Raw genomic sequence first — 57,671 nt, forward strand, 5'->3', positions numbered from 1 at the left:
TCGTCAGGGTGTGGGAGAGTAGGTCGCCGCCGTGCATTCGTTCCGAAGGGGGACTCACTTTGTGGGTCCCCCTTCGTCTTTTTCGTTTTTCCATGAAAGGATTTTGCTGTGTCCGACAGCAACGGTGAACGTAGGTCCTTCCGAAGCGGAGGATCTACTCCGTGGTCGGGCCGAGGGAGCGATGACCGCCGGCGAGACAACGCCCGCGATGACGAACGGAAAGGCGACCGGCGACCGTCCCACGCCGGTGAGGGACGGCCGGCTCGAGGTCGCGAGGACCATCGTGTTGACGATCGCCGGAGCGGCGATTCCCGCGGTGGGCGTCCCTACGGGGACCGGCCGCGCCAGGGGTCCTCTGGCGGCGAACGCAATGAGGGAGACCGCCGACGCAACGATCGAGGCCGTGACGACCGAGGCCGACAAGGCTCCGGCTTCGGTCGCAGCGACGATCGGCGGAGCAGTGAGGATCGGCGGAGCAGTGCAGACCGGAGTGGACGCGAGGACCGGCGCGGAACCCGCCCCGGAAATCCCGAACGCTCCAACCGTTCTTCCGATGACCGTCGTGCTTCCGATGACCGACGTCCTCGGGACGGCAACCGTGGAGGTTCTGGCGCGGAACGATGGGGAGGCGGAGCCGACCGTCGCGCTGGCGGAGCCGACCGTCGCAGTGGTCACAGTGGCGGAAGCGATCGGCGTGGAAGTGGTCCGGATCGCCACACTGGGGGAGCGCCCCGTCGGCGAGGTGGCGAAGGCGGATTCGACCCGCACGGTCGCGAAGGGGTTCGGCCCCAACGTCGTGAGGCCCGTCCGGACGAACCCGATCTGCCGGACGACATCGAGGCCTCGGAACTCGATCCGACCATCCGTCGCGACCTGTTGAGCTTGGACAAGGCAAATGCGAACGCCGTTGCGCGCCACCTTGTCATGGCCGGACGTCTGATCGACGACGATCCACGGACCGCACTGTCCCACGCACGTGCCGCTCGACAGCGTGCCGGCCGGATCGCGGTCGTGCGTGAAGCAGCGGGTATCACGGCCTACCACGCCGGCGAGTGGGCCGAAGCACTGTCCGAGCTCCGCGCTGCACGTCGGATGTCCGGTGGCACCGGCCTGCTGGCCGTCATGGCCGACTGCGAGCGCGGTCTCGGCCGCCCGGAGAAGGCCGTCGAAATCGGCCGCAGCGAGGATGCGCGCAAGTTGACCGGTGAGGAAGCGTCGGAGTTGCGCATCGTCGTCGCAGGTGCCCGGATGGACCTGGGTCAGATCGATCAGGCAGTGGTGACCCTGCAGACACCTGACCTCGACCCGGAGCGGGTAGGCACCCCAGCGGCACGGTTGTTCTACGCCTATGCCGATGCGCTGGTGGCTGCCGGTCGTACCGACGAAGGTCTGCAATGGTTCCTGCACTCGGCGGCAGCTGATCTCGAGGGCGTCACCGACGCAGAGGATCGGGTGGAGGAACTGACCGGAGACCACAGGTGAGTTCACATACCCTGCGGTCCCGGTACGACGTGTTGCTGCTCGATCTCGACGGCACCGTCTACCGCGGAGCCGAAGCGGTTCCCGGTGCACTCGAAGCCCTCAGCGCCGGCGATCGAATGTTGTATGTGACGAATAATGCGAGTCGCCGCCCGGTCGAGGTCGCGGAGCACTTGCAGGGACTCGGATTCGTGGCCACGACCGATTCCGTGGTGACGAGTTCACAATCGGCGGCTCGGCTCCTGGCCGAACGTGTCCCTTCCGGCTCGAAGATTCTGGTGGTGGGTACGGACGCGCTCGCGGAGGAGATCGCCGCGGTGTCGCTGGAGCCGGTCCGGACAGCGGACGCGGAGCCGATCGCGGTCGTGCAGGGTCATTCTCCAGAGACCGGTTGGCGCATCCTCGCGGAGGCGACCCTCGCGATCCGGGCGGGAGCGTTGTGGGTGGCCACCAACGTCGACTCCACGCTCCCGACCGAGCGGGGGCTGGTCCTCGGCAACGGTTCGATGGTCGCGGCGTTGGAGTCTGCCACCGGCCGCACGCCGATCGTGGCGGGGAAACCCGCGGCACCACTTCTCGAGGATGCAATCCGTCGGTCCTCGGCCGATCGGCCCCTCGTGATCGGTGATCGGCTCGACACCGACATCGAGGGAGCGAACGCTGTAGGCGCCGACTCGCTGCTGGTCCTGACCGGCGTCAGCACGATCGAGGATCTGTTGCGTGCGCCCGCCCATCAACGACCCACCTATGTCGCGGCCTCCCTGGAGAGCCTGGACACCACCGCATCGAAGTTGCGAGTGGAACCCGGGAACGAGTGGTCGGTCGCAGTCGACGGCGACGACCTGCACCTCGCGTCCACCGCCGTCGGAGAACCCGCACCCGGTTCCGAGGACGAATCCATGGGGGCGCTGCGAGGCGTCCTCGACCTCGCGTGGGCGCACCCGGGTTTCCGTAGCATCGTGGGTCTGGATGATGTTGCCCGCCGCGTCGTCGCCCGATGGACCCCGGTGTCCTGACAGAGGTCGTGCGATGTGTCCGTCGTACCGATCATGGACTAGCGTGGTCGGCGATGAGCATGCCGATTCCACGTCCAGGAGAACACCTTCCCGATGCTGCGCCCAGCGTCGATCCAGCTGCTGTGCACGCCGAGGTCGACCGCATACTTGCGCAGGTGCAGGAGGAAGGCGTCGCCGGAGATCCGGCCGTTGCGATCGGGAAGCAGGCGCAGCTGCTCGAGCAGGCGCACGAGGTGCTCGTCCAGGCACTGTCGACCGTGGACAAGATCTGACATGGCGCGGAGAGCACGGGTCGATGCGGAATTGGTCCGTCGGGGCCTGGCACGCTCACGCGAGCATGCCAGTGACCTGATCGCGGCAGGGCGGGTTCTGATCGCCGGAACCGTGGCGACCAAACCGGCAACCGCTGTGGAGGCGAACACACCGCTGATCGTCAATGAGGTGTCGGACGAGGTGTCGTGGGCTTCCCGAGGCGCACACAAGCTGCTCGGCGCCCTCGAAGCGTTCACTCCGTCCGGACTGCAGATCTCCGGTCGCAGATGCCTCGATGCGGGCGCGTCCACCGGTGGATTCACCGATGTCCTGCTCCACGAGGGCGCCTCCGAGGTCGTCGCGGTCGACGTCGGCTACGGCCAGTTGGTGTGGCGACTGCAGTCCGACGAACGCGTCCACGTGATCGATCGAACAAATGTGCGTAACATCGACGCCGAGGTGATCGGGGGGCAGGTCGACGTCGTCGTGGCGGACCTGTCGTTCATTTCGTTGCGCTTGGTGCTCCCGGCGTTCGTGCGGTGCGCCAGGCCAGGCGCCGACTTGCTCCCTATGATCAAGCCGCAGTTCGAAGTGGGCAAGGAACGCGTCGGCAGTGGCGGGGTCGTGCGCGACCCCGCGTTGCGGACCGAGGCGGTGCTCGACGTGGCAATGGACGCCCAGAAGCTCGGGCTCCGCACACTGGGTGCGGTCGCCAGCCCGCTCCCCGGCCCGTCGGGGAACGTCGAGTACTTCCTGTGGCTTCGGGCCGGCGAGCCGGACACAGGTGACCTCGACAGCAGCGTGATCGAACTCGTCGAGCACGCGGTGCAGGAAGGACCTCAGTGACAACAGGGTCGGGCGAATCGACGCCCGGTACGCAGGGCCGTGAGGTTCTGCTCGTGTCGCATTCGGGCAGGGACGAAATTGCCGTGACCGCCCAGCGGGTCGCGAAACTCTTCGGCGACGCAGGAATCGTCCTGCGAGTCCTCGAGGACGAATCGATCAGCACCGGCCTCGGAGCGGCGGAGGTGCCCGGCAGCAGGATCCGGATCGTCGAATCGGGTCCCGATGCAGCTGCCGGATGTGAAATGGTCATCGTGCTCGGCGGCGACGGTAGCTTCCTGCGGGCAGCCGAACTCGCACAACTCGCCTCGGTACCTGTACTCGGCATCAATCTGGGCCGAATCGGCTTCCTGGCCGAAGCCGAAGCCGACCATCTCGAAGAAGCCTTGCATCAGGTGGTGCGACAGCAGTACTCGGTCGAGAACCGGATGACACTCGACGTGACGATCCGCGTCGACGATGTGATCGTCGATCGCGGCTGGGCGCTCAACGAGGCCAGTCTCGAGAATCAATCCCGGCTCGGCGTCCTCGAAGTGGTTCTCGAAGTCGATGGACGCCCGGTGTCGTCGTTCGGCGGCGACGGAGTACTGATCGCTACCCCGACCGGGTCGACAGCCTATGCTTTTTCCGCGGGTGGCCCGATCGTGTGGCCGGAACTCGAAGCGCTGCTCGTGATCCCGAGCAACGCCCACGCGCTGTTCGCGCGCCCGCTCGTAACCAGCCCGAAATCGGTCATTGCGGTCGAGACCCTCGCGGGAAGCCACGCCGGGCTGGTGTTCTGTGATGGACGCCGCACTCTCGAGCTCCCGGCCGGAGGCCGCCTCGAGGTTGTCCGAGGGCAACATCCCGTGCGGTGGGTAAGGCTGGATTCGGCGCCGTTCGCCGATCGGATGGTGCGCAAGTTCGAACTTCCGGTGAAGGGCTGGCGGGGAAGGAAACTCTAGGTGCTCGCAGAGATCCGGATCGACAACCTCGGTGTGATCACCGAGGCGAGTGCCCGGTTCGACGGAGGCTTGACCGTGCTGACCGGCGAGACCGGCGCCGGCAAGACCATGGTCGTGACCAGCTTGCATCTGCTGTCCGGCGTGCGCGCGGATTCCGCGCGGGTGCGGGTGGGAGCGTCACGTGCTGTGGTCGAAGGTCGGTTCAGCGTCGACGGAGGCAACAGCCACGTCGAGAAGGAAGTGGCGCGGCTGCTCGAATCCGCAGGCGCGCAACGCGACGAAGACGGCAGCATCATTGCGGTGCGCACGGTCAACAGCGACGGAGGGTCGCGTGCACACCTCGGGGGCCGCAGCATTCCTGTCGGATTGCTCGCCGAATTCACCGGCCCGCTCCTGACGGTGCACGGGCAGAACGATCAACTTCGGCTGTTGCGGCCCGACCAGCAACGTGCTGCCCTCGACAGATTCGGCGGCAAAACGATCACATCGCTCCGCGAGCGTTACCGCACACACCGACGACGGTGGCTCGATGCCCGAAGCGAACTCCTCGACCGTACGAACCGGGCGCGCGAGTTGGCTCAGGAAGCGGACCGGCTGCAGTTCGGTCTGGATGAGATCGACGCGGTCGCTCCCGAGCGAGGCGAAGACAAGCAGATCGTCGCCGACGTCCTGCGCCTGTCGGATCTCGACTCGCTACGCGAGGCGGCGGTGGCTGCACACGGCGTCCTTGCCGGATACGACAGTGCCGACGCAGGAGAGGCCGCGTCGGCACTGGATCTGCTCGGTGAGGCCCGGGCGCGTGTGGAGGGGAGCGACGATGCGGCGCTGCGCGAGCTCGGACCGAGGCTGGCGGAGGCCATCACGGTGGTCACCGATGTGACCGCGGACCTCTCCGGCTATCTAGGGGATCTGCCGTCCGATCAAGGCACACTCGAATCGCTGCTGACCCGCCAAGCGGAATTGAAGACCCTCACCCGCAAGTACGCCGCCGATATCGACGGCGTACTCGACTGGGCGGACGATGCGCGTGATCGCCTTTCGAGGCTGGACGTGTCGTCCGAGGCGCTCGAGAAACTGGCCGGCGAAGTGGACAGCGAAGCGTCCGCGACAGCAGAAGCGGCAGCTGCGCTGACGACTGCGCGACGTAAAGCGGCCACCAAGCTCGCGAAGGCGGTGAGCAGAGAACTTGCCGGTCTCGCGATGGGACGCGCCGTGCTCGATGTACATGTCCGTGATCGTGACGCCGGTGCGGGCGATTCCGCGCCGCTTCCTGTGGGCGACCGTACGTTGCACGCGGGCGAGTCGGGTGTCGACGACGTCGAGTTCCGTCTCGCCGCGCATGCCGGCGCGCCGGCTCTGCCGATATCGCGGAGTGCGTCAGGCGGTGAGATGTCACGGGTGATGCTCGCGCTCGAGGTGGTTCTCGCAGCCTCGGAGCGCGGAGCCACCATGGTCTTCGATGAGGTGGATGCCGGTGTGGGCGGCCGTGCCGCAGTCGAGATCGGCCGTCGTCTGGCCAGGCTCTCGCGCACACATCAGGTCATCGTCGTCACGCACCTGCCGCAGGTCGCTGCGTTCGCCGACACTCATCTGGTGGTCGACAAGGTCGACGACAGGGCCGGTGTGGTGAGCAGCGGGGTGCGCACTCTGACCGAGGCGGAGCGGGTCACCGAGCTGGCGCGGATGCTCGCCGGCCTCGACGACACCGAGACCGGCCGCGCGCACGCCGAGGAATTGCTCGCCGTGGCGCATGCCGAGCGGGAGAGCTGAGCGCCGTCGCGACCGACGAGGTGTGAAGCGAGGGTGAAAGCCGCGTCGTCCGGCGCGCCTCCGCAATCGCGTTGCACCTCAGGAGCATCATTCTCACCATGAAGATGCCGGCGCTGCTGTCCCGCAACAACGAAACGCTGCCCGGAGTGAGCGGTATCGCCCGGGTGGACAAGAACACCGCGAAGCTGGTCCGCCGGGTCGGCCCCGGCGACATCGTCATCCTCGACGCCGTGGACCTCGATCGGGTCACCGCCGACGCACTCGTCGAAGCGGGGGTCGCCGCGGTCGTCAACGCCTCGGCCTCGATTTCCGGTCGTTACCCGAACCTCGGCCCGGAAGTCCTTGTCGCCAACGACATCGTTCTGATCGACAGTGTCGGGTCGGAGCTGTTCAAGAAGGTCAAGGACGGCGCGAAGATCCGGCTGCACGAGGGCGGACTCTATGCCGGGGATCGCCTGCTCGTCGAAGGTGAGGAACAGACCGAAGCCGAGATCTCGGATCGCATGATCGAAGCGAAAACCGGCCTGGTCGACCATCTCGAGGCGTTCTCGGGCAATACCATCGAATTCATCCGGTCGGAGAGTCCACTACTGATCGACGGGGTGGGTATTCCCGAGATCGATCTCGATCTGAGAGACAGGCATGTCGTGGTGGTCAGTCCCGGCCCCGACCACGTGCAGGATCTGAAGAACCTGCGACCCTTCATCAAGGAGTATGCACCGATCCTGGTGGGTGTCGACTCGGGTGCGGATGCCCTGACCAAGGCCGGCTACCGGCCCGACCTGATCATCGGTGACCCTGATGGCATCGGCACCGCGACCCTCCAGTCCGGTGCCGAGGTGGTCCTGCCCGCGGACCCGGACGGACATGCCCCCGGACTCGAACGCATCCAGGACCTCGGGATCGGTGCGATGACGTTCCCCGCGGCAGGTACTTCCACCGACCTCGCTCTGCTCCTCGTCGATCATCACGGTGCGGCACTCGTCGTCACGGTGGGCAGCACGGTCTCCCTCGACGAGTTCTTCGATCAGGGTCGCCGCGACACCAACCCGTCTGCGGTGATGACGCGTCTGAAGGTCGGTCCGAAACTGGTCGATTCGAAGGCCGTTGCCACCTTGTATCGCAGTCGGGTCTCCGGTGGGGTGATCGCGCTACTGGTCTTCGCTGCGCTGATCGCGGTCATCGCCGCATTGGTCGTGTCCAACCTGGGTGGCGATGTCGTCGACTGGGTCACGACCTGGTCGGCAGACTCCGTCGAGTGGGTCCGGGGTCAGTTCGAGTGATCTCGATGCGCCAGCACGCCGTCTCCCTGATCGCGGTGTTCTTGGCACTCGGCCTCGGAGTGGTTCTCGGTTCCGGGCTGTTGTCGAACAGTCTCGTGGCCGGTCTGCGTGATGACAAAGCGGACATGGGTCGTGAGCTTCAGGCCGAGCACGATCGAGCCAATCGGCTTGACTCCGAGCTGCGTGCCGCCGACGAGTTCGATGCCACCGTTGCTCCCCGCGTGGTCCGCGACGAACTCTCCGGCCGTACGGTCCTCGTGGCGACGACGCCCGACACCGATCCCGCCGATTTCGATGCGGTGATGCGGACGGTGGCCTCCGCAGGTGGCGCAGTCACCGGTCGACTGTCGCTGACGGAGTCGTTCCTCGACGCCGCGGGCGCCGACATGCTCCGTACCACGGTCACCAACATCATCCCCGCAGGGGTACAGCTGCAGACCGGGGCCGTCGACCCAGGCAGTCTCGCGGGTGATCTGCTCGGTGCGGCACTGCTCGTTGATCCGGCGACCGGTGCGCCGCGCAGCACCCCGGAGGAACGTGAACTCGCGTTGTCTGCGCTGCGCAGCGGCGGCTTCGTCACGTATGACGGAACGGTCGAGCCGGCCCAATCCGCCCTGATTCTGACCGGAAGCGGTGTCGAAGAGGTCGACGGGGGCAACCGCGGGGCACTCATCGCCCGTTTTGCAGCAGCTGTCGACGCCCGTGGTGCGGGGGCCGTGCTCGCCGGACGATCGGAATCGGCCGTAGGCAACGGCCCGCTCGCTGTGGTTCGCGCCGACGCGGCGTTGTCAGCGGGGCTGTCGACCGTCGACAATCTCGACCGCGAAGCGGGACGGAGCACTGCGATACTGGCCCTGCGCGAACAGTTCGACGGCGGAGCCGGCCGCTACGGAACAGGACCCGGCGCAGCTGCGGTCACCGTGGGATCCACCGCGCGGTGACCGAACTCTGATCTGTCCGGAGCTGTGACGTCCGCGGCACCGGAGCCTCACAACCGCGATCCGGGTACGCCGGGGCGGCTGCAGGTGTTACCGTGAAGTTCCGTGGGTCGGCAGGCCCCAGCTGTATCGTCTGAAGTCCAAAAGTCCTGCACCTGACGTCACGGGAGCTTCGTTGCCACAGTCACGCCAATCGCGTACCCCTACCAAGCACATCTTCGTCAGTGGGGGCGTCGCATCCTCGCTGGGCAAGGGACTCACCGCGTCGAGTCTCGGTGCATTGCTCACAGCGCGCGGAATGCGCGTGACCATGCAGAAACTCGATCCGTACCTCAACGTCGATCCCGGAACGATGAATCCGTTCCAGCACGGTGAGGTGTTCGTCACTGAGGACGGCGCCGAAACCGACCTCGACGTGGGTCACTACGAGCGCTTCCTCGACCGCAACCTCAACGCCGACGCGAACGTCACCACGGGCCAGGTGTACTCGACCGTGATCGCGAAGGAACGTCGCGGCGAGTACCTCGGCGACACCGTCCAGGTGATTCCGCACATCACCGACGAGATCAAACGGCGAATCCTGGCGATGTCGGCTCCCGATACCGAAGGCCACACACCCGACGTCGTGATCACCGAGATCGGCGGCACGGTCGGCGACATCGAATCCCAGCCGTTCCTCGAGGCAGCCAGGCAGGTGCGCCACGAAGTGGGTCGTGACAACTGTTTCTTCCTGCACGTGTCGTTGGTGCCGTACCTCGGTCCTTCCGGTGAGCTGAAGACCAAGCCCACCCAGCACTCCGTGGCCGCGTTGCGCAACATCGGCATCCAGCCCGACGCACTCGTGCTGCGGTGTGATCGCGACGTGCCCGCGTCCCTCAAAGCGAAGATCTCCCTGATGTGCGACGTCGACGTCGCAGGCTGCATCTCGTGTCCCGACGCACCGAGCATCTACGACATACCCAAGGTCCTGCACAGCGAAGGCCTCGACGCGTATGTCGTACGCCAGCTCGGGCTCCCGTTCCGCGACGTCGACTGGACAGTGTGGGGCGATCTCCTCGACCGCGTCCACAAGCCGCGGGAAACCGTCGAGGTGGCCCTCGTCGGCAAGTACATCGACCTGCCCGACGCCTACCTCTCTGTCACCGAAGCGCTACGTGCGGGAGGATTCGCGCACCGGGCGAAGGTCAAGATCCGCTGGGTCGCATCCGATGAATGCGAAACCGAATCCGGTGCGCAGACGCATCTCGGCGATGTCGACGCGGTCCTGATTCCAGGGGGCTTCGGGATCCGCGGTATCGAGGGCAAGCTCGGCGCGATCAGCTTCGCGCGGTCCCGGAAGATCCCGCTCCTGGGTCTGTGTCTCGGGCTGCAGTGTGTCGTCATCGAGGCGGCACGCTCGGTCGGTATCGCCGACGCGTCGTCCACCGAATTCGACCCGGACACCACGGCGCCGGTGATCTCCACGATGGCCGACCAGGAACAGGCCGTCGCCGGTGAAGCCGACCTGGGCGGCACCATGCGTCTCGGCGCGTATCCCGCTGTTCTGGCCAAGGGCTCGGTCGTCGCGAAGGCCTACGCCAGCGACAAGGTATCCGAGCGCCACCGCCACCGCTTCGAGGTCAACAACGCCTACCGTGACCGGATCGCGAAGTCCGGGCTCGTGTTCTCCGGGACCTCGCCGGACGGGCGGCTGGTCGAGTTCGTCGAGTACCCGGCGGACATCCATCCGTTCTTCGTCGCCACCCAGGCGCATCCGGAACTCAAGAGCCGCCCGACGCGCCCACACCCGCTGTTCGCAGGGCTGGTCTCCGCGGCGCTGAAGTACAAGGCGGCCGAACGCTTGCCCGTCGACGTTCACGGAGGCGACCGCAAGCACGACGCCGACGAGCCTGCCGAGGCCGTGGTATCCGCGTCCGGCAGCGTCGACGCGGACTGACACGTGACGCAGCGACACGACTTCCGGACTCTGTCTACGCAGCGCATCTACACAGGTGCCATCGTGTCGCTGCGCGTCGACGAGGTGACGATGCCGGATGGGCACTCCGCCCACCGTGAAGTGGTCGAGCACTTCGGTGCGGTAGCCATCGTCGCTATCGACGATCGAGACCGGCTGGTGCTGGTCCACCAGTACCGGCATCCGCTCGGGCGACGATTGTGGGAGCTGCCCGCCGGTCTCCTCGACGAGGCCGGCGAGTCGCCCCTCGACGCCGCGAAACGTGAACTCGCGGAGGAGACCGGGCTGGCAGCGGAGCGCTGGGACACACTCGTCGACGTCGCACTCTCGCCCGGTTTCACCGACGAAGCAGTCCGTGTCTTCGTGGCTCGCGGCCTGTCCGAGGTGGACCGGCCCGAACCCGAACATGAGGAAGCCGACCTCGAGATTCACAAGGTCCCACTCGACGAGGCGGTGTCGATGGCATTGCGGGGCGAGATCGTCAACGCGACCGCGGTGGCGGGCATCCTCGCTTCGTCCGCCACACGTACCTCCCGGACCGAACTGCGTCCCTCCGACGCGCCCTGGCCCGACCGGCCATCCGCCTTCTCCCGCACCCGCGCTGCGGAGTGATGTCGGTGCTGGAGGGGCAGCTCGACACGTACCTCGACCATCTCACCGTGGAACGCGGCGTTGCCGCGAACACCTTGTCGTCCTACCGGCGAGACCTCGACCGCTACCGGGACTACCTCACGGACTGCGGTATCAGCGATCTCGCTCAGGTCAGCGAAACGCACGTCGCTGACTTCGTGGCGGTGTTGCGTGGCGGAGACCCGGACCGGGATCGTCCGGCGCTCGCCGCGAGTTCGGTCGCCCGTGCCCTCATCGCAGTGCGGGGTCTGCACCGATTCGCCGCCGCCGAGGGTCGGACCCCCACGGACGTGGCACGTGCCGTCAAACCACCCACCGCGGGGCGACGCCTCCCGAAGTCGCTCACCGTCGCCCAGGTGACGGCGATTCTCGATGCGGTCGGGAACGAAGCGGACGGTCCACGCGGCCTGCGCGACCGCGCGCTGCTGGAATTGTTGTACTCGACCGGCGCCCGCATCTCCGAGGCGGTCGGACTCGATGTCGACGACGTCGACTCCGACGCCCGCGCGGTGCTCCTGCGCGGAAAGGGCGGCAAGGAACGACTTGTGCCTGTCGGGCGTCCTGCGCTCGCGGCGCTCGACGCCTATCTCGTGCGGGGTAGGCCCGTCCTTGCCGCCGGACACACCGCCGCGCTGTTCCTCAACGCACGCGGCGGACGATTATCGCGGCAGAGCGCGTGGCAGGTCCTGCAGACCGCGGCCGAGCGAGCGGGTATCAGCACGGCGGTGTCACCGCACACACTGCGGCATTCGTTCGCGACCCACCTGCTCGAAGGTGGCGCCGATGTACGGGTGGTGCAGGAGTTACTCGGGCATGCCTCTGTGACGACAACGCAGATCTACACGCTGGTCACCGTGGGTGCGTTGCGGGAGGTCTGGGCCGGTGCGCACCCGCGCGCACGCTGATCGGTCGACACCGGAAACGCGTGTCCACCCGCGCAACACGTCGACCAGGCGGTAGCGTTCAGGAGGTAGAAAGGCGGTAGCGTTCCGGATACGGAACAGCAACCGTTCGACAACCCGACGGCAACGATAGTGCTCGCTAGACGCACAGTGGGACGCAGAACAGGGGGAGCACCGCTCGTGGGCACACCTCGGCCATCTGCCACAGACGACACACACCTGAACATCGCACACGCGGCGACGCAGGGCTGGCCGACTCCGGTCCGGTCCGTAGCCGACGGCTACCTTCCACCTGCCGAACCACGACCGTCGGAAACCGACGACCCCATCGACGACACCGAATCGGATCGCAGAGAGACCGCGCCGATCGACGACTCCGACCTCGGCCCCACCGGCCGTCCGCGCAGGCACATTCCCGAACCGCCGGCACTGACCTCGCACGGACCAGCCAAGATCATCGCGATGTGCAACCAGAAAGGTGGAGTGGGCAAAACCACCTCCACTATCAACCTGGGTGCTGCCCTCGCCGAATGCGGACGCCGCGTACTCCTCGTCGACCTCGACCCACAGGGTGCTCTGTCTGCCGGCCTGGGCGTGGCCCACCACGACCTCGAGTCGACCGTCCACAACCTGCTGGTCGAACCCCGCGCGGACACCGACGACGTACTGCTCGACACACACATCGAGAACCTCGATCTGCTACCCAGCAACATCGACCTGTCCGCCGCCGAGATCCAACTCGTCTCCGAGGTCGGGCGCGAACAGGCTCTCGGCCGCGCCCTGTTCCCCGTCCTCGAGCGCTACGACTACATCCTCGTCGACTGCCAGCCTTCTCTCGGCCTGCTCACCGTCAATGCTCTGGCCTGCGCCGATTCGGTACTGATCCCGATGGAGTGCGAATTCTTCAGCCTCCGCGGTCTGGCGTTGCTCAACGACACCGTCGCCAAGGTCAGGGACCGGCTCAATCCACGCCTCGCCGTGGCCGGGATCCTCGTGACCATGTTCGACTCGCGGACACTGCACGGCCGTGAAGTGATGTCCCGGGTGGTCGAGGTCTTCGGAGACCTCGTCTACGACAGCGTCATCTCCCGCACCGTCAAGTTCCCCGAAACCAGCGTCGCCGGCGAGCCGATCATCACCTGGGCGCCGCGATCCGGTGGTGCCGAGTCGTATCGGTCGCTCGCCCGCGAAGTGATCCATCGGGCCGGCCGCTGATCCGTGTCTGCCCCCACCCAGGATTCCGCCGAGGCGGAATCCGCTGCTCCCGTCACCGGCGAGGCGTCGGCCACCGACCGGACCCCGGAACACACCGACACCGGCGGATTCCAGGTCCGGCTCCGCAACTTCGAGGGCCCCTTCGATCTGCTCCTCACTCTGATCTCACAACGTCGCCTGGACGTCACCGAAGTCGCACTACATGAGGTGACCGACGACTTCATCGCATACACGAGGAAGCTCGGTCCGGAACTCGGACTCGACCAGACAACACAGTTCCTCGTCGTCGCCTCGACTCTGCTCGACCTCAAAGCGGCCCGCCTGCTGCCTGCCGGCGACGTCGACGATCCAGAGGACCTCGCGTTACTCGAGGCTCGCGACCTGTTGTTCGCGCGGCTGTTGCAGTATCGGGCCTACAAACAGATCGCCGAGCACTTCGCGGAACTCGAAAGCGCTGCCCTCCGTCGATACCCGCGCGCGGTGTCCCTCGAGGAGTGCTTCGAGAATCTCGTGCCCGAGGTCGTCCTCGGTGTCGATGCACGGCGCTTCGCCGAGATCGCAGCGGCGGCGTTCCGACCCAAACCGACACCCAGTGTCGGGCTCGACCACCTGCACGTCCAGACGGTCTCGGTGCCGGAGCAGGCCGCATACATTCTCGCCCTGCTGAGGGACAACGGTGCCGGACAATGGGTCGGCTTCGACGTCCTCACCGCAGACTGCGATCACGGACTGCTCGTAGTCGCGCGGTTCCTCGCACTGCTCGAGCTCTATCGCGAACGTGCAGTCACTTTCGAACAGCCCGACCCACTCGGGCCACTCCAGGTGGCATGGACCGGTGAGAACGACGAGAACGCCATCGATTTCGAGGAGGACTACGGGTGAGTTCGCACATCCCGGACGGCGCCTTACCCGCGCAGCAGCAGCCCGATCCGTCCGGCGACGAGCGGGCCTGGGACGGTGAACTGCTCGACATGGCCGATGACGAACTCACCGCCGCGCTCGAAGCATTGCTCCTGATGGTCGACACTCCCGCGTCCGCCGACCAGCTCGCCGCCGCGATCGGCGTCACCGCCGACCGCGCCGAGCGTGCCCTTCGTGCACTCGCAGCGGGCCTGGATACGCGCGGCTCCGGAATCGATCTGCGATTCGCGGGTGACGGCTGGCGGTTCTACACCCGCCGCGACTACGCACCGTACGTCGAGAAGCTCCTCCAGGGCGGGGCGCGCACCAAGCTCACCCGCGCCGCGTTGGAAACCCTCGCGGTCGTCGCCTACCGGCAACCGGTGACCCGTAGCCGGGTCAGCGCTGTGCGCGGCGTCAACGTCGACGGAGTGATGCGCACCTTGCTCGCGCGGGATCTCATCGCCGAAGCGGGCACCGATCCCGAGACCGGCGGTACCCTCTACATCACCACCGAACTGTTCCTGGAACGTCTCGGCCTTGCATCGCTGAGCGATCTACCACCGGTTGGTCCCCTGTTGCCCGATGTAGATGTGATCGATGACATCAGCGACAGCCTCGAAGCAGACCCGAGGTTTGAGAGAATGGGAAAGAACGCGCGCGCCGAGACACTCTCACACGCGGAGTTCGATCCAGAGAACTGACAGGAAAAAAGTGAAAAAGCCCGCTCGCCGTGATGGCACACCGGACCGAAAACAAACCGCCCGCCCCGTGAAGGGACAGGCCACCGGCAGATCTTCTTCCGCCCGCCGGTCGGATCCCCGAACCCAGGACGCTCCGAGCTCCACCGCAGGGAACGCGGGGACAGCCAAGAAGCCTCATCGGGGTCGAGGAAGCGCTCCGCTGAACAAGCGAGGCAGGCCTGCTGCACCGAAACCCCAGGCCCGCCGGACCTCGGCAACGCCGACCATCAGCAACGCCAAGCCCGCCCGCCACCAGCACAGCACAGCCGCACCGACGAAACTGCCTGCCGGCGAAGGCGTGCGTCTGCAGAAGGTCCTCGCCCAGGCAGGGGTGGCCTCACGCCGTGCCGCCGAGGAAATGATCGACCGCGGCCGCATCGAAGTCGATGGGGTCATCGTTCGAGAGCAGGGGTTGCGTGTCGACCCTGAGAACGCCGTGATCCGCGTCGACGGTGTCCGTGTGGTCGTCAAGAAGGATCTCGTTCACCTCGTGCTCAACAAGCCGCGCGGGTGGCAGTCCACCATGTCGGACGATCTGGGTCGCCCGTGCGTCGGCGACATCGTTTCAGAGCGTGTCGCCGCGGGTCAACGCCTCTTCCACGTCGGCAGGCTCGATGCCGACACCGAGGGTCTGTTGCTACTGACCAACGACGGTGAACTCGCACACCGCCTCATGCATCCGTCCTTCGAGGTCAACAAGACCTACCTTGCCACGGTCAAGGGTGTGCTCGCGCGAGGCGTCGGCAAGCAGCTCAAGACGGGCGTCGAGCTCGAGGACGGCCCCGCCAAAGTCGACAGGTTCGCGTTGCTCGAGGTGAACGAAGGCCAGTCCCTCGTGCGCCTGGACCTGCACGAAGGCCGCAAACACATCGTGCGACGACTGCTCGACTCCGTGGGCCATCCCGTGATCCGGCTCGTGCGCACCAATATCGGTCCCGTCGCGCTCGGCGATCAGCGTCCCGGCACGCTTCGTGTCCTCGGGCGCAACGAGGTCGGCGGTCTCTACCAGGCGGTGGGGTTGTGACCGATACGGCAGGCGCATTGATCGTCGCGATGGACGGCCCCTCGGGAACGGGCAAGTCCAGCGTCTCCAAGCGGCTCGCCCGGCATCTCGGCGCCGCATACCTCGACACCGGTGCCATGTACCGGATCGCGACGTTGTACGTGTTGCGCCGGGGCGCCGACCTGACCGACCCTGCCGCCATCGCCGAGGCTGTCGCCGGCCTGCCCTGGTCGATCGGTACCGACCCTGACGTCGAGGACATTCGGCTCGACGGCCGGGACGTGCGCGGAGAGATCCGCGGCGGGGAGGTCACCGCAGCGGTCTCCGCCGTCTCCGCGGTCCCCGAAGTGCGAGAACTGCTCGTCGCTGCGCAGCAGCGTCTCGGACTCGCAGCGCACCGAGTCGTTGTCGAAGGACGCGACATCGGCACCGCGGTATTCCCGGATGCCGATGTGAAGATCTTCCTCACCGCATCCGCGGAAGCACGCGCTCAGCGCCGCAACGCCCAGAACATCGTGGAAGGCCGAGGTGACGACTATGACGCGGTACTCGCGTCGGTGCAGCGCCGTGACCACCTCGATTCCACACGCGCAGTGTCGCCTCTGCGCGCCGCGGACGACGCTGTCGTCGTGGACACCAGCGACATGGACATCGACGAGGTGACCTCGATGCTGACGGCACTGGTCATCGAAAAGACGGGAGCGGCGCTGTGAGCGACGACGTCACAACGGAGTACACCGACGAGGGTTCCGACGGCACCTGGTCCGAAGAATCGGATTGGGACCTCGACTTCGAAGCCGGAGGCGAGCTCGAAGAGTTCGTACCTATCCCGACAGTGGCGGTTGTCGGCCGCCCCAATGTCGGCAAGTCCACTCTGGTCAACCGCATCATCGGTCGCCGGGAAGCCGTTGTAGAAGACATCCCGGGCGTGACTCGCGACCGCGTGTCGTACGAAGCGAACTGGAACGGCCGACGCTTCATGGTCCAGGATACCGGCGGCTGGGAACCCGACGCCAAAGGGATGCAGCAGTCGGTTGCTCGTCAGGCCGAGGTTGCCATGCGTACCGCCGACGCGATCCTTGTCGTTGTCGACGCCACCGTCGGCGCGACCTCGGTGGACGAGGCTGTCGCCAAGGTGCTGCGCCGGTCGAAGACGCCGGTGCTGCTCGTCGCGAACAAGGTCGACGACGACCGCGTCGAAGCCGAAGCCGCGGCGTTGTGGTCGCTAGGGCTCGGCCAGCCGTATTCGGTGTCCGCTACCCACGGTCGTGGCACAGGGGACCTGCTCGACGACCTGCTCGAGAAGATGCCGCCCACACCGCGCGAAGGCACGGGTGGGGGAGGACCCCGCCGCGTCGCCCTGGTGGGCAAGCCGAACGTCGGCAAGTCCAGCCTGATCAACAAGCTCTCGGGTGACGAGCGGTCGGTGGTGCACGACGTCGCAGGCACGACCGTCGACCCCGTGGACTCGGTGGTCGAACTCGGCGGCAAGCCGTGGCGGTTCGTCGACACTGCCGGACTGCGCAAGCGGGTCAGCCATGCGTCGGGCGCGGAGTTCTACGCATCCTTGCGCACCCGGGCGGCGATCGATGCTGCAGAGGTAGCGGTGTTGCTCATCGATGCTTCGCAGCCGATCACCGAGCAGGACCAGCGGGTGATCTCGATGATCGTCGAATCGGGTCGCGCACTGGTGATCGCGTTCAACAAGTGGGATCTGGTCGACGAGGACCGCCGCCACGAGTTGGGTCGCGAGATCGAACGTGACTTGCTGCGGGTGCCGTGGGCGGCGCGAGTCAACATCTCCGCCAAGACCGGCCGTGCCGTGCAGAAGCTCGTGCCGGCGATGGAGACCGCACTCGAATCATGGGACAAGCGCATCTCCACGGGCCGGCTCAACACGTGGCTCAAGGAAGTGGTGGCCGCGACACCGCCGCCGATGCGCGGGGGGCGATTGCCTCGTGTCATGTTTGCGACCCAGGCGGCGACGCGTCCGCCGACGTTCGTGTTGTTCACCACCGGCTTCCTCGAAGCAGGCTATCGCCGCTTCCTCGAACGGAAGCTGCGTGAAGAGTTCAACTTCGACGGCAGCCCCGTCCGTGTCTCCGTGCGAGTGCGGGAGAAGCGCGACCGCCGCAAGTAGACCCGAATCCCCGGAAACGGCGCTGACCAGCCGATTCGCCTTTCGGTCCGTACCTGTTGTAATCTCAACGAGCGCTCGACGAGAGCGCGGGCGGGCTGTGGCGCAGCTTGGTAGCGCACTTGACTGGGGGTCAAGTGGTCGCAGGTTCAAATCCTGTCAGCCCGACCGAGAAGCCCCGGTGAGATCTGATCTCACCGGGGCTTCTTCGTGCTGCCGGGCCGGTGCGCTACCGGCGGCCGGTGAAGGTGCCGTCCGTTCGGCGGCGAACCGATCCGGGAGATACGCCTGTGATCCTCTTGAAGGCCTTCGAGAACGCCGCTTCCGACTCGTAGCCCGATCTCGATGCGAGTTCGGCGATCGTTGCGCCGTCCTGCAACGCGACGGTCGCAGACTCCATCCGCCATCGACCGACGTACCGCATGGCGGGTTCCCCGACCAGCTCGGTGAACCGCGCCGCGAACGCCGACCGCGACATCGCCGCTTCCCGCGCAAGAGACTCGACTGTCCACGGCCGCTCGGGGGCGTGGTGAACCGCGGCGAGCGCACGGCCCACCTGTGGGTCCTGCAGAGCGCCGATCCATCCGTGTCGGGCCGCCGGCGCGGAGTCGATCCAACTCCGGATCGCCATGATCACAAGAATGTCCGCCAGTCGAGTGAGCACCGCTTCGCCACCGGGCTGCACGTGCTGCGCTTCCTCGGCCATCAACGACAACACCTGTGTCGGCGCGCTGTGCCTCGCCGACCCGGTCGTGTCCATCCGCAGGAGGGGAGGCAGCAACGCCACCAGACGTCGCGCAGTCGGATGATCGAACTCGACGACCCCGCACACCAAGGTGGAGTGCTCGCCACCTCCGCCGTAGTGCAGAACCGAATAGTGGTCGCCGATCATCGTCTGGGGGAGTAGATCCACGCGCCCCGGACTCCCCGCGCTGGTGATGCTCGGGTCGCTGCCCATCACGTGTCCCGAGCCGTGCGGGACGATGACGAAATCTCCGGGGAGAAGCCGCGCTGATGCCGAACCGGGGACCTCCAGCCACATTTCGCCCGAGACGACCAGATGGAAGCTCACGCTGTCGGCCACCGGTGGCATCTCCAGCGCCCAGGGCGCACTCAGCTCCGACCGGCAGTAGAAGCCGCCGCGCATGCGCAGCAGGTGAAGGGCATGTGCGAGGGGATCGACCGGTGTCCACGGAAAGTGCACGTCGGTGGTCTCCCGAGCCCTGTCGATCGTCATATGTCCACCCTCGCCGCTGGGTGTCCATTCGTCCAACCCCGTAGGACGAATGAACACAAGGGCCGGACGGAGGACCATAGAACGTCTCGAGGAACGTTCATACGGTGGACACATCGTCACCAACGAACTCAGGAGGACACCATGAAAGTACTTGTCATCGGCGCAACAGGCGGCTCTGGTCGCGCAGCCGTCACCGCACTCCTCGACCGCGGCCACGACGTGACCGTCATGGTCCGTACACCCGATGCGCAGCACACCTTCGGCGACCGAACCTTGGGTGTGATCGGGGATGCCACCTGTCTCGATGACGTCGACCGCGCGGTCCGCGGCCAGGACGCTGTCATCGTCACCCTCGGCATCACCGAGAATCCCGTCCGAGTACGGCTGCGCGGCCCGGCGCGTACAGCACTCGACGTGCGGTCCACCGGGACCCGCAACATCATCGACGCGATGACACGTCACGGTGTGCGGCGCCTGATCGTCCAGACCACCTACGGAGTGGGTGACACCGACGGCCGCCTGCCGTTGCGTTACAAGCTCATGTTCTCGCTGCTTCTCGGGCCACAGATCGCCGACACCGTGATCCAGGATCGCTTCGTGCACGAGAGCGGCCTCGACTGGACCCTCGTACAACCGGTCAACCTGAACGACTCGCCAGGCGGCGGAGACGCGTTCACCTCGACTCGCGGTGAGCTCGCAGGCTGGCAGGTCTCGCGCAACAAGGTCGGCCAGGTTCTCGCCTCCGCTGTCGACGACGAGGAGAACCTGCGGCGAACCGTGTCGGTGTCCTGAGCCGGGATCCGTCGAAAGGCTCCGCGAGCAAGTGGGACAGGACACGATGAGAAACGGCACTACGCAGAGTCCATCCGTGTAGTGCCGACTTTCCCTCCGAACAGATCAGGAGTTCGCGATGACCACTCGACTCAATCCGTACATCAGCTTCCGTGACAACGCGCGTGACGCGATCGAGTTCTACAAGACCGTCTTCGGCGGGGAACTCGAGATCAGCACGTTCGGGGAGGGGCAACCCACCGGCGACGCCGCGGTGGACAGCAAGGTGATGCATGCGATGCTCACCACCACGAGCGGTTTCGTGCTCATGGCCTCGGACACGCCCCCCGGAATGGACCACACCCCCGGAAACAACTACTCGATATCCCTCAGCGGCGACGACGAATCCGAACTCCGCGGTTACTGGAATGAACTCGTCGCCGGCGGCACCGAGGCGATACCCCTCGAGAAGGCGCCGTGGGGCGACAGCTTCGGAATGTGCATCGACAAGTTCGGTGTCCAGTGGATGGTCAACATCAGCGGCAGTACCGACTGATCGAGAGGGAACCCGCACACGAGCCGGACGGGCGACTCAACCGAGACGCGCGTCCAGTTCGCGTACCAGCTTCGCAGGAGCAGTCTCGCGGAACGACATGTCGATCAGTTCCGCAACCTCCTCCCAATCCACCTCGCGGCGGTCGAGGTCGTACCCGATCCACCCCGACGGACCCAGATACATCGGCAGATACGTGTGGGGTTCACCGAGGAGGGCAAGCCGTTCGTCGCGGTCGGGCTTGACGATCAACGATCGGGGAAACGGGGCCCGGGTGTCCTTCTCGGAGCCGCCATAGACCGCGAACGAGGTCTTGGTGAAGAAGAACGGGCGACCGTGCGAGATCTTCTCGTGTGCGCCCGGGTATGCGAGAGCGAGGGTGCGCACCCGAGCCAGCAACGGATCCGTCTCGTCGAACATGATCGGATGCGGCATGAATGTACCTTACCGTCGCAGAGCCGAAAGCCCCTCGCGGAGGAGGGGTTCCACAGCATCACCGAACGCACTGAAGCCGTCACCCACGGTCTGACCCTGCAGGAACCGGAAATGAATGCCCTCGAGAATCACCGCGAGCTTGAAATAGGCCAGGCCGAGGTGAAAAGCCATCTCCGACAGGTTCCTGCCGCTCGCGTTCGCGTAGCGCGACAGCATCGCGTCCTCGCCGAGGAACCCCGGCGCACGCGATACGGTCGACACCGGCACTGGCCCGTCCCGGTCCGCGAGTTGTTGGTAGACCACGAGGAGCGCGACATCGGTGAGCGGATCGCCGAGCGTCGCCATCTCCCAATCCAGCACCGCCGCAACCTGATCACGTTCGTCGATGAGTGCGTTGTCGAGGCGGTAGTCGCCGTGCACGATCGCAGCGCCGCTCGCCGAAGGCAGCTGCTCGACCAGTAGCCGGTATAGCTCGTCGGCGCCGTCGAGCGTACGGCTCCGGGACGCATCGAGCTGAGTCTTCCATCGGTGAACCTGTCGTTCGAGGAAGCCCTCGGGCCGGCCGAAGTCCTCGAGCCCGACCGTCGCAGGCACCACTGAGTGGAGTCTCGCCAGGGTGTCGATCGTCCGCTCGGAGATCGCACGCACCCGATCCTCCCCGAGCGGAGCGAGTTCCTCGGCAGTACGGAAGGGAGTGCCCGGGACGAGATCCATGAGGTAGAACGGTGCGCCGATGACCTCGGTGTCCGTGCACAGGAGATGAGTACGCGGCACAGGAACCTCGGTTCCTGCCAGCGCCGTGATCACGCGGTGCTCGCGTGCCATGTCGTGCGCGGTCTCCAGTACATGCCCGAGCGGTGGGCGCCGCAGGACCAGTTCCCGCTCGCCGTTGCTCACGCCGTAGGTGAGGTTCGATCGCCCGCCACTGATGAGGCGGGCGGTCAGCGGCCCGTCGAGCAGACCGGGGGGCGGCGGTCTGCAGATGGGTGCGAAGTGCTGCGGTGTCCAGTCCTGCGGGGTCGGCGGTCATGAGGTCCTCCGCGGATTTCGGGGTGGGATTCGGCGGAACGTGGGAGAGAGCGTAGTCGCACTGAGTACACCTGTCTCCAGAAAGGCTAGCGGATTTCGGATTGCACGGAATAACTGGGTAAACCGAACTCGAGTGAGATAATGTCGCACCATGCCCATATCGAACGCACTGACGCACACGGCACTTCAGGACTCGCTCGCCTGCTTCGAGTCGCGTCGGATTCCGCTCGAAGGGCGCCGCCATGCCGCGGTCGTCATCGCTGTCCTGAACGACGATGCAGGCAAACCCGTCATGCCTCTGACCCGCAGGCCGACGAGATTACGTGCACATCCCGGCCAGTTCGCGCTCCCCGGCGGGCGACTCGACCCCGGGGAGACGCCCGAGGAAGCAGCGCTGAGGGAACTGCACGAGGAGCTCGGACTCGACGCCGCGCCGAACTCCATCGTCGGGCGCCTCGACGACTACGTCACCCGATCCGGATATGTGATGTCACCGTTCGTCGTGTGGTCCGACACGACGATCGCCGATCTGAAACCGAGCCCCGACGAGGTCGACGTCTTGTTCTCCGTCACGGAGGCCGAGTTGGACAGCGAGCCTCGATTCGTGGACATCCCTGAGTCGGACAAGCCGGTCATCCAGTGGCCGTTCCGTGGTCACCTCATTCACGCACCCACCGCCGCAGTGGTCTACCAGTTCCGTGAAGTTGCCCTCCATGGTCGGCACACTCGTATCGACGGACTCGAGCAACCGGTGTTCGCATGGCGCTGACCACCTCGCGGCGACCCCCACGGCCGGTGTGAAAAGGTTGGTGGACCGTACCGCGTAGACAAGACAGGGGGCACGATGGGTGACGTGACGACTCCGGACGACGTCCGCCCGGGTGCCGATCGCATCCTCACCATCCCGAACCTGCTCAGCTTCGTGCGGCTTCTCGGAATACCCCTGTTCCTCTACTTGATCCTCGTTGTCCACGCGGACGGCTGGGCGCTCGCGATCCTCTTCCTCAGCGGATTCACCGACTGGGCCGACGGCAAGCTCGCCCGCCTGCTCGACCAGGCGTCCCGGCTCGGCGCGCTGCTCGACCCCATGGTCGATCGGCTCTACATAGTCACCACGCTGCTCGCGTTGGTCGTGCGGGACGTCATCCCGTGGTGGATCGCCGCGATCCTGGTCGGGCGCGAACTCGTGCTGGTCCCGACCCTCGCCGTATACCGGCGTCGGGGCATGCCCCCACCCGACGTTCTGTACCTGGGTAAAGGCGCGACATTCCTGCTCATGTGCGCATTGCCGCTGCTGCTGCTCGACCTGGCGCTACCCGCGACGTCCGTCGTGGCGCACCCACTCGGCTGGGCCGCCCTGATCTGGGGTTCGGCGCTCTACATCTGGACCGGGCTGCTCTACATCGGTCAGGCCGTATGGATCGCCCGTGCAGTGCCTCCGAACGAGGAGCGACCAGCCGAGTGAATCGTCGCTGGGAACAGATCCCCCGGAACCCGGTCCCCTCGCTGCTCAAGTCGCTGCTCGAGGACCACCTCGATCCTGGTTACGGTGCCGCCGCCGAGGACCGGGCAGCGGGTCGCGCTGCCGCATCGCCGGCACGCACCAGGGCCTGGCTCGTCATCGGCTGTATTCTTGCCGGTCTCGTTCTCGGTGCGGCCTACGCCGAGAACCTCGATCGTGAACCGGGAGCAGATCAGGCGCGCGCCGAGATTCTCGATTCGCTACGTACCAGTGAGGAACGCATCGCCACCCTCGTGGCCCGCCGCGATGAACTGACCGACACGGTCGAGCAGCGCAGCGCTGAACTGGTGGCCCACGATGCCGAGGGTGCGATGGCGCTCGACGCGCTGCGCGCAGCGCAGATCGCGGCTGCCGGCGTGCCTGTCGTCGGCCCCGGGATCACCGTCACCCTTTCCGATCCGACGGGTCGGCCGAACCTGTCGGACCCGTCGGTGCACGACACCGGCGACGCCGCGACCGTCCTCGACCGAGACCTGCAATCGGTGGTCAACGCACTGTGGGCAGGCGGTGCCGAGGCAGTGTCGGTCGGCGACGTGCGCATCGGACCCGGCGTGACCGTCCGGCAGGCAGGGGGAGCGATGCTCGTCGACAACCGACCGGTGTTCTCGCCCTACGTCGTCTCCGCCGTCGGACCGCAGGCCCGGATGCAGACGGATTTCGTGGTGAGCGACGCCTATCTCAGGCTCTCGGGAATCAAACAACTCTACGGGGTAGGTTTCACGATCGCCGAGGCAGGAGAGCTCGAACTGCCGGCAGCCACGGTACGTACAGTCGAATCGGCTCGGGAAGAGGGGAATCGGTGAAGCACCTTCGGCACGGTCAGGCGCTGTATGCGGTACTGGCACTTGTGATCGGCATCGTAGCCGGAATCGTGTTCAGTCCCCAGGTACCCGACCTGGTTCAGCCGTACCTGCCGATAGCGGTGGTCGCTGCGCTCGATACGGTATTCGGTGGACTGCGTGCCTATCTGGACGACATTTTCGACGCGAAGGTCTTCGTCGTCTCCTTCGTGTTCAACGTCCTCGTCGCCGCACTCATCGTGTGGCTCGGGGACCAGCTCGGCGTGGGTACCCAGCTCTCGACCGCGGTCATCGTCGTCCTCGGGATCCGCATTTTCGGGAACGCGTCGGCCTTGCGCCGCAGACTTTTCGGGGCGTGAGCGATGGCCGAGGACACCTCCGGACACGCTCTGTCGGGCACGCCGGACTCCGGGCGCAAGCGCCGGGTGTACGCGGTGCTTGCAATGTTGCTCGTCGCCCTGCTCGGCACGGCTATCGCCACCCAGGTGAAGAATACCGAGACGGGAGACACTCTCGACTCCGCCCGCCCCGCCGACCTGCTCGTGCTCCTCGACAGCCTCAACCGACGCGAGGCGGCGCTGCGGCAAGAGATCACAGGCCTCGAGCGCACTCTCGAAGGATTCGAGCAGAACGGTTCGGATGCCGCTCTGTCCGAAGCCCGTGCTCGTCTGCAGAACCTGTCGATCCAGCTGGGTACGGTTCCCGCGTCGGGGCCGGGTGTCGTCCTGACGATCGACGACCCGCTCGACGGAGTCGGCTCCGAGGTCGTCCTCGACACGATTCAGGAACTCCGTGCGGCGGGTGCGGACACCATGCAGATCGCCGGAGCCGACGGGACAGCGGTGCGCATCGGCGTCGATTCGTGGTTCGGAGGGCAGGGCGGCGATATCACTGTCGACGATCGAAATCTCCCGGCGCCCTATACGGTTACTGCTATCGGGGACGGGCCGACGCTCGCTGCGGCGTTGAACATCCCCGGCGGTGTGGTGGATACGGTCGCTCGCCGCGGTGGAACTTTGACTGTCGAGCAGTTGTCGCAGGTCGAGGTGCCCGCCTTGCGGGAAATCGAGCCGCGCCAATACGCTCAGCCAGGAAACTGAAACAGACGTTCGTGCCGAATCGTCGCCCCCGAAAGGAACTGCCGTGAGTGAGTTCGAGACGCCCGCCGATCTGCGATACACCGCGGAGCACGAGTGGGTCCAGCGGACTGGGGCGACCACCGCCCGGATCGGTATCACCGACTACGCTCAATCCCAGCTCGGTGATGTGGTGTTCGTGCAGTTGCCCGACACCGGATCCGCCCTCGCTGCAGGCGATTCGTTCGGTGAGGTCGAATCCACCAAGAGTGTCTCGGATGTCTATGCGCCCTTTGCCGCAACGGTCGTGGCGGTGAACGGCGACCTCGAGGCGAGCCCCGAGTTGGTCAACAGCGCGCCGTATGCAGAAGGGTGGCTGATCGATATCGAATCGAGTAGCGAGTCGGATCTCGACGCTGCCTTGGAACGGACCCTCGACGCCGCCGGATACAGAACGATCACAGAAGGATGAGATCCCCTGGGTGACGTAACCGCGACTACCTGCACCAGGGGCATGCGCAGGGTACGGTCGGGTATGGCGTGTGCCGTGTCCGACCGTGGTGGTGGCGAACGAATGACGATCGTCCGGGACCACCCGGACTATCGAACGGATAAGGAGAAACGGTGAGCGAGAACGGCAACGCGGGCTACGAAGAGACCCCAGCGGAAACCACTTCGGTGTTTCGTGCCGACTTCCTGAACGAATTGGAGAACACCGGCGCGGCTGCGACGACCGAAGCACCGGTCTCGGGAGTCGAAGGTCTTCCGGCCGGGGCGGCCCTGCTCGTCGTCAAGCGCGGTCCCAACGCGGGGTCGCGATTCCTGCTCGACCAGCCCACCACGTCCGCCGGACGACACCCCGACAGCGACATCTTCCTCGATGATGTCACTGTCAGCCGTCGTCACGCAGAGTTCCGCCAGGACGACGGCGAGTTCCAGGTCGTCGATGTGGGAAGCCTCAATGGCACCTACGTCAATCGTGAGCCCGTCGACTCGGCAGTACTCGCGAATGGCGACGAGGTCCAGATCGGAAAGTTCCGTCTGGTGTTCTTGACAGGCCCGCGGGGCACTCAGGGCGCAGGTAGCTGATGACCGCTGCCCGCCAGCCGGCGCCGGCAGGTATGTCGATCGGGTCCGTACTCGATCGACTCCGCCCGGAGTTCCCGGACGTGACGATCTCGAAGATCAGATTTCTCGAAGCCGAAGGACTGATCAGTCCGGAGCGCACACCGTCGGGTTACCGGCGGTTCTCGATCGCGGACTGTGAGCGACTCCGGTACGTGCTCACCGCGCAGCGCGATCAGTACCTCCCGCTGAAGGTGATCAAGGAACAGCTCGAGGCGATCGACCGTGGTGCCGCAACGGTGGGAGCCGTCGAAACTCGCCCCAAGCGACCGCGCCAGCTCGCGGTCGCGCGGGGCGAGGTTTCTCCCGAGGACCTTCGTACCGACCGCCAGATCCGAGTGAGTCGAGACGACCTCTGTGAACGGGCCGGCATCGACACCGTGTTCCTCACCGAGCTGGTGGGCGCGGGGCTCCTCACGCCGGGTGCGGCAGGCTTCTTCGACGACGATGCGGTATTGCTGGCGCGGACAGCGAAGGCAATGTCCCGGTTCGGACTGGAAGTCCGGCACCTACGCGCGTTCAAATTGGCGGCAGACCGCGAAGCGGGCCTCGTCGCCCAGATCGCCGGTCCTGTCGCCAAGGGACGCGATGCAGGGGCCCGGGAACGCGCCGAAGAGATGGTTCGTGAGTTGGCTGCGCTGTCTCTGACGTTGCATACATGCCTCGTCAAGTCGGCGGTGCAGGGGTCACTCGATCGTTGACCTCGATCGTCGAGGTAGCCCTGCAGCGGTATTGCGCACGAGAAGCGGTGGGTCTTCGGGTTTCGGGCACCTGACGTACACGAACGAGCGCACTAGAATTCAGGCAGTACGTGTCAGCGACCACGCGACTGACAGGCACCGGGACGGAGGCGCCGTTATGAGCGAGATGAGGATCGTCGGTATCCGAGTCGAGCAACCCCAGAACCAGCCTGTCCTTCTGCTGCGCGAAGCAGAGGGCGAGCGGTACCTACCGATCTGGATCGGTCAGATGGAGGCGACCGCCATTGCGCTGGAACAGCAGGGAGTGGAGCCGGCCCGGCCGCTCACGCACGATCTGATCAAGAATCTTCTCGACGCGTTCGGTCACGCCCTCCTCGAGGTCCGGATAGTGGATCTTCAGGAGGGTACGTTCTACGCCGATCTCCTCTTCGAAGGGGAGATGCGGGTCTCGTGTCGTCCTTCGGACGCAGTTGCCGTCGCGTTGCGCACCGGTGCACCGGTATTTGCCGAGGAATCAGTTCTGGCGGAAGCGGGCCTCGCGATGCCTGAGGAGAAGGAAGACGAGGTCGAGAAGTTCAAGGAATTCCTCGAATCGGTCTCGCCCGACGACTTCAAGGCAACAGACGGCTGATCTGCTCGTCGCGCCGACGGGTCGGGTCGAAGTTGTTCGACGACGCACCGCGACGAACCCGTGTATCGTCGAACGTTACTTTCCGAGTCGGCGTGTTGCTGCTCGACCTGAATCACACAGGGCGTACGCTTGGTTGATCCGTTACGGGACAAGTCGGGTGAACCGGGGGATGTACGGGATCGGATGCGGAGGGGATCCGCCTGGTCCGTGGTGGCGAGGGACAACGGGGCGCGCGAGAGGAAGTCACAAAGTGCGAGATCGGCCGCAAGGACAGCAACTCGGTGCCGGCACCGGCGATCGCGTGGCTCCGGTACCGGTATCGGACACTTCCGAGGATCTGCAGCCGGGGCTGTTTCCCGACAACTCGGTCCCCGATGAACTTGTCGGCTATCGGGTCCCGATCGCGTGCCAGATTGCGGGTATCAGCTACCGTCAGCTCGACTACTGGGCGCGAACCAATCTGGTAGTGCCTTCGATCAGGAGCGCGGCGGGTTCCGGAAGCCAACGGCTGTACTCGTTCAAGGACATTTTGGTCCTCAAGATAGTCAAGCGCCTTCTCGATACCGGCGTCTCGCTGCAGAACATTCGCGTGGCGGTCGACCACCTCCGGAGCCGTGGCGTACGGGACCTGGCCAAGATCACCCTTTTCTCCGACGGCACCACTGTCTACGAATGCACATCCCCGGAAGAGGTCGTCGACCTGCTTCAAGGCGGGCAAGGTGTGTTCGGTATCGCAGTCAGTGGGGCAGTCCGGGAATTGACGGGCAGTATCGCGGACTTCCCGGCCGAGCGCGCAGAGGGATACGACGTCGAAGAGAAGCCCGAGGACGAACTGGCTTCCCGCCGTCGAAACCGCATCAACCGCCGCATCGGATAGGGCGTATGTCACCCTCCGGAAGAGGGTGGACTCGATCGGCCCGCTCGTGCTCTAGAATCGGTATGCGTCGCCGTCCCGCGGGAGAGCCCCGGACCAACATGTCCGGGCGCCGAAGGAGCAGCACCTCCCCGTCAATCTCTCAGGCACCCAGGACCGCGTGAGCTACGACGTCTCTGGAAAGTGGTGGGAGCACCCACCCGCCCACGGGGAAAGGTTCGCCGACCAGGACCGAATCTCTCAGGCGCTCGCCTCGCGAGCTCAGGACAGAGGGGGAGGAACCGCCCGTGCCGACCGCGCACGTGCGAACCTCGCCGACCAGCCTGGGAGCTGCGATGACAGATGCCGTCACCTGGAATTTCGCCGATCGTCACATCGGACCCGATGCGCAGGAGATGCGTCGGATCCTCGACGTTGTCGGAGTCGATACGCTCGAGGACCTCGTCGCAAAGGCACTGCCCGCGGGCATTCTCGACCACTGCGCGGGCGAAGTTGCCGACGGACTCGATGTCCTCGACGCGCCGCTCAGCGAACACGAGGTCCTCGCCGGCCTGAAAGCCCTGGCGTCGCGCAACACGGTCGCGACCTCCATGATCGGGCACGGTTACTACGACACGCTCACTCCGCCGGTACTGCTGCGCAACATCATCGAGAATCCCGCGTGGTACACGGCCTACACGCCGTATCAGCCGGAGATCAGTCAGGGCCGGCTCGAAGCGTTGCTCAATTTCCAGACGATGGTCGCAGACCTGACCGGTATGGAAGTCGCGAACTCCTCGATGCTCGACGAAGCTACTGCTGCGGCGGAAGCGATGACCTTGCTGCGTCGTGCCAACCGCAAGTCCAAGAGCCACCGGTTCGTCGTCGATTCCGATCTGTTCACTCAGACCGCCGCGGTGCTCGCAACCCGCGCCGAGCCGCTCGGCATCGAGCTCGTCACCGCTGACCTTGTGGAGGAGGGACTTCCCGAGGGGGAGTTCTTCGGTGTGATCCTGCAGGTGCCGGGTGCGTCGGGCCGGGTGTTCGATGTTGCTCCCGTGATCGATGCGGCACATGAGCGCGGTGCGATGGTCGCGGTGGGCGCGGACCTCCTGGCAATGACGCTGATGACTCCGCCCGGGGAGAAGGGCGCCGATGCCTGCTTCGGCACCACCCAGCGATTCGGGGTGCCGATGGGATTCGGTGGCCCACATGCGGGATATTTGGCGGTAAACGCGGCGCACACGCGGAATCTGCCGGGACGTCTCGTCGGTGTCTCGGTCGACGCCGACGGTACCTCGGCCTACCGGCTTGCGTTGCAGACCCGTGAACAGCATATTCGCCGTGAGAAGGCGACCAGCAACATCTGTACCGCTCAGGTGCTTCTGGCGGTCCTCGCCGCGATGTACGCGTCGTATCACGGCGCGGAGGGACTGACCGGAATCGCGCGACGAGTGGCTGCCCATGCGGCCGGGCTCGCTGCCTCGCTGCGACGCGGGGGAGTCGAGGTCGTTCACGACGACTTCTTCGATACCGTCCTGGTCCGGGTTCCGGGGCGCGCCGGCGAGGTCGTAGCAGCGGCGGCCGAGCGGTCGGTCAATCTGTATCTCGTCGACGCGGACCACGTGTCGATCTCCTGCGACGAAGCGACGACGGATGCACACGTGGCGAGTGTGCTTTCCGCGTTCGGTATCGCCGCTGAGGAGACGGTCGCAGCCGATCGAGCATCCATCCCGGAGGCGCTCGGCCGAACCAGTGACTTCCTGAAGCACGAGGCGTTCACGAAGTACCGGACGGAGACCGCGATGATGCGGTATCTGCGGCGGTTGTCCGACAAGGATCTCGCGCTCGACCGCACCATGATCCCGCTCGGGTCCTGCACGATGAAACTCAACGCCGCGGCTGAGATGGAAGCCATCACGTGGCCGGAGTTCGCGGGCTTGCACCCGTTCGCTCCCGCGGATCAGACCGTCGGAATCCGGGACCTGATCTCGGATCTCGAACGCTGGCTCGCCGCAGTGACCGGGTACGACGCCGTGACCTTGCAGCCCAACGCAGGCAGTCAGGGTGAATACGCAGGTCTGCTCGCTATCCGCCATTACCACCTGAGCCGCGGTGACGACCACCGCGACACCTGCTTGATTCCGTCGAGCGCGCACGGAACCAATGCCGCCTCTGCGGTGATGGCAGGTATGCGTGTCGAGGTGGTGGCGTGCCGTCCCAACGGTGACGTCGACCTCGACGATCTGCGAGCGAAGATCGCCGACCACGCTGAACGGCTGGCCGCGATCATGATCACCTACCCGTCGACCCACGGCGTCTACGAACACGAGATCGAGGACATCTGCGGTGCCGTGCACGACGCAGGCGGGCAGGTGTACATCGATGGTGCAAACCTCAACGCACTCGTGGGTCTGGCCCGGCCGGGCAGGTTCGGTGGCGATGTGAGCCACCTGAACCTGCACAAGACCTTCTGCATTCCACACGGTGGTGGCGGGCCGGGAGTCGGTCCGATCGGCGTTCGTTCGCATCTCACGCCGTTCCTCCCGGGTCACCCCGCTGTACCTGGTCTCGGCGGCGTGGGGCCGGTGTCGGCTGCGCCTTACGGGTCGGCGTCGATCCTGCCGATCACGTGGGCATACATCAAGCTGATGGGGGCTTCCGGGCTTCGCCGGGCTTCGCTCACTGCGATCGCTTCGGCGAACTACATTGCGCGTCGCCTCGACGAGTACTTCCCGGTGCTGTACACGGGTGCGAACGGGATGGTGGCGCACGAGTGCATCCTCGATCTGCGTCAGCTGACCAGGGACACCGGTGTCACCGTCGATGACGTGGCCAAGCGTCTCGCAGACTACGGATTCCATGCGCCGACCATGAGTTTTCCCGTCGCGGGCACGCTTATGGTCGAACCGACCGAAAGTGAGGACTTGAACGAGATCGACGAGTTCGTCGATGCGATGATCTCGATTCGCGCGGAGATCGACAGGGTCGGAGCCGGAGAATGGCCGGTCGACGACAATCCTCTGCGAGGCGCACCGCACACCGCAGAGTGCCTCGTGGGGGAGTGGACTCACCCGTATCCGCGTGAAACTGCAGTGTTTCCGCTGGGGAAGGGGCGCGCAAAGGTGTGGCCGGCGGTCCGTCGAATCGACGGGGCCCACGGCGACCGCAACCTGGTCTGCTCGTGCCCTCCGCTGGAGGCATACAGCAGCTGACGTCCTGTGGCTGCGGGCAACGCCCGCAGCCACACACTCTTCGACCGAAATATTCGGTACCGTACGGAAAACTTAGATATACCGAATATATGCTCTCTCAGGCACCGAACTTCCCCTCTGAAAAACCATCGAAGAGAGGTCTGTTCAGGCAGCGGCGCAGCTACTTCTGTGTGACGAGCTCGAGAATGGAAACTTCGGGCGGAGTTGCGACGCGGACCGGTGGGCCCCACGCACCGGCTCCTAGCGACGTGTAAATTGCGGTGTCGCCGAAGTGGTCCAGCCCGGTGACAGTGGGATTTGCAGCAGCGACGATGTATCCGAGGGGCCACATCTGGCCGCCGTGCGTATGCCCGGACAACTGAAGGTCCACACCGAGATCCTGTGCTTCGAGGACGTGTTTCGGCTGGTGTGCGGCAAGAAGAACGAAGGTCTCCGGAGCCAGTCCCTCGATGGCTCGAGGTAGATCCGCTGCATCCGGTGCGGGAGCGGTGTAGTCGTGCACGCCTGCCAGTGCGATCTGCTCGCCGTTGTGCGTCACGAGGACGTTTTCGTTTCGCAGGGTCTTCACACCCAGAGTTTCCCAATGATCGAGCCAGGACGAGGCGTCGTCCGAGTAGTACTCGTGATTGCCACTCACCCCGTAGATCCCGAGCGGGGCACGAAGCTCGCTGAGGGGCGCGAGGTCGTCACCTACCAATTCGACGGTGCCGTCAGCGAGATCCCCGCCGAGAACGATGAGGTCGGGTCGCTGTTCGTTAACCTGATCGACGACTCCCCGCACGAACCCGGCGCCGCGTGCCGGACCGACGTGCAAGTCGGTGATCAAGGCGACGCGGATGCCGTCGAACTCGTCCGGAAGCCCGGGCAGGGCGATGGTGGAGTGAACGAGCCGAGGATTGGCTGCCTCGATCAGACTTCCATAGCCGATCGTGGCGACGGTGGCGGCAACGAGGGTGGCCGTTGCGATCCGGAGTGCACGGCGTGGTGGTCGGTGCGATGCGCCGGCTTCCTCCGAGGGGGACTTACCCCTGCGGAATCGTCGCACGAGCCGTGCCCCGAGGCAGAAAGCGCCGATGACGAGGAGACCGATGATCAAGTAGAGACCCGCGGCGAACCAGCTGTAGCCGAGGAAGCCCAGCGGACGTGCCCAAGCGGGGTCGAGAACAGTGCCGGTGACGGACGCGATCGAGGCGGCCGCGAGTAACGCTACGAGGACGATATCGGCCGCCAGTGCGGCTCTCCCGGTGAGGCCGGGCGCTCGTACGAGGCGACGGTGGAACCAGTAGGTGATGAGGGCGAGGAACGTCCCCGCGACGAGCAGTCGGATCACGGTCAGGAAGTGAGCTTTCGGAGTAAGGCGGTCAGATCGTCGTTCGCGGTGGTGGCGAGCGTGGAGTACGACCCGCCGGTGCGGGCGGTGAGGTCTTGCAGTGTCTCGGGGTCGGTGACATCGTCGCCGAGTACGACGATGTCCACCCGAACCGGTGATGCGCTGTCGGTGAGCTCGCTGATTCCGTCGAGAAGCTCGTCGCCTGTACCGGTGCCGGAATCGACGTCGGTGTTCGTCTCGTTGCCGTCCAGGCTCTCGTCGTCGCTGTCGAGGATCACGAGCACCGAGTTCGGTCTGGACGGATCGTAGTTGTCGACGGCATCGGCGTACGCGGCGAGGATCGATTCGTACACCGGCGCAGTCTCGGTGGGGGTGACTGCGTCGAGTGCAGAGTTCAGCGCCGCGCGCTGCTCGCCGGTGAGCGCATCGCGGGCAACAGCGACTCGGGAGGACGATGTGTCGTCGAAGACATGTATCCCGATGATCGAGGAGTTCGGGGAACGGCGGAGAACGTTCTCTATTGCGGTCGCAGTGTCGTCGAGTCGGGTGTTGCCATTTTCTGCGGTGGTGGCCATGGAGGTGGTGGTGTCCACGAGCACGGTGGTCTTGACAGGCGGTTGGGGGTCGAGGCGGATATCGAGGAGGGCGTCGCCGGCGGAGGGATCTGCCGGGGTGAGGACCTCGACGACCGGCGCGAATGAGAAGTCGGATCGAACGGGGGAATCACCGTCGTGGTTCCGGAAGCCGGCATCGAGGAAGTCCTGGGCCTGGTCGGGGTTGCGCACGTAGTCGATGAACTCTCCGGCGGCCCGGGAGAGTGTTTCGTCGATCCAGGGGGCGCTCGGGATCACTGCGGGGAAGTCGGCGATGGGCGTGGCACCTGCGGGACGAAATCCGGCAAGGTCTGCGGCGGTTCCATTAGTGACTGCGTCGTGCAGTTGTTTTTCTACCGCGGGCACTGCGTGGATCGGGGAATCGGGGGCGGTGTTCGTGGCGAGTGCCGTGAGCGCGTCCGCGGTGGAAGGGCCTGCCGCGATGTCGAGTGCGTCGGCGCCGAGTGCGAGTTCGGTGATTGCAGTCACGACGTCCGGTGACTGTGCTTCGTCGCGTGTCAGCGGTCCTGTCCCGGTGGTGGCGACGGCTTCGAGGGCGGACGTCGTGGCATCGCTGTCTGTTCCGGTGGGCAGTGCCATGCGCAGAGATTCCCAAGGGGCCAGGCCGAGGGCGCTGAGGGATCCGGGCACGGACTGCAGCGACGGTAGGTCGCGCCAATCGACCCCGGCTGTGGTGAGTCCGTTGTTCAGGGCTGTGGGAGTGGCGAGGACGAGCGGTGAGGTGGCGAGGGATCGACGTTGCCCGCTCGCGCTCGAGCCCGCACGGTCGGCGGCGCGGGTGTCGATGGGCACCCAGAGAGCGGGTTCGGGTCCGAGTTCGGGGTTCCAGGTGCCGTCGGCGAGGGTCGCGGCGGCCGTGGTGGATTCGGTGGCGGCGACGTGAGCGGTGACGCAATAGTCGCGGATCACGGGTGCGACGTCGGCGTTCCACGTGTCGGCGAGGTCGGAGAGGGTGGGGGCAATGAGCGGGTCGGCGGCGATGCGCAGTTCGACGTCGCCTTCTACGCAGGTCCTGGCTGCTTCGGTGGCCTGTTCGTCGATTCGATTGCGGAGCTGGAGCCAGCCGATGATGCCGAGAACCAGTAGGGCGACCGCGACCAGGGAAACGATGATGCCTGTGCTGACGCCACGTGTTCCACCGGATCCGCGATGTCGAGCCACGGGTTTCTCGCCTCGTTTCGTTGTGGTCGGGCCCCAGCAGTCTAGTGAGGTGTCGAGAGTACCGGTCTATGCCTGCCCCGGTGGTGCGACGATGGGCCCCGATCCACGCGGATCGGGGCCCATCGCTCCTCCTGGGGGTGTCGGGGTCAGGCGTTTGCGGCCTTGTACTCTCGGCGGCGACGGTGCAGGATCGGCTCGGTGTAGCCGCTGGGCTGCGTGCCGCCTTCGAGGATCAGTTCCTTCGCGGCCTGGAAGGCGATGTTGGTGTCGAAGTTCGGTGCCATGTTCCGGTAGGTGGCATCGCCTTCGTTCTGACGGTCGACGACCGGTGCCATCCGCTCGAGGGCGGCGACGACCTCGTCCTCGGTGACGATGCCGTGGCGGATCCAGTTCGCGAGGAGCTGGCTCGAGATGCGCAGGGTCGCGCGGTCTTCCATCAGTGCGACGTCGTGGATGTCGGGAACCTTGGAGCAGCCGACACCGGCGTCGATCCAGCGGACCACGTAGCCGAGGATGGACTGGCAGTTGTTGTCGAGTTCTTCGCGCTTCTCGGCGTCGGACCAGTCGGTGTTCTCGGCGAGCGGGATGGTGAGGATGTCGTCGACGGTGGCGCGGGGCGCGCCCTTCAATGCGTCCTGCACTGCGAAGACATCGACCTCGTGGTAGTGGGTGGCGTGCAGGGTGGCGCCGGTCGGGGACGGGACCCACGCGGTGTTGGCGCCGGCCTTGGGCTGGCTGATCTTCTGCTCGAGCATGTCGGCCATGAGGTCGGTCATCGCCCACATGCCCTTGCCGATCTGTGCCTTGCCCTGCAGCCCGGCGGCGAGTCCGGTGTCGACGTTCCAGTCCTCGTACGCGGCGATCCACTTCTGCTGCTTCATGGCTGCCTTGCGCACGACGGCGCCGGCCTCCATGGAGGTGTGGATTTCGTCGCCGGTGCGATCGAGGAAGCCGGTGTTGATGAACACGACGCGCTCGGAGGCGGCTTCGATGCAGGCGGCGAGGTTGACGGTGGTGCGCCGCTCCTCGTCCATGATGCCGACTTTGAGGGTGTTGGCGGGAAGGCCGAGCACCTGTTCGACGCGGCCGAACAGTTCGGTGGTGAAGGCGGATTCCTCGGGGCCGTGTTGCTTGGGCTTGACGATGTAGATCGAGCCGGTGCGGCTGTTGGCCAGGGCGCCGTGTGCGTCGTCGGTGTGCAGGCCGTGGACGGCGCAGAGGCTGGTGATCAGGGCGTCGAGGATGCCTTCGGGGATTTCGTTGCCGTCGGCGTCGAGGATGGCGGGGGTGGTCATGAGGTGGCCGACGTTGCGCACGAACAGCAGGGAGCGGCCGTGCAGTTCGAGGTCGTTGCCGTCGATACCGGTGTAGACGCGGTTGGCGTTGAGGGTGCGGGTGAGGGTCTTACCGCCCTTGTCGAACGACTCGGTCAGGTCGCCGCGGTTGAGTCCGAGCCAGTTGCGGTAGCCGAGGGTTTTGTCGTCGGCGTCGACGGCGGCCACGGAGTCCTCGAAGTCCATGATCGTGGTGACGGCCGATTCGAGGACGAGGTCCTTGATGCCGGCGGTGTCGGTGCTGCCGATCGGGGACTGGGGGTCGATCTGGATGTCGATGTGCAGGCCGTTGTTGCGCAGCAGGACCGAGGTGGGGGCGGTGGTCTCGCCGAGGTAGCCGACGAGCTTCTCGGGCTGGGCGAGGGTGGTGACGGTGCCGTCGGCGAGCGTGACCTTCAGCGCGCCGTCCTCGATGACGTAGGCGGTGGTGCCGGTGTGGGAGCCGGTCGCCAGCGGGGCGGCCTTGTCGAGGAAGTCGCGGGCCCAGGCGATGACCTTGTCGCCGCGGACCTTGTTGTAGCCTGCGGTCTTCTCCGCGCCGTCGTCTTCGGAGATGGCGTCGGTGCCGTACAGCGCGTCGTACAGTGAACCCCATCGGGCGTTGGAGGCGTTGAGTGCGAAGCGGGCGTTGAGGATCGGCACCACGAGCTGCGGGCCGGCGGTGGAGGTGATCTCGCTGTCGACTCCGGCGGTAGTGACCTCGAAGGGTGCGGGCACGGGGACGAGGTAGCCGATTTCTTCGAGGAAGGCCTTGTAGGCGGCTGCGTCGTGGGGGGTTCCGGCGCGGTCGCGGTGCCAGGTGTCGATCTGGGCCTGAAGGTCGTCGCGCTTGGCGAGCAGGGCGCGGTTCTTGGGGGCGAGCTCTTCGACGATCTTGTCGGCTCCGGTCCAGAACGCCTCGGCGTCCACTCCGGTGCCGGGGAGCGCCTCGTTGTTGACGAAGTCGTAGAGCACCTTGGCGATCTGCAGTCCGCCGACGGTCACGCGTTCAGTCATTACCCTCACTCTTTCCGGTTGCTGTGCGCCCGGTGTTGTCACGTTCCGGGAGCCGCACGAAAATTCACCAATTATGTTACCCGCCGGTAGCTAGGGGCGTACGTCGGTTCGACGCGCGCGCAGGGCGGTGCATCGTTCGAGCAGGTCCTGTCGCAGGTCCGCGGCGCGAGAGGTGAGCGCCGACTGCTCGCGGACGTACTGTGCGCGTCCGGCGGCAGTCTCGATCGTGATGGGCGAGTAGCCGTAGTCGCCCAGATCATACGGGCTCGCCCTCATATCGAGTTCGCGTGCCGCGGCGGCGTGCCGGAAACAACGCAACAGCAGGTCCGAATCCACCAGGGGAGAGAGCTTGTAACACCACTTGTAGAGATCCATACCAGCGTGCAGGCATCCGGGCTGCTCGTGATCGAGTTGGGTATCGCGGGTGAGGGGCTCGACGTTGCGAGGCGTCGCTTCCGGGCTGAAGAACCGATAGGCGTCATAATGACTGCAGCGCAACTGCATTGATTCCACCACCGCATCGGTGCCGGCGTGGCCGAGCCGCAGCGGCACCGCCGAATGCCGCACATCGTCGCTGCTCGTGCGGTACACCATCGCCCATTCGTGGAGCCCGAAACAGCCGAGCTGAGCGGGCCTCGAACCAGTGCGCGTCAGCAGTTCGGTCACGAACTCGACGGTGCCGGACCGACGCCCGAGGGTGTCGGAGCTCACCCGGACCCCGGGCGTGCCGTCGATGACGACCCGCTCGTAGGCGGGATGGTTGCGGTAGTCGCGACCCGCCCCGAGCAGAACGGTGCCGAATCCGGGATGCCACCGCCGCAGCTGAGCGGGCCGGTGGCTGTAGTACGTGAACAGGAAATCGTGAACGGGATGTTTCTCGTGCGCCGCGCGCCGGCGCAGATACGCGGCGAGCAGGTCGTCGACCTCGTGCCGATGTCGGTCGCGGCGCGCGGTCCATTGGCTCTCGGTGAGAATCACCTCGCGGTGGGCGGTCGGGGCCTCGGTCACTCGGGTGTGCCTCCTGTGCGTTTCCCGGGAGTGGGATCGGTGATGCGGTGGGTGGCGTCGCGGACCGTGCCGACGAATTCTTCGACCAGGTCTTCGAGGGCGACGATGCCGAGCGTGGCGCCGGTGAGGTCGACTACGCAGCCGAGGTGGGAGCGGGTACGGCGGAGTTGGGACAGGGCATCGTCGAGTGCGGTGTCGAGCGGGAGTGACGGGAGCCGTCGGATGGTGCTTGGTGGAATCACGGTGTCGGGGCCCGCGGTGTGGTCGTGGACGAGGTCGAGGATGTCCTTGACGTGGAGGTATCCGGTGTAGCCGCCGGCGGCGGTGCGGGTGGGATAGCGCGAGAATCCGGTGGTGGTGACGGCCAGTTCGATGGCGCCGAGGGCGACGCCGGCAGTGGTGGCGGGCACGGTGCGGACATCGTCGACCGGGATGAGGACATCGGAGACGGTGCGTCCACCGGTGTTCAGTGCGTGGATCAGGCGACGGTGTTCTTCTTCGTCGATCAGGCCTTCGGATCGCGATTCACCGATCATCTCGGTCAGTTCGACTGCGGTGACGGTCGCGTCGAGTTCGTCTTTGGGTTCGATACGTACCAGTCGCAAGGTGATGTTGGCGCACCAGTTGTAGAAGGCGATCAAGGGTCGGGCGGGGCGCATGAACTGCAGGTGGATCGGGACGAGGAGCATGGCGGTGCGTTCGGGTCCGGCGATCGCGATGTTCTTGGGCACCATCTCGCCGAGCAGGATGTGCAGTGTCACCACGAGCGTGATCGAGATGGCGAACGCGATGGGGTGCAGGAGTTGGACGGGGAGGCCGATCAGGTGAAGTGGGCTCTCGATGAGGTGGGCGATTGCGGGTTCGCCGACGCGACCGAGGAGGATCGAGCAGATCGTGATGCCGAGTTGGGAGCCGGCGAGCATGAGGGAGAGGTGTTCGCCGGCGGCGATGACGGTGTGGGCACGTTTCTTGCCTTGGGCGTGAAGCGCTTCGAGTCGGTCGCGCCGGGCGGTGATCAGCGAGAATTCGGCGCCGACGAAGAAGGCGTTGCCGGCGAGGAGCAGTATGGTCAGGGCGACGGCGAGCAGGTCGTTCATGGCTGCTCCTGACCCGGATCGTCGTGGTCGGTGGGGGTCAGCAATAGACGGTCGATGCGGTGGCCGTCCATCTCTAGGATCCGGGCGAGCCACGGGGGGTCGTCGTGGTCGCGGGCAGGGAGCGGGATTTCGTCGTGGATCTCGGGGATGCGACCGAGTTCGGTGAGGACGAGCCCGCCGATCGTCTCGTAGTCGCCGTCGGGCGCGCGGTAGCCGGTGAGGCGTTCGACCTCGTCGATGCGCAGGAGCCCGGAGCACGACCATCCGTTGCCGAGTGGGTGCGCGTCGGGTTGTGGTTCGTCGTGTTCGTCGCGGACGTCTCCGATGATCTCCTCGACGAGGTCCTCCATGGTCACGATCCCGGCGGTGCCGCCGTATTCGTCGGCGACGAGGGCGACCTGCATTCCGTGGGCGCGGACTCGCTCCATGACGGTGTCGCCGTCGAGGGTCGACGGCACGATCGGCACTTTTCGGGCGAGATCCCGGACGGCGGTGGTGCCGCGCCGGTCGGCGGTGACAGTGAATGCGTGTTTGACGTGGACAACGCCGAGTGTGGAGTCCAGATCGGCGTCGATCACCGGGAATCGGGAGTATCCGGTGCGGGAGGACAATGCGATCAGGTCGAGGACGGTGTCGCGCTGATCGAGGCATTCGATGGTCACGCGCGGGGTCATGAGGTCTTCGGCAGTGCGTTCACCGAAGCGCAGTGAACGGTCGACGAGGCGGGCTGTGGATTCGTCGAGGACTCCGCCTTCAGCGGAGGCGCGGACGAGGGAGCCGAGTTCCTGAGGAGAGCGCGCCGAGCGTAATTCTTCTGCGGGTTCGATGCCCATGCGCCGCAGGATGCGGTTGGCGGTGCCGTTGAGGCCGTTGATGGCCCAGCGGAAGACCAGCGAGAAGCCGGCTTGGAGGCCGGCGGTGGTGCGGGCGGTGGCCATGGGCCGGGAGATGGCGATGTTCTTCGGGACGAGTTCACCGAAGATCATGGAGAAGGACGTTGCGAGGACGAGCGCGACGATCAGGGACAGGGTGCCGGCAGTGTTCTCGGACAGCCCGATGGCCCCGAATACCGGGTTGAGGAAGCGGGCGAGGACGGGTTCGGCGAGGTAGCCGGTGATCAGGGTGGTGATGGTGATGCCGAGTTGGGCGCCGGACAGTTGGAACGAGAGGGTGCTGTGGGCGTGCTGTACCTGGCGGGCGCGGGCGTCGCCGCCTCGGGCGTGTGCTTCGACGGTGCTGCGTTCGAGGGCGGTCAGGGAGAACTCGGCAGCGACGAACAGTGCGGTGCCTGCGGTGAGTGCGACGAAGCCGAGGAGGCTGAGGATGGACAGGGCGACGGACATCAGTGCCGCTCCGGTGTCGGGGTGGCGGCGGCTTCGGCCGGGGGCATGCCGATAGTGGGTGCCGCGGGCACCGTGTTCCTCTCGTCGGGTCCGGGATGGATGCTCTGGTCCTGGACAGTGTGGTGAAAGTGGTCATTCTAGTTCGGGGGTCGTGGGCTGTCTCGTGCTGCGGTGCAGTGCATAGGGTGGGACGTACGTGGCTCGCACTGGGCGGCCCGATCGAGGAGGTGGGACGTTGGCCGAGCGCATTCGAAGCCAGTGGGAGGACATCACCGCCGCGGATCCGTCGCATTCGAGTTGGTATGTCGAGCGTTTCCGCACGATGGCGGCGCAGGGTGAGGACATCGTGGGCGAGGCCCGGTTGATCGACGCGATGTTGACGCGGGGTGCGCGGGTGCTCGATGCGGGGTGTGGTCCGGGCCGGTTGGGTGGCTATCTCCACGGGGTGGGGCATGTCGTGGTGGGGGTCGATGTCGACCCGGTGCTGATTGCGGCGGCCGAGGAGGACTATCCGGGCCCGACGTGGTTGGTCGGGGATCTGGCCGAGTTGGATCTGCCGAGTCGTGGTGTGGCGGCGGAGTTCGACGCGATCGTGTGTGCGGGCAATGTGATGACGTTCTTGGCGCCGTCGACGCGTCGGGCGACGTTGGCCGGGTTGGCGCGGCATCTGGCGCCGTCAGGGCGTGCGGTGGTGGGGTTCGGTGCGGGCCGCGACTACGACTTCGCAGAGTTCCTTGCTGATGCCGCAGCCGGAGGGCTCACTCCGGAGCTGTTGCTGTCGACATGGGATCTGCGCCCGTTCGCGGAGGATTCGGATTTCTTGGTTGCGGTGTTGTCGCGGTCGGGGACCTGATCAGGACCGGGTGGGTTCGGTCGTTGCGGTCTTGTCCGTCACCGGTGTGGTGACGGTGCGGGCGAGCGCGAGCGTGGTCACGGCCATGACCGCGATGGCGATGGCGGTGGCGATGAGGCCGAGTCCGTCGGTGTCGAGGTGTTCGCCGAGCACGGTGATGCCGAGGACCGCGGCGGCGAGCGGTTCGGCGATCGTCAGGGTGGGTAGGGAGGCTGTGAGCGACCCGGCCTGGAAGGCGCGTTGCTGCAGGTACATGCCGGTGAGCCCGGCGGTGATCACGGTCCAGAGCTGCCATGAACCGAGAACGGTGGGTAGGCCGCGTTCCATCAGGTCGGTGACATGTTTGGTGAGGGCGGCCGCGACGCCGTAGAGGATGCCCGCGGCGGTGCCGAGCAGCATGGCGCGGCGTCTCGGCGTTCCGGGGGCGGTGCCGAGTGCGGCGGTGCAGGCGGCGACGGCCAGGGTGATCGTGAGGGGCAGTGCCCATCGGGTGGCGGCAGCGTCGATGTTTCCCGCGGTGGGATTGCCGGCGATCAGGAACATGGCCAACGCGATGCAGAGGGCCGCGGCGAGCAGGAGGGTGCGGCGGTCGGGTCGTCGTCGGGTGTAGTAGGCGGAGATGGGGATGGCGAACAGCAGCGACGAGACGAGCAGGGGTTGCACGATCAGGACGGTGCCGAGAGCGAGCGCGAGAACTTGGAGGGTGTAGCCGCCGCCGTCCACGACCACCGCCGCCCACCAGCGTGGGTTGCGGATGAGGCTGGCGACGAGTGGACCGGAGGTGGGAACGGCGGCGGCGGTGCGTTGCTGGGCGACCATGCTGACGGCGAGCAGCACCGCGGCGGCGAGTGCGCACGTCACAGATGCTGCCGCGGTGCCGGTCATGGTCGGGGGCGGGTCAGGCTTGGACTTCGCTGTGGTCGCCGCTCCACAGGGTGTGGAACTTGCCGGGCTTGTCGGTGCGCTCGTAGGTGTGCGCCCCGAAGTAGTCGCGTTGGCCTTGGGTGAGTGCGGCGGGGAGGCGTTCGGCGCGCAGTCCGTCGTAGTAGGACAGGGAGGACCCGAAGGCGGGGATGGGGATGCCGAGGGTGGTGGCGGTGACCACGACGCGTCGCCAGCTGTCGATGCCGGCTTCGATCGCGTCGCGGAAGTAGGGGGCGAGGATCAGGCTGGGCAGTTCCGGATCGGCGTCGTAGGCCTCTTTGATGCGGTTGAGGAACTGGGCACGGATGATGCAGCCGCCGCGCCAGATGGTGGCCATGGCGGCGCGGTCGATGTTCCAGCCGTATTCGGCGCTGCCTGCGGCGATCTGGTCGAAGCCCTGGGCGTAGGCGACGATCTTGGAAGCGTAGAGGGCGGCGCGGATGTCTTCGGTGAAATGGGCGGCGTCGGTGGGGGTGGCGCCGAGGGTGCCGGTGGCCAGGTTGCGGGCTGCGGCACGTTGGGTGCGGGAGCCGGACAAGGCGCGGGCGAAGACGGCTTCGGCGATGCCGGTGACGGGGATGCCGAGGTCGAGGGCTGCTTTGACGGTCCAGCGGCCGGTGCCCTTCTGTTCGGCGGCGTCGACGATGACGTCGACGAGGGGTTTGCCGGTGGTGGCGTCGGTCTGGCGGAGCACTTCGGCGGTGATTTCGATGAGATACGACTCGAGGGTGCCGGTGTTCCAGTCGGCGAACACGTCGGCGATCTTCGCGGCGTCGTAGCCCAGTGCGTCGCGCAGCAGGTGATAGGCCTCGCCGATGAGCTGCATGTCGGCGTATTCGATGCCGTTGTGCACCATCTTGACGAAGTGTCCGGCGCCGTCGGGGCCGACATGGGTGCAGCAGGGGGTGCCGTCGACCTTGGCGGAGACGGCTTCGAGGAGTGGGCCGAGTGCAGCGTAGGACTCGGCGGGGCCGCCGGGCATGATGGACGGTCCGTTGAGGGCGCCTTCTTCGCCGCCGGAGATGCCCGCGCCGACGAAGTGCAGGCCGCGTTCGCGTAGGGCGGCTTCGCGGCGGATGGTGTCGGTGTAGAGGGCGTTGCCGCCGTCGATGATGATGTCGCCCGGTTCCATGGCGTCGGCGAGTTCTTCGATGACGGCGTCGGTGGCGTCGCCGGCTTTGACCATGATCAGGACGCGGCGGGGTTTTTCCAGGGAGGCGACGAACTCGTCGATCGTTTCGGTGCGGACGAAGGTGCCGTCGCTGCTGTGTTCGGCGAGCAGGGCGTCGGTTTTGGCGATGCTGCGGTTGTGCAACGCGACGGTGTAGCCGTGGCGGGCGAAGTTCCGGGCGATGTTGGACCCCATGACGGCCAGGCCGGTCACGCCGATCTGGGCGAGTGGGGTCTCGGTGGGTTCGACGGTCATGGGTACAGCTTCCCCCGAAATGGGGCGTGATCGAAATCGAACGGGGGAGGAGGTGTGTCAGTGGGCGAACAGGCGGGTCAGTTCGGTGAGCCAGGGGACGGCGACGGCGACGGTGGGGATGATGAGGATTGCGGCGGCGGTGATGTAGGCGCACGCGGAAATGGTCAGGTCGGGGCCGGGGGAGGCGAGTCGCTGTACTCGCAGCAGGGTGGAGGGGCCGCCGACGGCGAGGGCGCCGGTGGGGGTGCGGGCGTCGGCGCAGGTGATGAGGGCCCGGGCCAGGGGTGCGGGGCCGGTGCGGCGGATGGCGGAGTCGTCGGCGAGCATTTCGACGAGGAGTTGTACGGAGCCGAGGGCGGAGCCGGAGCGGACCCAGCGGGGGAACGCTTCGTAGACGGCGGTGAATGCTTCGAGGATCAGGTCGTGGCGGGCGCGCAGGTGGGAGTGTTCGTGGCGCAGGACGGCGCTCAGTTCGTCGTCGTCGAGGTTGTCGAGGGTGCCTTCGGAGAGGACGACGCGGTGCCGGATGCCGGGTAGGCAGTAGGCGATGGGGTCGGCGCTGTCGAGGATCCGTACGTGGGGGAGGGTGCGGACGGCGGAGAGGTTGTCGCGGCGGTCGAGGAGGTCGACGAGCATGCGGTGGCGGGCGCGGCGGCGGCGGGTGCGGACACCGACGCGCAGGGTCGAGTAGATGAGGCGGCCGCCGATGAGCAGGGTGAGCATGAACACGACGACGTAGGTCAGCCACAGGGGTAGTCCGAGCGCGTCGATTTCTTCGAGGGGCCCGGTGGTGGGGCGGCCGTCTTCGCCGGGGACCAGCAGGAGCGCGGCGATGGCCAGGCCGGAGCTGAATGCGGAGAGTACGGCGGCGAGGGCGACGGCCTGCCACAGGACGAGGGCGGCTCGTGGGTTGCGGTGTGGCCAGGTGGCGCGGGCGAGGAGTCCGGGCACCGGGCCGGCGAGGAGGAGCGCAAGTATGCCGAATACGAGCGCTGTGGTCGCATTCATGTAGTCGAGTGTGTCAGCTTGCGCGTCCGGGGGACCGGTCGGTGCTGTGTTGGGCTTCGAGTTCGGCGAGGGCTGCGCGCAGTGCGGCTGCTTCGTCGGCGCCGACGCGGCCGACGAAGTGGACGAGGGCGGCGGTGCGTCCGGCGGTTTCGTCGGCCTGGTCGAGGGCGTCGACCATGAGGCCGGCGACGAGTTCGTCGCGGCCGTGTACCGGGAGGTAGCGGTGGGCGCGGTCATCGCGTTGCTGGATGACGAGGTTCTTCTTCGCGAGGCGTTGAAGGACAGTCATGACGGTGGTGTATGCGAGGGAGCGTTGGGCGGAGAGGCCTTCGTGGACCTGTCGCACGGTTTGGGGTTCGGTGGAGGACCACAGGTGGTCCATCACTGCTCGCTCGAGTTCGCCTAGTGCTGCCATACCGTGATTCTACGGAGTCTCCGACATTTGTGCGTACTACCTAGGGTCGTAGCTATTCGGGTGGGGTGTCGCCGCCGACCGTGCCGTAGACGTGGCGGGTGCCGATGGGCACGATCAGGGGTCGGCCGGAGACCGGATCGTTGATGACAGAGGCGTCGAGTCCGAACACATCGCGGAGCAGTTCGACGGAGATGACGTCGGTGGGAGGGCCGGACGCGATGACTTTCCCGTCGCGCATGACGACGAGGTGGTCGCTGTAGCGGACGGCGAGGTTGAGGTCGTGCAGCACCATCACCACGGTGCGACCGAGTTCGCTGTGGAGTTGATCGACGAGGTCGAGGACCTCGATGGAGTGTGCGAGGTCGAGGTAGGTGGTGGGTTCGTCGAGCAGCAGGATGTCGGTGCCTTGTGCGAGGGCCATCGAGATCCAGGCGCGTTGGCGTTGGCCACCGGAGAGTTCGTCGACGGGTCGGTCGGCGAGGTCGGCGATGCCGGTGCGGGCGAGTGCGGTGGATACGACGTCCTCGTCGTCGCCGGACCATTGCCGCATCCACGACTGGTGGGGGTGGCGGCCGCGGGCGACGAGGTCGGCGACGGTCAGTCCTTCGGGCGCGGTGGGTGCCTGGGGGAGCATGCCGAGGACGCGGGCCACGTCGCGGGTGCGCATTGTGGTGATTCTGCGGCCGTCGAGCACGACCTGTCCGCTGCGGGGTTTGAGCAGTCGACTCAGGGCGCGCAGCAGGGTGGACTTGCCGCAGCCGTTGGGTCCGATGATGGTGGTGATCACTCCGGTGGGGATCTCGAGGCCGAGGTCGTCGACGATGAGACGGTCTCCGTAGCCGAGTGCGAGATGTTCGGCGATGAGTCGCGAGCCGGTGAGGTCGGTGGCGCCGTCGGCGTGTGTGTCGAGGGGCTGGGTGGGGGTCACACGGACACCTTCCGGTTGGAGCGCACGAGCAGGTACAGCAGGAACGGGCCGCCGAGCGCGGAGGTTACGAGGCCGACCGGCAGGGAGACCGGCAGGATGGTGCGGGCGATGATGTCGGCGCCGACGACGAGCGCGGCGCCGGTCAGTGCGGAGGCGATGATCGGGGGTCCGGCGGAGCGGACGAGTCGTAGCGCGACCTGGGGTGCGGCGAGTGCGACGAAGCCGATGGGGCCGGCGGCGGCGGTGGCGATGGCGGCGAGCGCGCATGCGGCGACGAGGAGCATGCCCTGCTGGGATTGCAGGCGGATCCCGAGGGAGCGGGCGGTGTCGTCGCCGAGGCGGAGAGCGCCGATGGTGAACGAGGCGATGATCGTCCAGGTTCCGATGACGGCGAGGGCGATCCCGGCGGGGATGACCTGACTCCAGCTGATCCCGTTGAGGGAGCCGGTGAGCCAGACCTGGGCGCGGGAGACGTCGTTGATGTCGGCGGAGACGAGCATCCAGTTGGTCAGGCCGATCAGCATGGCGTTGGCGCCGATGCCGATGAGCACGAGCCGGAATCCGTCGACGCCGTTCTTCCAGGCGAGCAGGTAGATCGCGGTGGCGGTGAGCAGGCCACCGGCGAGGGCGGCCAGGGGTAGGCCGAGGGCGGCGAGGAGTCCGACGACGGTGCCGCCGCTGGTGACGACGATCAGGGCGACGGCAGCGGCGCTGGCGCCGGCGGTGATGCCGAGGATGTCGGGGCTGGCGAGGGCGTTGCGGGACAACGACTGGGTGATGGCTCCGGAGACGGCGAGGGCCGCACCGACGACGAGGGCGCCGATGCCGCGGGGGAGTCGCAGGTCGAACACGATGAACCGGTCGAGTCGTTCGCCGCCGCCGAAGAGCACTTCGAGGACTTGGGGCACGGACATGGGGTAGTCGCCGCGGCCGAGTCCGATGCACAGGAGCAGGAAGGCGGCGACGGCGAGCAGGAGGCACACCAGCACCTGGCGACCCCGCCATACGACGGAGAAGCGGCCGAGGCGGAAGGCGGGGCGGGCGGGGACCGCGGTGGAGCGCTGGACGGGGGTGCGGCGGCGTTCTCCGCCGGTGGTGGGCGGTGCTGCGGGGTCGATCTTGGTCAGGTCGGTCACAGCGACACCAGCTTCCGGCGGCGGACGAGGGCAATGAAGAACGGGGCGCCGACCAGGGCGAGCACGATGCCGACCTGGAGTTCGCCGGGGCGCACGACGATGCGGCCGATGACGTCGGCGAGGACGAGGAGCACGCCGCCGAGTAGGCCTGCGTAGGGGACGAGCCAGCGGTAGTCGGGGCCGGTGATGGCGCGGGCGATGTGCGGGACGATGAGGCCGACGAAGGCAATGGGCCCGCACGCGGCGGTGGCGGCGCCGGTGAGGATGGTGATCACGGTGATGCCGATGACGCGGGTGAGTGCGATGTTGGTGCCCAGGGAGCGGGCGACGTCCTCGCCGAGGCTCAGGACGTTGAGTCCGGGGGTGCTCGCGAGGGCGATGACGAGGCCGACGACGATGAACGGCAGGACCTGCCAGAGCACGTCCATGCCGCGGCCGGCGACGGATCCGACGACCCAGAAGCGGTAGCCGTCGAGGCTGGTCTGGTCGAGCAGGACGACGGTTTGAATCATGGCCTGGAGGAAGAAGGCGACGGCGGCGCCGGCGAGGGCCAGGCTCAGGGGGCTCGAGCCGCCGTTGCCGATGGAGGAGAACCCGAACACGATGACGCTGGCGAACAGGGATCCGGCGAACGCGAACCACAGGTATTCGGCGGGGGTGCTGGTGCCGAGTAGGTAGATCGAGAGTACGACGAACAGTGCGGCGCCTGCGTTGATGCCGAGGAGCCCGGCGTCGGCGAGCGGGTTGCGGGTGTGGCCTTGGATGAGGGCGCCTGCGACGCCGAGGGCGATGCCGACGAGTAGTCCGAGCAGGGTGCGGGGGATGCGCAGGGAGTGGATGATCACGTCGGTTTCGGCGCCGTCGTTGACGAACAGCGCGTGGAACACTTCGGTGAAGGTCATCGGTCGTGCGCCGATTGCGACGCTGGCGAGCAGGACCAGCACGAGCAGCACAGCGAGCGCGAGCAGTCCCAGGAGTCGTCGGCGTCGGATTCCGGCGACGCTGGTGTCCGCGGGTAGCGGGGTGAAACCGTCGTCGGCGGCGGTGCGGGCCATGACGACCTCGGTGCGGCGGCGCAGCAGGGCGCGGCGGGGGCCGACGGGGGCGCCGGTGTCGGGGTCTCGGGTGATGAGGTCGGTCCAGGCTTTGCCGAGGCTTGCGCCGGTGCGGCCTTCCCGGTGGCCGCGGTTCCACAGCAGCACCCCGATGGTGGCGGCCAGTGCGGCGCCGCCGAAGACGACGCGGTCGGTTTGTCCGCCGCCGTTGGCGTCGCCGAGGGTGTCGACCAGTAGTGCGCCGATGGCGAGGGGGATCGCGAGGAGCGCGAGATCCAGTAGTTCCGCGACGACGCGCCGGGTCGTGGTGGGCGGTTCGGTGCACTCGGTGGTCGTGGGTTCTGTGGCCGTGAGTGTTGGGGAGGGGGGTCGAATGGTGGCCACGTGCGTGGTGCGCTCCTCGTGACGGCGTGCTCGGGTGGGTCTGGAGGTTAGGTTACGGAATCCTATTTCGGTCTGTCACGGGGTGGGTCCGGTCGGTGGGTGTCGGTTCGGTGTGGCGGGTTGCGCGACCCCCACCCCGAATGTAATGGTTAGCCTTACCTAAGCAAACCGCTGGGTTCCTGTCGACAAGAGAGGTGTCGGATGACGACTCTGCTGCTGCCACCGACCACCACCGCTCCGGTCCCCACGTTCGACGACCGGAGCATCCGCGCATTCGAGGACACCCGCACCCGCCTGCGGGCCCTTGCCGCGGGGTCTCCCCGCGTCTACGCCGTGGCCTGTATTGACGAAGAGCCGAAGCGCCGCTGGTGGAGTCTCGGCAGCGCGGAGCGCACCGACCGCGTCGAACTGCTCTACCGGCGCTCGCTCGAGGACGTCGACGAACCGCGCATTGCCGCAGAGCAGGTCGCCGCCGCCCTCATTCACGCGGTGGTCGGTCGAGTCCTGGCGCCGCTCGCTCTCGAAGGGCGCGTGTGGGATCCCGGGCTCGACAATCTCTGGCTGCATCAAGACAGTGACGGCTGCATCGACTGGGCCGGTGTCGCCGACGACACCCTGCGCGTACTCCCCGGAGACCGGGCCGCCGCCGAGCGCGGGGTCGTGGTGCTGCCGTGCGAGCAGGCCCTGGCGGTGTGGACTGCCCATCGCGCGGTGACGGCCCTGACCGCGGTGCACGAGGCCGTGCGGCGGTGCGCCCCGCTCGACGGCCCGCGCTTCTGGGCGATGGTCGGACGCACGATCGTCACCGGCGCATCGCAACTGCCCGTCCTCGGTGGCGCCTCCCGGCGCGACGCGGCGCGACGCGGCCAGCAACTGCTGGACGCGTTCGTTGCCGCGGGCCACCCGGTGCGGGGTCTTGTGGGATTAGGTCAGGCTTCCCTATAGTTGGGGGCGTGCAACACCGGACCGTGCCGGAGTCCTGAGGGCTGCAGCGACTCCCGGTCCATCCCGACGGCGGGCCTCGCGATCACCACGCGAGGCCCGCCGCTACGTTCGGATTGCTCGGATGGTTGCCGCACCGGCAGGCGAAAACCTCCATGCCCTACCATCGTTCGACGGCAACCGGCGACCCGGCCGGCCCCGATCGAGCAGGAGCACGCTTAGACATGACCGATCACTCCCTTCCGGATCCCGCCGCCGCCACCCTCGAAGAGATCACCACCTTCAACCGCGCCGGCTTCGGGACCGCGCTCGGGCTCGAGTTCCTGGAAGTGACCGCCGACGTCGTGCGGGCGCAGTGGACGGTGAGCCCCGATCAGCATCAGCCCTACGGCATCGTGCACGGCGGGGTGTACTGCGCGGTGATCGAGACGATCGCGAGCATGGGCGGCGCCACCTGGTTCGGTGAGCGCGGCAACGTCGTCGGCGTCAACAACAACACCGATTTCCTGCGGGCCACCCGCGAAGGCGTCCTCACCGCCGTCGGCACCCCCATCCACCGTGGCCGCACTCAGCAGCTGTGGCGGGTGGTGATCACCGACGGGAAGGAGCGTGTCGTGTCACAGGGACAGGTGCGGCTGGCGAACATCGAGGACAGCGCACGCATCGGGAACTGACGGCGCACGCCGGGGCGATCAGCCTGCCGCTCGACGGGTCGCCGACGAGTCGCCTTCGTTCTGGGCAGTTTCATTCCCGTCGGCGGCGTCCTTACCGTCGGCGGTGCCGTTGCCCGCAGTGACGGAGTTCTCGTGGTGTCGTAGTCGCTCGATGGCGATCCGCGCGAACACCTGCTGCTCGGTTGCCGCCATCTCGTTACGTCCCGTCGAGAAGAACGCCTGCGCCCACGACAACAATGTCGACATCTTCGACGAGAACCCCACCAGGTACAGCAGGTGGATGAACAACCAGGCAATCCAGCCGAGGAACCCGCTGATCTCGAGCTTGCCGACTTTCGCGACCGCGCTGAACCGCGAGATGGTCGCCATCGATCCTTTGTCGAAGTACTTGAACGGGGCCCGCTGGGCCGGGGTCTGCCCCTCGAGAGAGGCGATGATCTGTTTCGCCGCGTACTTGCCCCCCTGCATCGCCACCTGCGCGAGCCCGGGAAGCTTGTCGAGCGACATCATGTCGCCGATCACGAACACGTTCGGATATCCCGGGAGCGACAGATCGGGTAGCACCTCGACACGACCCGCCCGATCGATCCCGGCACCGGACTGCTCGGCCAGTTGCTGACCCAGTGGGCTCGCCGCTACACCCGCCGACCACACCTTGCACTGCGATTCGAGGCGTCGCTCGGTGCCGTCCTTCTCCTTGACCGTCAGGCCGTCCGCGTCGACGCCGGTGACCATCGCACCCAGCTGGATCTCCACCCCGAGGCCCTCGAGGGTTTTGCGTGCCTTCTTCGACAGCTTCCCGCCGTAGACGGGCAGCACGTCCGATGCCCCGTCGAGCAGAACCACCCGCGCCCGCGTGGAGTCGATATGACGGAAGGTGTCCTTGAGAGTGCGGCGGGAGAGCTCGGCGATCTGACCGGCCAGCTCGACCCCCGTCGGGCCCGCGCCGACCACCACGAAGGTCAGCAACCGCGCTTGCTCCTCGGGGTCGTTCGACAATTCGGCCTGCTCGAAGGCGCCGAGAATCCGGCCGCGCAACTCGAGTGCGTCGTCGATCGTCTTCATGCCGGGTGCGAACTCCGCGAAGTGATCGTTGCCGAAATACGACTGGCCGGCGCCTGCGGCGACGATCAGGGAGTCGAAGCCGGTGGTGGTGCGACGCTCCAGGAATTGGGAGGTGATCGTGCCGTTCTCGAGGTCGATGTCGTCGACTTCCCCGAGCAGTACCTGGGTGTTCTCCTGTTTGCGCAGCACCATGCGCGTGGCCGGGGCGATGTCGCCGACCGAGAGGATGCCCGTCGCGACCTGATAGAGCAGCGGCTGGAACAGGTGATGGGTGGTGCGCGCGACCAGCGTGACGTCCGCGTCGGCGCGGGCCAGGGCCTGCGCGGCGAACAACCCTCCGAACCCCGATCCGATCACCACGACGCGATGACGAGCAGATCCCACCGATTCGACGCTCATGCAAGCTCCTTCGTTGATCTCGGTACAGCAGCGGTTCGACGGCCCGGCGGTTTCAGTGCAACAGGTTCGATGCCACTGCGGTTCGATCCCAGTCTGTCAGCTCTCGCCGTCACTCACAGCGCGATCGGTGCCGCCGAGCAACCCGTACACCGGGTTGTGGCGGGCCGCGTGCCGCACCGCATCGTTGGTTGCCGAGGTGTAGATCTGCACGGTCTGCAGCGACCGGTGTCCGAGCAGTTGCTGCAACTCGACCATCGTCGCGCCGTTGTCGGCCAGCGAGGTTGCGAAGGTGTGTCGTAGCGCGTGCGCGAGCGCGCCTCGTTTGCGTTCGGACTCGATGCCCGCCCGCCGATATACCCGTCGCACCCGGTACTGCAGGGTGCCGCGGGTGATGCGCTGGCCGTCGGCGCCGACGAACAACGGATCGGTGGGAGTGTGCCGCTCCCACACCGGAAGGTCGGCGCGGTCGGCGAGCGCGGTTCGCCGTAGCGGCGGAAACCGGACGTAGCGTTCGTGCAGGTAGGTGGACACGATCGCCGTCCAGCTGTCCTCGAGGGGGATCTCTCGTTCGACCGCACCTTTACCGTGCACGCGCAGCACCGGGGCCCCGAGACCACCGAGGATGTGTCCGAGATCGAGTGAGATCAGCTCTTCCGTCCGGATGCCTGTGAGCAGCAGTGTCGCCACGAGCGCCAGATCCCGCTGCGGCCAGTCCCGTGGTGACTCGCTGCGGTGCTGTGCGTCGTGGGTCAAGGTGTCGACGAGTTGCCCGACGGCGGCCGGTTTGAATGCTTTCGGGGTGTGTTCTGGACGTTTCGGCTGGGTGATCGAGGCCATCGGATTGCCCTCGGAGAGGCCCTCGGTGACGAGGAAGTTGCAGAAGTTGTTCCAGACCGACCAGGCGCGGCGCACCGACGCCGGTTGGCGTTCCCGCGCGAAGGTGGCGAACGCCGATCGCAGCGCGCGGATCGTGAGGTCGGCGAGGGTCAGCGTTTCCGGGGTGGCGCCGCGCGCAGCCGCGAGCGCGGCACACACCCCGTGCAGGTCCAGACGGTAGGCCTTGACGGTGTGCGCCGAGCGCTTCGCGGTCTGCAAGGTCTCCAGGTACGACGCGACCCAGTCGAGGAGGCCCGATTCGTCCCGGCTCGTCATCGGAGCATCCACCTTCCCGCGGTTGTCGTACGCCTGTGCGAATCCAGTGTGCCAGGAGGGGCCGACGGGTTTGCTGGGGCCGGTGGGTGCTCACCGGCGCCACGTCGGGTGCGGTATCCAATGCGGCAGCATCGTGTCGTGGTTTCCGTGCGCTGCGGCGATCTGCGGGCCGGTCAGGTACAGCGCCGACGACAGGTCGGCGCCGTCGAGTCGGGTGTCGCGCAGGTCGGCGCCGAGCAGGTCGACCGCGCTCAGATCGCTGCCGCGCAGATCCGTGCCGATGAGGCACGCGCCGCGAAGATCGGCGCCGCACAGGACCCGGCCGCGCAGAGACCCGCCTGCGAGGTCCGCGCCGGGGTGCAGTCGTGGATCGGGGGTGCCGGTGGCGTAATACGACGCGCGGATCACCTCGCTGACGTCGATGAGCAGGTTGCGTACCTGCTCGTGCAGCGCGTCCAGGTCGAGAGCGACCAATTCGGATGCCTCGAGCCGGGTGAGTCCGGTGATCGTCTCGGTCAGTTCGGCCGCGCGGGCGATGTCGTCGGGGTCGAGGGCGCGGTCGGTGGCCTCATGGAGATACCAGAGCATCTCGTGCAGTTGTTTCATTTTCGGGAACACCGCCCCGGTGAGGGCGCCGGGGATCCGTGCGGTGACGACCTGACCGGCGCCGAAACAGTCGAACGTGGTGCAGCCTCGATATCCGCGGGAGATCAGAACGCCGTGAATGGTGCAGCCGAAGTCGGGCGCGAGGTGTGCGCATGGTGCTCCGGCGGGCTTGTCGGTAGCGAAGTCGGCGGAGCGGGAGAATCCGAAGACGGTGCAGCACAAGGCAGTACAGTTGCGGCAGTCGCCGAGTAGGTGGGTGCGGGGCATGGGAACTCCGAGGGGTGCGATCCGGTGGGAGGCGAAGTTGGGAAACCGGTCATGGTTCCCCAGTTCGGGGCACACGGAATCACCGCCGCGCGCAGGCGGCGTCGTTCACGATCGACGCGAGGCTCGAAGGTCACGCACAAGAAACGGTGTTCACTGCTTCGGAGGGTAGCAGGGCCTCGGTCCGGTTCGTGGACATGCTGAAAGAGCACCGCCGATTATCAGGGGCGGCGGGTTTCGAGTAGACGCAGCCACACCTCGCTGATGGTGGGATAGGCGGGAACGGCGTGCCACAGCGACGCCAGGGGTACCTTCCCGACGATCGCGATGGTCGCGGCATGGACGAGTTCGGCGACCTCGGAGCCGACGAACGTGGCGCCGACCGGCACGTCGGTAGCGCGGTCGACGACCAGCGCTGCATGGCCGGTGAAGTCGTCGCGGTGCAGGGTGGCGCCGGCGACGTCGATGTCGGCCTCGAGCACCTCGATGTCGAACCCGGCGGTGCGGGCCGAGTCGACGGTGTGTCCGACGGCGGCGACTTCGGGAACGGTGAAGATGACCTGGGGGATCTGCGCGTGGTCGGCGCTCGCCCGGTACCGCGGGTCGTCGAGGGGCCGGTTTTCGGCGCGGGCGGCGATGACGTCGCCGCACACCCGGGCCTGGTACTTGCCCATGTGGGTCAGCGCGGCGCGGCCGTTGATGTCGCCGACGGCGTACAGCCAGGCGCCGTCGACACCGTCGACAGTGAGGTGGTCGTCGACGGTGATGCTGCCGGTGTCGAGTCCTACGGTGTCGAGTCCGAGGTGGTCGACGGCGGATCGGCGGCCGGTCGCGACGACGACTTCGTCGACGTCGATGGTGGTGCCGTCGCTCAGTTCCGCTGTGATGGGGCCGCCGTGGATCATGCCGATTCCGGTGTCTCGGGCGTCGGGGCGGGTCACCGAGGTGACTTCGGTGCCGAATCGCACCTGCACGTCGCGGGTGTGCATCCGGGCGGCGACGGCGTCGGAGGCGAACGGTTCTACCCGCGCGAGCAGGCGGGGCCCGCGAACCACGACGGTGATCTCGTCGGCGCCGAGTTGTCGTAGCCATGTGACGGTTTCGCAGGCGACGACGCCGCCGCCGAGCACGAGGACCCGGCGTGGGATCTGCCGCAGGTTCGTTGCGTCGCGGGAGGTCCAGGGCAGCGCCGCGCGCAGTCCCGGCAGGTCGGGGACGGTGGAGAGGGTGCCGGTGGCGATAACGACGGCGTGGCGGGCGCGCAGGGTGCGTGGGTGGTCGCCGTCGACGGTGATGGTGCGGGGCCCGGTGAGGTGAGCGTGGCCGCGGATCACATCGATGCCTGCCGCGTCGGCCCACAGTACTTGGGAGGAGTCGTCGTGGCCGGAGGTGAATCGGTCGCGGCGGGTCAGGACGGCGGGGGTGTCGACGTGGTCGGTGGTGACGTGCTGCTGGACGCCGGGCATGTGTGTGGCGGTGGTGAGGACCTGGGTGGGGCGGAGTAGGGCCTTGCTGGGCATACATGCCCAGTAGGAGCATTCGCCGCCGACCAGTTCGTGTTCGACGAGGGCGGCGGTGCGATCGGAGCCGGCGATGGCGTACTGCGCGGCGTTCTCGCCTGCGGGGCCCGCACCGAGCACGATGACGTCGAAGGTGTCGGTGGATGCGGAGTCGGCCGGTTCGGAACTCACGCGTTCCACGGTAGGCCGCTCGGGTGCGGTGCGGGGGTGGTTCGGAGGTCAGTGCAGGTGCGGTGACCGGGCGTCGAAGATCAGGCCCATGGGGGCGAGGACTCGCACGACTTGGTCGGCGATGTGTTCGGGGAGGTCGCACAGCAGGATCGAGCGCCAGGGGGTGATGACCAGGGGGCGGTCGACGGCGGCGAGGAATTCGGCGAGGCGGGCGGGGAGCAGACCTCCGGCTAGGCCGCCGGCGAGGGTGACGGTGCCGCTCGGCTGGTCGAGCCATCCGATCGGGTCGCTCGGAGGTGTGGGAAGGGCAGCGGCGGTGGCGGTGTCCGCGGGGGACGGTGGGGTGTCGTCGAACAGGAGGTCGACGGCGGCGTCGGGGTCGGATCGGCGGAGTCCGGTGTCGGTGCCGGCGAGGACCAGGGTCCATTCGTCGCCGGAGACGGCGAGCAGGGCGCGGTCGGGGGTCAGCGCGACGATGTCGCCGGTGCCGTCGTCGAGTCCGAGGGTGCTGCCGGGGCGTGCGGTGGGTAGGTGCAGGAGCGCGGCGTCGGTGAGGGGGCGGATGTCGCATTTTCCGCCGATGCGTCCGCTGAGGGGGGAAGTGAGCAGGTGGGGCAGTGCGGGGTGGCCCACGGTGAATCCGGCGTCGGTGACGGCGGCGGTCAGGGTTGCGGGGTCGCCGTGCAGGCGCAGGTGGGCGTGTGGGGTCAGGTGCAGGACGCCGCCGGCGTGGGTGTGAGCGAGCTCGGCGAGGGCCTGCAACTGCGCGGCGGTCAGTCTTCCTGCGGGCAGATGCACGTCCACGGGTGCGGTGTCGTCGCTCGGGTTCGTCGCGGTCACGTCGTCCAGTATCCGGGTCTGGGGGAGACTCGGGAAACGCACCGAAGAGACTTTCCTTTACAGGATTGGATAACTATATTCTCATTATTGAGATCGAGGTGCTCCTACGGTGGGGTGCCGCCCCAGACGAGAGGCACTGCATGCTGCTCGAACCCACACCCGACCAGGACTTCTTCCGCGACACGACCGCCCGGTTCCTGCAGGAACGGACCCCCGTTGCGGTCCTGCGCGGCCTCCGCGACGATGCCGCCGGATTCGATCCCGCCTTCTGGCGTGCCGGTGCCGAACTCGGCTGGACCAGCCTTCTCGTCGACGAAGCGCACGGCGGCGGCTCCATCAGCGACTCAGGGCTGATCGACCTGACCATGATCGCGTACGAGTTCGGGCGGCACGCCGCCCCCGGACCTCTCGTGCCGACCAACGTGGTGGCGGCCCTTCTCAACCGGCACGGCTGCCACCTCGACACTCTCGCCGGGTTGCTCGACGGTTCTGGCACAGCCGCGTGGTGCTCGGCCGAACCCCGACCTGAGGCCCGTGCCGCCACCGAGCCGCTGACGATCACCGTCGACGGCGACGACGTGATCGTGCACGGCACGAAACGCCCCGTCGAAGCCGCCGGTACCGCAGAGGTTCTGCTGGTGACCGGTCGTACCGGCGACGGACTCAGCCACGTCCTCGTCCCCCGCGACACCCCCGGCGTGACCGTCACCGCGATGCGGTCGGTGGATCTGTCCCGCCGCTACGCGAAGGTCGAGTTCGACGAGGTGCGACTTCCCGTCGGCGCAGTGCTCGGCACTGCGGGGGACGGCGCCGCCGACGACGAGTACGCCCGGCGCGTGGCGATCGTGCTGGGCTGCGCCGAAACCGTCGGTGCGCTGCAGACCGCATTCGACACCACCGTGGCGTGGGCGTTCGACCGCTATTCGTTCGGCCGTGCCCTGGCTTCCTACCAGGCCATCAAACACCGCTTCGCGGACATGAAGATGTGGCTCGAAGCATGTCACGCGATCAGTGACACCGCGGCTGCCGCCGTTGCGGCGGACACCCCTGATGCGGCCCGCCTGTCGAG

Annotated in this window: 54 protein-coding genes, 1 tRNA gene, 1 pseudogene and 1 riboswitch (1 of these 57 running past the window's edge); of the genes and pseudogenes, 35 read left to right on the forward strand and 21 right to left on the reverse strand. The window is 66.8% G+C overall.

Annotated elements, in window-relative coordinates:
• Window positions 1–735 precede the first annotated feature (735 nt).
• The 18 genes and pseudogenes from HCA61_RS26035 to HCA61_RS21055 form a co-directional block, all read left to right on the forward strand.
• Window positions 736–1,482: pseudogene (locus HCA61_RS26035) on the forward strand (hypothetical protein); the annotation flags it as partial.
• A complete protein-coding gene (locus tag HCA61_RS20975) occupies window positions 1,479–2,495 on the forward strand; it encodes an HAD-IIA family hydrolase (RefSeq protein WP_169690141.1) in 1,017 nt (338 codons plus the stop codon). The pseudogene HCA61_RS26035 and the gene HCA61_RS20975, both read left to right, overlap by 4 nt.
• Window positions 2,496–2,548: 53 nt before the next feature.
• Complete coding sequence (locus HCA61_RS20980; protein WP_169690142.1) at window positions 2,549–2,767, forward strand: hypothetical protein; 219 nt, start codon at window positions 2,549–2,551, stop codon at window positions 2,765–2,767.
• A 1-nt stretch (window position 2,768) separates the two neighbouring features.
• Entirely contained in the window at window positions 2,769–3,593 is an 825-nt protein-coding gene (locus HCA61_RS20985) for a TlyA family RNA methyltransferase (protein WP_169690143.1), read from the forward strand.
• A complete protein-coding gene (locus tag HCA61_RS20990; RefSeq protein ID WP_169690144.1) occupies window positions 3,590–4,534 on the forward strand; it encodes an NAD kinase in 945 nt (314 codons plus the stop codon). The genes HCA61_RS20985 and HCA61_RS20990 overlap by 4 nt, the downstream gene beginning before the upstream one ends.
• Window positions 4,535–6,304: a DNA repair protein RecN gene (gene recN, locus HCA61_RS20995; protein ID WP_169690145.1), complete on the forward strand. Its 1,770-nt coding sequence runs from the start codon at window positions 4,535–4,537 to the stop codon at window positions 6,302–6,304.
• A 98-nt stretch (window positions 6,305–6,402) separates the two neighbouring features.
• Window positions 6,403–7,587 carry a putative cytokinetic ring protein SteA gene (steA, locus tag HCA61_RS21000; RefSeq protein WP_169690146.1) on the forward strand — a complete coding sequence of 395 codons (1,185 nt, stop codon included), beginning with the start codon at window positions 6,403–6,405 and terminating at the stop codon, window positions 7,585–7,587.
• Window positions 7,584–8,528, forward strand: a complete 945-nt coding sequence (locus HCA61_RS21005) for a copper transporter (RefSeq protein WP_169690147.1) — start codon at window positions 7,584–7,586, stop codon at window positions 8,526–8,528. The genes steA and HCA61_RS21005 overlap by 4 nt, the downstream gene beginning before the upstream one ends.
• A gap of 172 nt (window positions 8,529–8,700) precedes the next feature.
• Window positions 8,701–10,461: a CTP synthase gene (locus tag HCA61_RS21010; RefSeq protein ID WP_169690148.1), complete on the forward strand. Its 1,761-nt coding sequence runs from the start codon at window positions 8,701–8,703 to the stop codon at window positions 10,459–10,461.
• Window positions 10,462–10,464: 3 nt separating this feature from the next.
• Window positions 10,465–11,091: an NUDIX hydrolase gene (locus HCA61_RS21015; protein WP_247274819.1), complete on the forward strand. Its 627-nt coding sequence runs from the start codon at window positions 10,465–10,467 to the stop codon at window positions 11,089–11,091.
• Window positions 11,091–12,014, forward strand: a complete 924-nt coding sequence (xerD, locus tag HCA61_RS21020) for a site-specific tyrosine recombinase XerD (protein ID WP_169690149.1) — start codon at window positions 11,091–11,093, stop codon at window positions 12,012–12,014. Before HCA61_RS21015 ends, xerD begins: the two co-directional genes overlap by 1 nt.
• A 324-nt stretch (window positions 12,015–12,338) precedes the next feature.
• Complete coding sequence (locus tag HCA61_RS21025; protein WP_169690284.1) at window positions 12,339–13,226, forward strand: ParA family protein; 888 nt, start codon at window positions 12,339–12,341, stop codon at window positions 13,224–13,226.
• Between the two features lie 3 nt (window positions 13,227–13,229).
• Entirely contained in the window at window positions 13,230–14,108 is an 879-nt protein-coding gene (locus HCA61_RS21030; RefSeq protein ID WP_169690150.1) for a segregation/condensation protein A, read from the forward strand.
• Window positions 14,109–14,197: 89 nt separating this feature from the next.
• Complete coding sequence (scpB, locus tag HCA61_RS21035; protein ID WP_169690285.1) at window positions 14,198–14,830, forward strand: SMC-Scp complex subunit ScpB; 633 nt, start codon at window positions 14,198–14,200, stop codon at window positions 14,828–14,830.
• A 10-nt stretch (window positions 14,831–14,840) separates the two neighbouring features.
• Window positions 14,841–15,893: a pseudouridine synthase gene (locus HCA61_RS21040; RefSeq protein WP_346777618.1), complete on the forward strand. Its 1,053-nt coding sequence runs from the start codon at window positions 14,841–14,843 to the stop codon at window positions 15,891–15,893.
• Window positions 15,894–15,922: 29 nt separating this feature from the next.
• Window positions 15,923–16,585: a (d)CMP kinase gene (cmk, locus tag HCA61_RS21045; protein WP_169690287.1), complete on the forward strand. Its 663-nt coding sequence runs from the start codon at window positions 15,923–15,925 to the stop codon at window positions 16,583–16,585.
• Window positions 16,582–18,012, forward strand: a complete 1,431-nt coding sequence (gene der, locus HCA61_RS21050) for a ribosome biogenesis GTPase Der (RefSeq protein ID WP_169690151.1) — start codon at window positions 16,582–16,584, stop codon at window positions 18,010–18,012. The genes cmk and der overlap by 4 nt, the downstream gene beginning before the upstream one ends.
• Window positions 18,013–18,103: 91 nt before the next feature.
• A tRNA-Pro gene (locus tag HCA61_RS21055) sits at window positions 18,104–18,177 on the forward strand.
• 61 nt (window positions 18,178–18,238) lie between these two features.
• On the opposite strand, the gene HCA61_RS21060 is transcribed toward HCA61_RS21055, so the two are convergent.
• Window positions 18,239–19,246, reverse strand: coding sequence for an AraC family transcriptional regulator (locus HCA61_RS21060; protein ID WP_169690152.1), 1,008 nt, complete (start codon window positions 19,244–19,246; stop codon window positions 18,239–18,241).
• A gap of 141 nt (window positions 19,247–19,387) precedes the next feature.
• Here HCA61_RS21060 and HCA61_RS21065 point away from each other — a divergent pair, with 141 nt between their 5' ends.
• Complete coding sequence (locus HCA61_RS21065; protein ID WP_169690153.1) at window positions 19,388–20,038, forward strand: NAD(P)-binding oxidoreductase; 651 nt, start codon at window positions 19,388–19,390, stop codon at window positions 20,036–20,038.
• 118 nt (window positions 20,039–20,156) lie between these two features.
• A complete protein-coding gene (locus HCA61_RS21070; protein ID WP_169690154.1) occupies window positions 20,157–20,573 on the forward strand; it encodes a VOC family protein in 417 nt (138 codons plus the stop codon).
• A gap of 36 nt (window positions 20,574–20,609) precedes the next feature.
• Here the strand turns inward: HCA61_RS21070 and HCA61_RS21075 are convergent, their stop codons facing one another.
• A complete protein-coding gene (locus tag HCA61_RS21075) occupies window positions 20,610–21,005 on the reverse strand; it encodes an MmcQ/YjbR family DNA-binding protein (protein WP_169690155.1) in 396 nt (131 codons plus the stop codon).
• 9 nt (window positions 21,006–21,014) lie between these two features.
• The gene (locus HCA61_RS21080; RefSeq protein WP_247274815.1) at window positions 21,015–21,902 is read right to left on the reverse strand and encodes a phosphotransferase family protein; all 888 of its coding nucleotides are present in this window, start codon (window positions 21,900–21,902) and stop codon (window positions 21,015–21,017) included.
• 283 nt (window positions 21,903–22,185) lie between these two features.
• Here HCA61_RS21080 and HCA61_RS21085 point away from each other — a divergent pair, with 283 nt between their 5' ends.
• The 11 genes from HCA61_RS21085 to gcvP all read left to right on the forward strand — a co-directional run bounded on the left by HCA61_RS21085 (window position 22,186) and on the right by gcvP (window position 31,957).
• A complete protein-coding gene (locus HCA61_RS21085) occupies window positions 22,186–22,803 on the forward strand; it encodes a CoA pyrophosphatase (RefSeq protein ID WP_169690156.1) in 618 nt (205 codons plus the stop codon).
• A gap of 84 nt (window positions 22,804–22,887) precedes the next feature.
• Complete coding sequence (locus tag HCA61_RS21090) at window positions 22,888–23,499, forward strand: CDP-alcohol phosphatidyltransferase family protein (RefSeq protein WP_247274814.1); 612 nt, start codon at window positions 22,888–22,890, stop codon at window positions 23,497–23,499.
• Window positions 23,496–24,359: a DUF881 domain-containing protein gene (locus HCA61_RS21095; RefSeq protein ID WP_169690158.1), complete on the forward strand. Its 864-nt coding sequence runs from the start codon at window positions 23,496–23,498 to the stop codon at window positions 24,357–24,359. The genes HCA61_RS21090 and HCA61_RS21095 overlap by 4 nt, the downstream gene beginning before the upstream one ends.
• Window positions 24,356–24,715: a DUF1290 domain-containing protein gene (locus HCA61_RS21100; RefSeq protein WP_169690159.1), complete on the forward strand. Its 360-nt coding sequence runs from the start codon at window positions 24,356–24,358 to the stop codon at window positions 24,713–24,715. The genes HCA61_RS21095 and HCA61_RS21100 overlap by 4 nt, the downstream gene beginning before the upstream one ends.
• A gap of 3 nt (window positions 24,716–24,718) precedes the next feature.
• Window positions 24,719–25,456, forward strand: coding sequence for a DUF881 domain-containing protein (locus HCA61_RS21105; RefSeq protein ID WP_169690160.1), 738 nt, complete (start codon window positions 24,719–24,721; stop codon window positions 25,454–25,456).
• Window positions 25,457–25,499: 43 nt separating this feature from the next.
• On the forward strand, window positions 25,500–25,904 hold the full coding sequence (gene gcvH / locus HCA61_RS21110; protein ID WP_169690161.1) for a glycine cleavage system protein GcvH: 405 nt from the start codon (window positions 25,500–25,502) through the stop codon (window positions 25,902–25,904).
• Window positions 25,905–26,056: 152 nt separating this feature from the next.
• Window positions 26,057–26,521: a glycogen accumulation regulator GarA gene (garA, locus tag HCA61_RS21115; protein WP_169690162.1), complete on the forward strand. Its 465-nt coding sequence runs from the start codon at window positions 26,057–26,059 to the stop codon at window positions 26,519–26,521.
• Window positions 26,521–27,258 (forward strand): MerR family transcriptional regulator, encoded by a 738-nt coding sequence (locus HCA61_RS21120; protein WP_169690163.1) that lies wholly within the window; start codon window positions 26,521–26,523, stop codon window positions 27,256–27,258. Before garA ends, HCA61_RS21120 begins: the two co-directional genes overlap by 1 nt.
• A gap of 157 nt (window positions 27,259–27,415) precedes the next feature.
• On the forward strand, window positions 27,416–27,889 hold the full coding sequence (locus tag HCA61_RS21125; protein WP_169690164.1) for a bifunctional nuclease family protein: 474 nt from the start codon (window positions 27,416–27,418) through the stop codon (window positions 27,887–27,889).
• Between the two features lie 301 nt (window positions 27,890–28,190).
• Window positions 28,191–28,766, forward strand: a complete 576-nt coding sequence (locus HCA61_RS21130; protein WP_308198851.1) for a MerR family transcriptional regulator — start codon at window positions 28,191–28,193, stop codon at window positions 28,764–28,766.
• Between the two features lie 68 nt (window positions 28,767–28,834).
• Window positions 28,835–28,932: riboswitch (glycine riboswitch) on the forward strand.
• A 166-nt stretch (window positions 28,933–29,098) separates the two neighbouring features.
• On the forward strand, window positions 29,099–31,957 hold the full coding sequence (gene gcvP, locus HCA61_RS21135) for an aminomethyl-transferring glycine dehydrogenase (protein WP_169690165.1): 2,859 nt from the start codon (window positions 29,099–29,101) through the stop codon (window positions 31,955–31,957).
• 160 nt (window positions 31,958–32,117) lie between these two features.
• Here the strand turns inward: gcvP and HCA61_RS21140 are convergent, their stop codons facing one another.
• The 6 genes from HCA61_RS21140 to HCA61_RS21165 form a co-directional block, all read right to left on the reverse strand.
• Complete coding sequence (locus HCA61_RS21140) at window positions 32,118–33,287, reverse strand: metallophosphoesterase (protein ID WP_169690166.1); 1,170 nt, start codon at window positions 33,285–33,287, stop codon at window positions 32,118–32,120.
• A gap of 2 nt (window positions 33,288–33,289) precedes the next feature.
• Window positions 33,290–35,062 (reverse strand): substrate-binding domain-containing protein, encoded by a 1,773-nt coding sequence (locus HCA61_RS21145; protein WP_169690167.1) that lies wholly within the window; start codon window positions 35,060–35,062, stop codon window positions 33,290–33,292.
• A gap of 146 nt (window positions 35,063–35,208) precedes the next feature.
• Complete coding sequence (locus HCA61_RS21150; protein ID WP_169690168.1) at window positions 35,209–37,392, reverse strand: malate synthase G; 2,184 nt, start codon at window positions 37,390–37,392, stop codon at window positions 35,209–35,211.
• A gap of 90 nt (window positions 37,393–37,482) precedes the next feature.
• Window positions 37,483–38,400, reverse strand: coding sequence for a 3-methyladenine DNA glycosylase (locus tag HCA61_RS21155; RefSeq protein ID WP_169690169.1), 918 nt, complete (start codon window positions 38,398–38,400; stop codon window positions 37,483–37,485).
• A complete protein-coding gene (locus tag HCA61_RS21160) occupies window positions 38,397–39,497 on the reverse strand; it encodes a hemolysin family protein (RefSeq protein ID WP_169690170.1) in 1,101 nt (366 codons plus the stop codon). The genes HCA61_RS21155 and HCA61_RS21160 overlap by 4 nt, the downstream gene beginning before the upstream one ends.
• Window positions 39,494–40,840 (reverse strand): hemolysin family protein, encoded by a 1,347-nt coding sequence (locus tag HCA61_RS21165; protein ID WP_169690171.1) that lies wholly within the window; start codon window positions 40,838–40,840, stop codon window positions 39,494–39,496. Before HCA61_RS21165 ends, HCA61_RS21160 begins: the two co-directional genes overlap by 4 nt.
• A 235-nt stretch (window positions 40,841–41,075) precedes the next feature.
• On the opposite strand from HCA61_RS21165, the gene HCA61_RS21170 reads away from it, so the two are divergent.
• Window positions 41,076–41,693, forward strand: coding sequence for a class I SAM-dependent methyltransferase (locus HCA61_RS21170; RefSeq protein WP_169690172.1), 618 nt, complete (start codon window positions 41,076–41,078; stop codon window positions 41,691–41,693).
• Here the strand turns inward: HCA61_RS21170 and HCA61_RS21175 are convergent, their stop codons facing one another.
• From HCA61_RS21175 to HCA61_RS21205, 7 genes are all read right to left on the reverse strand, one after another.
• A complete protein-coding gene (locus HCA61_RS21175; RefSeq protein WP_169690173.1) occupies window positions 41,694–42,578 on the reverse strand; it encodes a DMT family transporter in 885 nt (294 codons plus the stop codon).
• A gap of 13 nt (window positions 42,579–42,591) precedes the next feature.
• Window positions 42,592–44,043 (reverse strand): NADP-dependent phosphogluconate dehydrogenase, encoded by a 1,452-nt coding sequence (gene gndA / locus HCA61_RS21180; RefSeq protein ID WP_169690174.1) that lies wholly within the window; start codon window positions 44,041–44,043, stop codon window positions 42,592–42,594.
• Between the two features lie 57 nt (window positions 44,044–44,100).
• On the reverse strand, window positions 44,101–45,051 hold the full coding sequence (locus HCA61_RS21185; RefSeq protein WP_169690175.1) for a M56 family metallopeptidase: 951 nt from the start codon (window positions 45,049–45,051) through the stop codon (window positions 44,101–44,103).
• A 13-nt stretch (window positions 45,052–45,064) separates the two neighbouring features.
• Window positions 45,065–45,466 (reverse strand): BlaI/MecI/CopY family transcriptional regulator, encoded by a 402-nt coding sequence (locus HCA61_RS21190; RefSeq protein ID WP_169690176.1) that lies wholly within the window; start codon window positions 45,464–45,466, stop codon window positions 45,065–45,067.
• 52 nt (window positions 45,467–45,518) lie between these two features.
• Window positions 45,519–46,394: an ABC transporter ATP-binding protein gene (locus HCA61_RS21195; RefSeq protein ID WP_169690177.1), complete on the reverse strand. Its 876-nt coding sequence runs from the start codon at window positions 46,392–46,394 to the stop codon at window positions 45,519–45,521.
• Complete coding sequence (locus HCA61_RS21200; protein WP_346777625.1) at window positions 46,391–47,383, reverse strand: iron chelate uptake ABC transporter family permease subunit; 993 nt, start codon at window positions 47,381–47,383, stop codon at window positions 46,391–46,393. The genes HCA61_RS21195 and HCA61_RS21200 overlap by 4 nt, the downstream gene beginning before the upstream one ends.
• Window positions 47,384–47,526: 143 nt before the next feature.
• Window positions 47,527–48,960: an iron ABC transporter permease gene (locus HCA61_RS21205; protein WP_346777626.1), complete on the reverse strand. Its 1,434-nt coding sequence runs from the start codon at window positions 48,958–48,960 to the stop codon at window positions 47,527–47,529.
• 210 nt (window positions 48,961–49,170) lie between these two features.
• Between HCA61_RS21205 and HCA61_RS21210 the strand changes: the two genes are divergently transcribed.
• Together HCA61_RS21210 and HCA61_RS21215 are read left to right on the forward strand one after the other, a co-directional pair.
• Window positions 49,171–49,914 carry a hypothetical protein gene (locus HCA61_RS21210; protein ID WP_169690179.1) on the forward strand — a complete coding sequence of 248 codons (744 nt, stop codon included), beginning with the start codon at window positions 49,171–49,173 and terminating at the stop codon, window positions 49,912–49,914.
• A 221-nt stretch (window positions 49,915–50,135) separates the two neighbouring features.
• A complete protein-coding gene (locus HCA61_RS21215; RefSeq protein ID WP_169690180.1) occupies window positions 50,136–50,585 on the forward strand; it encodes a PaaI family thioesterase in 450 nt (149 codons plus the stop codon).
• 18 nt (window positions 50,586–50,603) lie between these two features.
• Here the strand turns inward: HCA61_RS21215 and HCA61_RS21220 are convergent, their stop codons facing one another.
• The 5 genes from HCA61_RS21220 to HCA61_RS21240 form a co-directional block, all read right to left on the reverse strand.
• Window positions 50,604–52,049, reverse strand: a complete 1,446-nt coding sequence (locus HCA61_RS21220) for an NAD(P)/FAD-dependent oxidoreductase (RefSeq protein WP_169690181.1) — start codon at window positions 52,047–52,049, stop codon at window positions 50,604–50,606.
• A gap of 96 nt (window positions 52,050–52,145) precedes the next feature.
• Window positions 52,146–53,201, reverse strand: coding sequence for a tyrosine-type recombinase/integrase (locus tag HCA61_RS21225; RefSeq protein ID WP_169690182.1), 1,056 nt, complete (start codon window positions 53,199–53,201; stop codon window positions 52,146–52,148).
• Window positions 53,202–53,291: 90 nt separating this feature from the next.
• Window positions 53,292–54,074, reverse strand: coding sequence for a pentapeptide repeat-containing protein (locus HCA61_RS21230; RefSeq protein ID WP_169690183.1), 783 nt, complete (start codon window positions 54,072–54,074; stop codon window positions 53,292–53,294).
• A 218-nt stretch (window positions 54,075–54,292) separates the two neighbouring features.
• Entirely contained in the window at window positions 54,293–55,762 is a 1,470-nt protein-coding gene (locus HCA61_RS21235) for an NAD(P)/FAD-dependent oxidoreductase (protein ID WP_169690184.1), read from the reverse strand.
• Between the two features lie 48 nt (window positions 55,763–55,810).
• Window positions 55,811–56,602 (reverse strand): precorrin-3B synthase, encoded by a 792-nt coding sequence (locus HCA61_RS21240; protein ID WP_169690185.1) that lies wholly within the window; start codon window positions 56,600–56,602, stop codon window positions 55,811–55,813.
• A gap of 140 nt (window positions 56,603–56,742) precedes the next feature.
• On the opposite strand from HCA61_RS21240, the gene HCA61_RS21245 reads away from it, so the two are divergent.
• Window positions 56,743–57,671, forward strand: partial view of an acyl-CoA dehydrogenase family protein gene (locus tag HCA61_RS21245; protein WP_169690186.1) — the 5' portion only. 220 nt of this gene lie beyond the right edge of the window; 929 of the gene's 1,149 nt are visible here — the first part of the coding sequence; its start codon is at window positions 56,743–56,745; its stop codon lies beyond the right edge, outside the window.

Origin of the sequence: Rhodococcus sp. HNM0563 (assembly GCF_012726195.1) — a bacterium.
Classification (GTDB): domain Bacteria; phylum Actinomycetota; class Actinomycetes; order Mycobacteriales; family Mycobacteriaceae; genus Rhodococcus.

What these genes read in the sequence shown, in the direction of transcription:
- HCA61_RS21190 (WP_169690176.1), bottom strand. Translation starts at nt 45,466, where the DNA reads ATGGCAGCACTAGGCGAACTCGAGCGAGCAGTGATGGACCACCTGTGG.
- HCA61_RS21120 (WP_169690163.1), top strand. Translation starts at nt 26,521, where the DNA reads ATGACCGCTGCCCGCCAGCCGGCGCCGGCAGGTATGTCGATCGGGTCC.
- HCA61_RS21210 (WP_169690179.1), top strand. Translation starts at nt 49,171, where the DNA reads ATGACGACTCTGCTGCTGCCACCGACCACCACCGCTCCGGTCCCCACG.
- HCA61_RS21230 (WP_169690183.1), bottom strand. Translation starts at nt 54,074, where the DNA reads ATGCCCCGCACCCACCTACTCGGCGACTGCCGCAACTGTACTGCCTTG.
- HCA61_RS21065 (WP_169690153.1), top strand. Translation starts at nt 19,388, where the DNA reads ATGAAAGTACTTGTCATCGGCGCAACAGGCGGCTCTGGTCGCGCAGCC.
- HCA61_RS21125 (WP_169690164.1), top strand. Translation starts at nt 27,416, where the DNA reads ATGAGCGAGATGAGGATCGTCGGTATCCGAGTCGAGCAACCCCAGAAC.
- HCA61_RS20980 (WP_169690142.1), top strand. Translation starts at nt 2,549, where the DNA reads ATGAGCATGCCGATTCCACGTCCAGGAGAACACCTTCCCGATGCTGCG.
- HCA61_RS21070 (WP_169690154.1), top strand. Translation starts at nt 20,157, where the DNA reads ATGACCACTCGACTCAATCCGTACATCAGCTTCCGTGACAACGCGCGT.
- HCA61_RS21215 (WP_169690180.1), top strand. Translation starts at nt 50,136, where the DNA reads ATGACCGATCACTCCCTTCCGGATCCCGCCGCCGCCACCCTCGAAGAG.
- HCA61_RS21060 (WP_169690152.1), bottom strand. Translation starts at nt 19,246, where the DNA reads ATGACGATCGACAGGGCTCGGGAGACCACCGACGTGCACTTTCCGTGG.
- HCA61_RS21165 (WP_169690171.1), bottom strand. Translation starts at nt 40,840, where the DNA reads ATGTCCGTCGCCCTGTCCATCCTCAGCCTCCTCGGCTTCGTCGCACTC.
- HCA61_RS21175 (WP_169690173.1), bottom strand. Translation starts at nt 42,578, where the DNA reads ATGACCGGCACCGCGGCAGCATCTGTGACGTGCGCACTCGCCGCCGCG.
- xerD (WP_169690149.1), top strand. Translation starts at nt 11,091, where the DNA reads ATGTCGGTGCTGGAGGGGCAGCTCGACACGTACCTCGACCATCTCACC.
- HCA61_RS20985 (WP_169690143.1), top strand. Translation starts at nt 2,769, where the DNA reads ATGGCGCGGAGAGCACGGGTCGATGCGGAATTGGTCCGTCGGGGCCTG.
- HCA61_RS21185 (WP_169690175.1), bottom strand. Translation starts at nt 45,051, where the DNA reads ATGAATGCGACCACAGCGCTCGTATTCGGCATACTTGCGCTCCTCCTC.
- steA (WP_169690146.1), top strand. Translation starts at nt 6,403, where the DNA reads ATGAAGATGCCGGCGCTGCTGTCCCGCAACAACGAAACGCTGCCCGGA.
- HCA61_RS21150 (WP_169690168.1), bottom strand. Translation starts at nt 37,392, where the DNA reads ATGACTGAACGCGTGACCGTCGGCGGACTGCAGATCGCCAAGGTGCTC.
- HCA61_RS21225 (WP_169690182.1), bottom strand. Translation starts at nt 53,201, where the DNA reads ATGACGAGCCGGGACGAATCGGGCCTCCTCGACTGGGTCGCGTCGTAC.
- gndA (WP_169690174.1), bottom strand. Translation starts at nt 44,043, where the DNA reads ATGACCGTCGAACCCACCGAGACCCCACTCGCCCAGATCGGCGTGACC.
- gcvP (WP_169690165.1), top strand. Translation starts at nt 29,099, where the DNA reads ATGACAGATGCCGTCACCTGGAATTTCGCCGATCGTCACATCGGACCC.
- scpB (WP_169690285.1), top strand. Translation starts at nt 14,198, where the DNA reads ATGGCCGATGACGAACTCACCGCCGCGCTCGAAGCATTGCTCCTGATG.
- HCA61_RS21105 (WP_169690160.1), top strand. Translation starts at nt 24,719, where the DNA reads ATGGCCGAGGACACCTCCGGACACGCTCTGTCGGGCACGCCGGACTCC.
- HCA61_RS21075 (WP_169690155.1), bottom strand. Translation starts at nt 21,005, where the DNA reads ATGCCGCATCCGATCATGTTCGACGAGACGGATCCGTTGCTGGCTCGG.
- HCA61_RS21220 (WP_169690181.1), bottom strand. Translation starts at nt 52,049, where the DNA reads ATGAGCGTCGAATCGGTGGGATCTGCTCGTCATCGCGTCGTGGTGATC.
- HCA61_RS21160 (WP_169690170.1), bottom strand. Translation starts at nt 39,497, where the DNA reads ATGAACGACCTGCTCGCCGTCGCCCTGACCATACTGCTCCTCGCCGGC.
- HCA61_RS21085 (WP_169690156.1), top strand. Translation starts at nt 22,186, where the DNA reads ATGCCCATATCGAACGCACTGACGCACACGGCACTTCAGGACTCGCTC.
- cmk (WP_169690287.1), top strand. Translation starts at nt 15,923, where the DNA reads ATGGACGGCCCCTCGGGAACGGGCAAGTCCAGCGTCTCCAAGCGGCTC.